Here is a 57,388-nt window from a genome sequence, read left to right as displayed (position 1 = left end):
TTTAGTCCCTAATAGTACGGGGCTAGAGCGTGCTTTAGAGGTAGATATTGATGAGGTTTGTTTGTTTCTATCAGCTAGTGAAACGCATAATAAAAATAATATAAATAAGACAATAGAAGAAACTTATCCAATTTTGGAGAACGTTTCCACAGAGTCTAAAAAAGCAAATAAAGCGATTAGAGGGTATGTTTCCACAGTTTTTGGTTGTCCATACGAAGGCGAAATTGATACAAATAAGGTTATCTCGATTTTTGATAAATTGTTTACAATGGGGGTCGATGAAATATCAATAGGTGATACAATCGGTGTGGCTGACCCCGCGCAAGTTGCTAGAGTACTAGAGCAGTTATTACGCTATTTTCCAAAAGAAAAATTGGCCATGCACTTTCACAACACAAGAGGAACAGCTCTGGCAAATGTTCTTGTTGCAATGGATTATGGAATCACCAAATTTGATAGTGCAGTTGGCGGACTCGGTGGATGTCCATACGCTAAGGGTGCTTCAGGCAATCTAGCTACTGATGACCTATTGTATATGCTTCACCGAATGGGAATAGATACTGGAATTGACGAAAATAGCATCATAAATGCAGCATTGTATATTGAAAACTATGTTAAAAATCTATCAAGTCATCAAATGAAAATCTTAAAAAGTGAGCGCTAAGGAAGGAGAATCCATGTGTCAGAGCTTATTATTTATAAAAAAATTGATGATCATATTGCCCTCCTAACGCTAAACCGACCTGAAGCTGCAAATGCGATGTCACGAGCATTATTAGACGAATTAAACAAGTACATTGAAGAAATAGAACACGATGATTCTATACGTTGCACAATTCTGACGGCTGCTGGTGAAAAAGCATTTTGTGCCGGAGCAGACCTTAAGGAACGCAAAGGGATGACAGAGGATCAGGTGATTCAAGCAGTTCGTTATATTGGTGAAACAGTATCACATATTGCTAAAATGAAAATGCCAGTAATCGCCGCCTTGAATGGTATTGCATTCGGTGGGGGTTTAGAACTTGCTCTTGCATGCGATATGCGAATAGCAACAAATAGTACGAAAGTTGGACTAACAGAAACATCTTTAGCAATTATTCCTGGTGCAGGCGGTACACAACGTCTCACACGCCTTATTGGATTAGGGCAAACAAAGCGCCTGATCTTCACAGGAAAACCTGTTTCTACTGAAGAAGCATTAAGGATTGGTCTTATAGAACAATTGGCTGATCAAGAAAGACTGTTAATTGATGCAATTGAAACGGCTAATCAAATTACAAAAAATGGCCCAATTGCTTTAAAACAAGCAAAAACGGCAATTGATCAGGGAATACAAACCAATTTAGAATCGGGATTATCAATTGAACATTTATGCTATAAAGAAACAATTCCAACAGAAGACCGTATCGAAGGATTAAATGCATTTAAGGAAAAAAGAAAACCTATATACAAAGGTAAATAGAAAAGCGAAGGCGACTGTCCTGGGGTGACACGCATAAGCAAAGAACCGAAGAGTGCTGCTCTTTGCACTCGGGAGTGTTCCTTGCTTATGTCGCGAACCCCAAGGAGCCATAGCTAGACAAGAAAAGCGAAGGCGACTGTCCTGGGATGACACGCATAAGCAAAGAACCGCAGAGTGCTGTTTTTTGCACTCGGAGTGTTCCTTGTTTATGTCGCGAACCCCAAAGAGCCGTAGATAGACAAGAAAAGCGAAGGCGACTGCCTAGCGACATAGCTTACTATATTAGAGCAGGAGGTAACACATGTCATATGTAAAAGATTTACAAAAGAAAATGGAAAAAATAGAAAAAGGCGGTCTTGAAAAATACCACCAGAAAAATGAAGAAAAAGGCAAATTGTTTGTTCGTAAACGCCTTGAGCTTTTATTTGATGAGGATATGGATGTAGAGGATGCTTTTTTTGCTAATTGTATGGATGACTCTTTACCATCAGATGGAGTTGTAACCGGCATTGGTCGAATAAACGGACAGAAGGTATGTGTAATGGCCAACGATTCAACTGTAAAAGCAGGATCTTGGGGGAAAAGAACGGTGGAAAAGATTATCCGTATCCAAGAAACAGCTATGAAACTAGAGTTACCTATGTTTTATTTAGTTGATTCAGCTGGTGCTAGAATTACAGATCAAATCGAAATGTTCCCTGGTAGAAGAGGGGCTGGGAAAATATTCCACAATCAAATTAAACTTTCCGGGCGTGTACCACAGGTTTGTCTATTATTTGGTCCATCCGCAGCTGGAGGGGCCTACATACCAGCATTTTGCGACATCGTAGTTATGGTTGATGGAAATGCTTCTATGTATTTAGGTTCACCTCGCATGGCCGAAAAAGTAATAGGTGAAAAGGTTTCACTAGAAGAAATGGGTGGAGCTAAAATGCATACGTCTGTTTCAGGGTGTGGCGATGTTTTAGCAAAAACGGAAGAGGAAGCTATCGCGTATGGGCGTAACTATATTGGTTATTTCCCAGCTAGTTTTAGAGCCAAACCAAACGTAATGGATAAAAAAGAAGTAAAAAAGTTTGAGAAATCAATCACAGATTTGATTCCGGAAAATCAAAATGCTCCTTTTAATATGTATGATTTCATCGATCGTATAATAGATGGAGACAGCTTTTGTGAAGTGAAGAAAAAATTTGCACCTGAATTAATTACTGGACTAGCACGGATGAATGGCAAATCTGTTGGGATTATTGCTAATCAGCCTCGTATGAAGGGTGGCGTGTTATTCCCTGACTCTGCTGATAAAGCAGCAAAGTTCATTCAACTGTGTGACGCGTTTAACATTTCATTATTGTTCTTAATGGATATTCCAGGATTTATGATAGGAACAAAGGTTGAACGGGCAGGAATTATTCGTCACGGTGCCAAAATGCTTGCATCGATGAGTGAAGCAACTGTACCAAAAATATCAGTGGTAGTGAGAAAAGCTTATGGAGCCGGCCTATATGCAATGGCAGGACCTGCTTTTGATCCGGATTGCTGTCTTGCATTACCAACTGCACAAATTGCAGTGATGGGACCAGAGGCAGCTGTAAATGCCGTATACGCGAATAAGATCGCTGAATTACCAGAGGAAGATAGACCAGCATTTATTAAAGAAAAACAAGATGAATATAAAGATAATATTGATATTTATCGTTTGGCATCTGAATTAGTAGTCGATGCCGTAATCGAACCAGATAAATTAAGAGGTGAACTAGTTACACGATTCGAAATGTATGAATCAAAAAATAGTACGTTTACGGAAAGAAAACATGGAGTTTATCCATTATAATGAACAAAAAAGCCTTGATAGCATATACTGTTATCAAGGCTTTTTACACGCTACAAAATGTAGAGTTTATTATAATTTTATTATGTAAACAAGATGATTGAGACAACTTAATTTATATTTTACAGCTTTAATGATATTCTGAATAAAGTGTTAAAGAAAGGAAGTGGAAATACATAATGGATACTCGTTTATTTCGTGATACGATGGGAAAATTTGCTACAGGTATCACAATCGTAAGCACTGACTATAAAGGTGAAATGATGGGAATGACTGTTAATGCATTTATGTCCGTATCACTGAATCCTAAACTAATAGCTATTTCAATAGATGAAAATGCAAGAATGTATAATAAATTACAGGAAACAAAACAATTCGGTATAAGTATTTTACGTGAAGAACAAAAAGAATTATCTATGATTTTTGCAAGACAAATGGAAAAGAATAGAGATATTCCATTTATCATCCAAGATGGAGTGCCAGTAATTGATGGATCAATAGCAACTTTATCCTGTCAAGTAATGGATACCGCCAAAGCTGGAGATCATATCATTCTAATTGCAGAAGTTACCGACATTAAATCGGATGTAGGAGACCCCATTTTATATTATGGTGGTAATTACAGGACTTTAAAACCAGAATAAAGTTAGGAATCTTATTATTTCTTATTAAATTATTATGTAGAGCCCGTATTGTAAAAGGATGTGACCTTTATGAATATCAAAGATTTTATGATAGCTGATGTAATTACTGCAACTAAAAGCATGTCAATTAAGGAATTATTGGAGTTACTTGTAACCAACAGAATTGGTGGAGTTCCTGTCGTTGATAAAGAAAGGAACCTTCTTGGTATGATTAGTGATGGTGATGTTATTCGGTATCTTCAACCAAAAGGAAGAACCGTTTATGACATGTATGCATTAGTGCTGGTTAGTGAACAGGAAGATTTAATTCACAAGCTTGATTATGCTATTGATCATAAAGTTGAAAAGGTAATGTCAAATAAGGATATTTTTACCGTACATCCTGAAGATAAGATTGAAAATGCATTAGCAATCTTTTCTAAACATCGTTTTAAAAAGATACCTGTCGTAAATGACGATTCTAAAGTAATTGGGGTTGTAAGCAGAGGAGATGTAATACGTTATATTTCCACAACCTTAATTTCAAAAACAAAAGATAAATAAGTCTGAAAAACTATTTGCATTGCAGTAGCAAATAGTTTTTTTGCTGTTTCCTAGAAAAAGCAGCATAAAATCCGTATAATGATAGTATAAGTGCGTGTTCAAAAAGGTGCTAAATTAAAAACAAGAAGTTCAAGGCGGTGAAGTCTTGAGGATCGGACTTGAACACGATGTGCTGACTCCTACGTTGCCCACAAGACGTGGACGGTTTTAGTAGAAGTTCCTCTATGCTTTTAATACATGAGACCGGAAAGGAAAGGCAAGCCAACAAAGAAATTCGTAGTTTATCATTTGGCACCTTTTTGAACATCCTCAATAAGAACTGTTTGTCTAGAAGGGAATTGTACGACATTGCCATTATTAAAAGATCAACATCAACCTATTACAAAGCATCATCTTGCCTCACTTTATACATTGTTACGTAATGACGGTGATAAAGATCAAGCTCAAAATTCGCTTGATCTTTATGAGAAATTAGAAAAACAGGAATTAGTTATTAGTTTTGCTGGTCATTTTTCTGCTGGAAAATCATCCATTATTAATGAATTGTTAGAAAAATCACTGTTACCGCACAGCCCAATACCTACAAGTGCTAATTTAGTTAAAATTTATTCAGGTAAAGGATTTGCGAGAGTGCATTTTCACCACGAAAAAACTGTTGAATATAGTGAACCTTACGATATCGATATAATCAAAGCGTACTGTCAGGATAAAGATTCGATTAAAAAAATTGAAATAAGTTCATCTGAAGCTATATTACCAGCTAGTACTGCGTTACTAGACACACCGGGTATTGATGCAGCTGACGATGCCGATCGGTTAATTACAGAAGGATCGTTGCATCTTGTAGATGCGTTATTCTACGTCATGGATTATAACCATGTACAATCCGAGGTAAATTTACAATTTTTACAATCCATACAAGAAAAAAATATACCTTTTTTCCTGATTATCAATCAGATTGATAAGCACAATGCTGATGAACTAGCGTTTTCGACATATCAAGACAAAATCAAACAAACGTTTAATCAATGGGAAATTTATCCAGAGAAAATTTTTTATACATCTTTGATAGAACAGTCAATCTCACACAATCAACTAAGTTTGTTAAAAGAATTTCTCTCTACATTACTGCTAACAAAAAAAGACAAATATTATTCCGTTGTACGGTCTGTTACACAAATCATTGACGATCATAAGCGATATATGGAAAAGCAGTACAATGAAGAAATAGAGATGATTAGAGCCGAATCGAATAATTACGAAACAAATTCAGAGCGGATAGAAGAGCTAAGAAAGCAGTTAGATTATCTAAAGAATCGGTCGGATCAGTTTGATAAGGAGTTCAATCAAACAATCAATACTACTTTGGAAAATGCATATATTATGCCAGCTACATTACGTGATCAGGCATTAGGTTATTTGGAATCGCAACAACCTGATTTTAAAGTAGGGCTGATTGGTTCTAAGAAAAAAACAGAAGAGGAAAAGTCGATTCGCCTTTGTAATTTTCTAAGACCCTTACAGGAAAATATAGAAAAATCAATTCAGTGGAAGCTGCGAGATAAGATTATTCAGCAAATGAGGAGCTTTGACATTACCAATCCAAGCTTAATCCAGAAAGTTCAGGATCTTTCCATCAGCTATACGGGCAATGATCTTGATACTTTAATTAAACGTGGCGCAAAGGTAAATGGAGACTCTGTTTTAAATTATACGAAAGACATAAGTAACGATATTAAAAAGAAATATAAAAGAGAAACTGTAGACATAAAAGATACAATTTTATCCTATTTAAATGGTCAAAGTTCAAAACAAATAAATTCCTACCAAAAGGAATTGGCTGATTTAGAAAAAGTGGAAAGTGCTACTAATCAAATTGCTAACTTAGTAGATGAACGTGACGCAAAAATAAATAGATCACATGAGGTTTTGCTGAATTCCCAACTCTCTGATGCTGAATGGAATACAATTAACCAAAGCCTTAAAGAGCGAAACGATGTAAATAAACAAGATGCACCACAAGTAATGAGAAACAAAAGTGACCACGTAGAATTTATACAACGTGATAAGCAGGTTACGGCAGAAACGTCTTATACTGTTGACGATGTAGTAGAAGGAATTAATCAAACTATAGATGTAATAGAGTGTTCTCCAGGGTTCGATCAACTCATAACGGATTTAAAAACCAAGCGGAAAAAGTTAACTGAACGCTCATTTACCATTACGCTTTTTGGAGCATTTAGTGCCGGGAAATCCTCATTTGCTAATGCATTAATTGGGGAATCCATTTTACCGGTTTCACCAAATCCAACAACCGCAGCAATTAACCGAATTGTTCCAGTAACTGATAAATATAGGCATGGTTCTGTTGTTGTTACAATGAAAGATGAGAAAACCATCATTCAGGATAGTTTGGCATTATTAAAAGGCTTTTCACCTAATAGTGATAGTATGGATAGCTTGCATAAATGGCTAATGAAAACAAATATTCGTTCGTTACCTAAAACACAGCAACATTATTTACAGGCAATTATTGATGGTTTCGGAACAATGAAGAATTATATCGGTGGCCATATTCAAACAACTATCGATGAATTTTCCGTTTATGTTACGGACGAAACGAAAGCTTGTTTTGTCGAATCAATTGATTTGTACTATGATTGTTCGTTGACTAAACAAGGGATCACTCTAGTGGATACACCTGGTGCGGATTCGGTTAATGCTAGACATACAAGTGTGGCATTTGATTATATAAAATACGCAGATGCTATTCTTTACGTAACCTATTATAACCACGCATTATCTCGTGCAGATAAAGACTTTCTCATGCAATTAGGACGTGTGAAAGAATCGTTCGAGTTAGATAAGATGTTTTTTATTATCAATGCAGCCGATCTGGCAAAAAATGAAAATGAACTTTTGCTGGTAGAGAACTACGTGAACGAACAATTGGTACAATTAGGAATACGGTTTCCTAAATTGTTTCCAATTTCGAGTCGTACTACACTTGCAAATAAACAAGCAAAAGAACCGTTGAACGACTATATGTATCATTTTGAGGAGCAATTTTACCAGTTTATCCATCATGATTTAACAAAGCTTACCGTTGATTCAGCAATATGGGATATGAAACGGGCTTATCATGCTATTTCAAGTTACTTAGCATCTGTTAAAATGTCCGAACAAGAGAAAATGCAACAAATAGATAGCTTACGAATCAAAAAAGAAGAAGCTTTTCAGGTAATTAATGAGTTAGATAAGGATTCGTATACGAAAGCAATTATACAAAAGATTGATAAACAACTGTACTATGTATTGGATCGACTATCTATTCGTTTTCATGACATGTTTAAAGAAATGTTTAATCCAACAACGATACAAGACTCCGGTAAAGCTGGTAAGATTCAAATTGATAACAGTATGCAGGAATTACTAGACTATGTTGGTTATGAACTACTTCAGGAGCTGCGAGCAGTCTCATTACGAATTGAAGCACAAATAAGGGAATTAGTAGATGAAATAGGTGTTATGGTAAGTGAACAGATAACCAGAATCGATGAACGCTTTGTGTTACCGAGCGATAAAAAAGTAGATCTCTCAACTCCAGATTTCACGCAAGCATTTAACGAATTAAACGTTTCAGCTTTTTCTAAGGCATTATCAAGCTATAGAGGCCCAAAATCATTCTTTGAGAAAAATGAAAAAGAACAAATAAAGGAAGCTATATTTTCGGCTCTCAAACCTTATGCAAAGGAATATCTCGATTCAAGTAAACAGGTATTGGAAGGTGCGTATGATGAGCAATGGATCCAAACAATGGAACAATTAAAAGGTGCATATATGCGAAGTATTAATTCGTATACCGATGGATTACTTCGTATATTATCAGATAAGGACAATGAAATTGAGTTGACGAATAAAGAAAGTAGTCTTGCATCTATTATGAAAAATTATGATAATGTCTAAAAAAGGGAGGAATACGATGTCTAAACCAACCATCTTACTTGTAGACGGCATGGCTTTGTTGTTCAGGGGATTTTTCGCAACATCTTTCCGGGGCAATTTTATGCGAAATAGCGAGGGTATACCCACAAACGGAATGTATCAATATTTGAAGTATATGCTAAACGCTATTGAAACGTTTAATCCAACTCACGTGGTATGCTGCTGGGACATGGGCAGTAAAACATTCCGGACTGACATGCTACCTGCTTATAAAGCAAATCGTTCGGAGCCACCAGAAGAATTGGTGCCGCAGTTTGATCGAATCAAAGAAATCATGGATATCTTCACTATTCCAAACGTCGGCCTCGTTAATTATGAAGCTGATGATTGTATTGGTACTCTAGCAAGAGAATATGCCAAAGATAATGAAGTCATGATTCTAACTGGGGATCACGATATGCTTCAGTTAGTAGACCCAGGCATTCAAGTGGCAATCATGAAAAAGGGACAAGGTAATTATGATGTATTTACACACGAAAATTTCCGTGAGAAAAAAGGTATCGTACCCAAGCAAGTAATTGATATGAAAGCATTAATGGGAGATTCTGCAGATAATTATCCGGGCGTAAAGGGGATTGGCGAAAAAACAGCATTAAAACTTGTTCAGGAATATGAAACCATTGACAATCTACTGGAAAATATAGATCAGCTGCCAAAAGGTGTACAAACCAAAATTAAAGCAGATATGGACATGTTACATTTATCAAGGGAACTTGCAGAAATTAAGTGCGATGTACCTATTAGTTGTGCATTGGATAAAGCTTTATGGGACTGTAATAACGTTCAAATAGGAGATAGACTACGGGAATTAAACTTTAATAACTTAGCTAAATTAATATAACAATCAATGTAAAAAGGATGAGGTCAACCCCTCATCCTTTTCTTGTGTCTAGCTTCAGCTCTATCCAGCAATTAGACGTTTGCACTTTTTTTATGGCTTTAATATGACTTTTATACAATTGTCTTCTCGTTTATTGAAAATATCATAGCCGTGTTCGGCTTCATCTAAAGATAGTTTATGCGTAATGATTGAGGTTGGATCAATTTCATTATTAACAACCATATCATATAACTTTGGCATATATCCACGTGCAGGTGCTTGTCCCATCCTGAGTGTGACATTTCTTGAAAAGAACGGTCCTAGTGGGAACATATTATATAAGCCGCCATAAATACCAGTTAATTGTACAGTTCCACATTTTTTGACAGCTTTCGTTGCAATTTGTATCGGCCCAAGTGTTCCGCCTTGCAACTTCAATTTTTGTTCTACAAATTCTAATGGTGATAACTTTCCGTCCATACCAACACAGTCAATAACAACATCAGCACCACCTTTGGTAAGCTCCTTTAACGTTTCTCCCATATCTTCGTCTTTTGTGAAATCAAATATTTCTGTTCGATTTATTTTTTTTGATTGCTGCAAGCGATAGTCATAATAATCAACTGCAATTACTCTTTTTGCTCCCTTTTTCCATGCGAATTGCTGTGTCAGTAAGCCAACAGGTCCACTACCTAGAACAATTACCGTGTCCCCTTCTTTAACGCCAGCATGTTCGACACTCCAGTAAGCGGTGGGCAGCACATCCGACAAGAAAAGTAGCTTTTCATCTTCTAGTTCACAGTTCTCAGGAATAAGAAAAGGTGTGTAATTCCCAAAAGGAACACGAAGGTATTCGGCCTGCCCTCCAGGATAGTTACCGTACTTCTCAGAGTAACCTAATAATCCACCTGAATCATAATGAGGATTGGAGTTATCACATTGGCTTTCTTGATGTTGAGAGCAATACGGACAGGTACCACAGGCAACCGTAAATGGAATAACTACCCGATCACCTTTTTTCACTTTAGTTACATCAGGTCCGACCTCTTCAACTATTCCCATCGGTTCATGCCCAATAACGTAACCAATTGGAAGAGGAAAGTTCCCTTTATAGAGATGTAAATCTGAACCACATATTGCTGTAGACGTTATTTTTACAATGACATCTTCACGATCTTGAATAGTAGGGTCATCTACTTGTTTTACACTAATAGAATTTTTCCCTTGATATGTTACTGCTTTCATAAGCATCTAGCCTCCGAATTGAGTTAAATTCTTTGCATCATTATAATCTGTAAAAAACCAGTAATTATGCGTAAACATCTGGAGTATAAGGCATAAAGTTACGGATGGATCACGAATGAATTTACCCATACGGGGTATACCATTATACCCCCTGTAATTTCACAAAGTGTCATTTAGAGCTGGATTGAGGTTAGGTTATAGTAGCAAATTATTTTTGTTTACAACCACTTTTCACTATAATAAAAGATAGAAAAATAATTACTAATTGCGGGGTGTTAGATGCCGAAATTATTTGTTTACGGTACGTTACGAAAAGGTGGCCATAATCATTTGTATTTATCAAATGCGACTTCCATCTATCTACAAAGCTGGATTGAAGGTTCGTTATATGATACAGGTAATGGGTATCCTGTATTACTAGGGGATGAACGTGCTGAAGATTGTGTATGGCGAACTTTATGATGTTACGACAGAACAACTGAAGAACATTGATCAATTAGAACAATATGTTGAAAACGCTCCAAGTAATTTATAGGACCGAGAGTGTGTCACTGTTACCAATGATGAGGGTGATGAGGTAGAAGCCTTAACGTATGTTGGAGGAAAACATTTAATTGATTCAGACGATTGGATAGAAACTGGGGATTGGAATGTACATACATACCTGAAACAGTGTTGACCATCATTTTAAAAATGTGGTGGGGAGCGCCTTACTAAATGGTTTTGAGTTTAGTTCTCTAGAAGTTCAACCAATGGCGGAAAAGCAGATATTGTAGAAAATAATAATAAAAAAGTGGAGGGAAAGGTTTATCAAGTACCGTTAGAAGCTGTATCTTATTTATATAAACGTGAAGGAGTTTACGTTAATGCATACCGCCCTATCATCATAGACATTTTATTAAAAGGTGAAAATAAACGCGCTATCACTTTCACAGGTACTCAGAAAGAAGTTGAAACTGCTCCAACGGTTAACTACGCTTCAGAAATCAATATGCGGCAGTAGCGGATTTTTAAGCGGTCCCTACGTAGAGAAGCTTCAGAATAAAATAAATATGCTATTTAAGCACTAGGAGAATTCAAATGGCCTTTTCACTAAAAAATGTAAAGGTAAGTGGCATTATTACGATAAATGAGCTTACTGTTCCGTCTCAAAAGGTTACATGTGTTGTTGGGCAAAGTGGAAGTGGGAAATCAACATTTCTGCGCCTATTAAATAATTTAGATAATCCTGACTCAGGTAAAATCTATTATCGGGACCATGACATTCAAACTTTGGATCCAATTCAATTAAGACGAAAGATTACGATGGTTCCGCAGTCACCTGTAATTTACGAAGGCACAATTCGAGATAATTTATTAGTCGGTCTAAAGTTTGCTGAGATGGAATCAGTCTCTGATCAGTATATGAATGATAGTTTACACCGAATGAAATTAAATAAGGATCTAGATACAATCGCAGATGAGTTATCTGGAGGGGAGAAACAACGTCTAGTCCTAGCGCGTGGTTTATTATTAGATGCAGAAGTATTTTTACTTGATGAGCCTTCCTCTTCATTGGATGATAAAACAGCACTAGATGTCATGCAGGCTTTCATGAAGCATATGAAAGAACAACAAAAAACCGTTGTGATGGTAACACATGATACAGAGTTAGCAGAAGAAATCAGTGATAATATGATCTACATGGATGCATACAGTAAGCAACTTGAAAATGGTGGTGAGTAATCATGGATGGGAGTGGTGCTATTAATTTAACCATTTGGCAGCTACTTACGGCATATATATTTGTTATTCTCTTAATTGTCATCGTTAAAATTAAAAAAATACCCCGTGAAAAACTAATTGTTATTTCTACCATTCGAATGACACTTCAACTCATTTTGGTTGGTTATGTACTTATTTTTATTTTTGAGCATCCACATCCTTTACTTACTATAGGGATTATTATCTTTATGTTAGGATTCGCAGTTTTTAATGTATATCAACGCACAAAAGAATCAATTGATTTGTCCATCAAAAAAATGATTGCACTAGCGATGATGATTGGTGTCAGTGTTAGTTTAATTTTCTTCATGTTAGTTGTACTACAGCTGGATCCTTGGTATGATCCATTATACTTCATTCCAATTGGTGGGATGATAATTGGGAAGACGATGACCGGAATCTCACTTGGAGTCAATAACCTTTTGATAGGTATGAGGGAACAAAAGGAAAAGGTAGAAGGTGCCTTGATGCTAGGCGCAACACCTAAAGAAGCATCAAAAGAAATCATCAACCAAGCATTTGACTCTGCGATGTTACCCACTATCAATGCAATGGTTGGAATGGGGATTGTATTTTTACCGGGCATGATGACTGGTCAAATTATATCTGGTACTTCACCGTTAGTTGCAGTTGAATATCAACTAGCAATCATGCTTGGAATTGCTGGTACCGTATCCTTAACAGTTGTTATCTTTTTACACCTTGCATATAAAACCTTTTTTAATGAACGGCAACAGCTTACCGTGAAGAAAAAATAAAAATGCTCAGGTTTACTAGGACCTGAGCATTAAATATATTACACTTGCGTTGGTTGTTGTACTGGTTGATAAATGGAACTGATCGTTTGAATAGCATTCTGTGGTGCAGCCATAAGAGGATAATATCCCTTTTGGGTCATATATTGCCACATTTCATATGCATGGCGACTACTGTTTAAAAAGGCATTTTCTAAAAATGTGCGTAAATCAGGATTCGCACACTCAACAACAGCAGCTGCGTAATTTTTGGCTGAACCTTTCTGATTAAGTAGATAAGCTGTCGCGATTTCACGATCACTCTTTTGTCCTGCTTGTGTTCTTGGCATGGTGGATGGAAATTCACTAACAGGCGCCTGGGTAAAGGAATTCAAGACTGGCTTTAATTCAGCCGGTTTAAATTTCGTAATGTCTGGCGTCGCGTTGCTTTGTACAAATTCAACCTTTAAATTGTAATCTTGCACATGAAGTGGAAAATGATTTTGTAGCAAATTCTTCAATTCTGGATCTTGTGCTTGGTTAATGGAATCCGTCATACATGTAACCGTATTATAACAACCTGCAATAAGTTCACTCAATTCATTTAATTCATGCGATGCTAATGGCATGGACGCTTCCTCCTTTATAAAAAATTATTTACGATTGTATTTATTGGAATTATTTTTCTGTTCATTTTTATCCTCCAAGTTTATTTCATCAATAAACTCGTTTTCGTTTGCAAATTCAACATTGTCTATTTCCTGATTTTGATTATCTTGTTTTATATTTTTGTTTTGCTCACGTTTTCGTTCTAATCTTTGTTTGCCCATAAATAGCACACCCCTTCGTATTAGCAGTCATTGTTGTCTTCACAATTATTTTGTCCATTTAAACTAAAACAACTCCATTATTTTTTAATGAAATAATAGAAAATTGAAACATTAATTCATTTAAAACGTATGTAATAAATAAGAAGAAAAAATGGAGGTGGTTATAGTGACTATCCTTGGTTGGATTATTTGGGGGATAATTGCGTTTATTATTGTCTTAGCATTTGTTCTCAGGCGATTTGTAGGTGGTCCAGGTGAAAAAAGTGAAACACAATTGAGAGCAGAGGAACAGGCGAGAAACATATCAAATTCGAATCATTTTAACGGGGGACTATAAACTTAATGTGACTTTTTTCATTATTATTTTTAATGAAAAGGTCACATTTTTTATAGTACTACTTTAATTCCTAACTATTCACCTTATCGATTGGGTAGTCTTGTTGTTATATTAATACTTGTAACTGCCTAGAGTCTACATGCTAGTATGACTATGATATGGTTGTATCAGGGTTAAAAATCACATTAAGGAGTATTATAATAGCATTAGCATGTGGGGAAAGGTGTGTAATAAACATGGTATTTTCAATAAAACATCTAAATCAATGGAAACAAAAGAACCCTTTATTAAAAAAAATTATGAACTTAGAAACAGTACTGTGGATAAACCCAAATAGGAAACAAATGAAGGATTCACCTAACTTTCCTTTAAACAAATCTGATATGAATGAAGCGGAACAACTTTGGCAACGGTTTGCACCATACTTAGCCAAAGAATTTCCTGAAACAAACGAAACAAACGGTATAATTGAAGCTCCTCTGAGAAAAATAACGAAAATGCAAGAGGAAATAAGACGAGTATATTCTGCTATTCCGGGTGATCTGTATCTGAAATGTGATAATGAACTACCGATTGCTGGATCAATTAAAGCTCGAGGTGGTATCTATGAAGTGCTTCATCATGCAGAAAGCCTGGCAATGGAAGCAGGTTTGATTGAGAAAAATACCAACTATGAGGTATTTTCAAGTGATAAGTTTAAAGCATTCTTTAACCAATTTAATATCGGAGTCGGCTCGACAGGAAACCTGGGATTAAGTATAGGTATTATAGGTGCTAAGCTAGGCTTCCATGTATCCGTTTATATGTCAGCCGATGCTAAACAATGGAAAAAGGATCTCCTTCGTTCAAAAGGGGCAACAGTGTTGGAATTTGCTGGTGATTTTAGTGAGGCAATAACAACTGGTAGGGAGAAAACTATTGCGGATCCTAAAGGATATTTTGTTGATGATGAAGATTCCAAACACTTGTATTTGGGCTATAGTGTGGCAGCACTTCGGTTACAAAAGCAGCTAGATGAGCAAAATATCCGTGTAGACGCTGATCATCCATTGTTTGTTTATTTGCCTTGTGGAGTAGGTGGGTCTCCAGGTGGTGTTGCATTCGGGTTGAAACAATTATTTGGAGACCATGTGCATTGCTTTTTTGTTGAACCAACTCATTCACCCTCGGTATTAATCGGTTTGTTGACAGGTGAAATGGAAAAAGTGAGTGTCCAAGACTTTGGATTAGATAATCGCACAGAAGCGGATGGCTTAGCCGTTGGACGACCATCAAAGTTTGCCACTCCAATAAGTGATCATTTGATTAGCGGGATATACACGATTGAGGATGATGAATTATATAAGTTATTGGTTATGCTTGTAGACGTGGAAGACATTTATCTTGAACCATCCGCAACAGCGGGGTTGCTAGGGCCAAATGAAGTAATTCAATCCAACTACATGGAAAACAATGATTTAGATGATGAAAATGCTACACATATTGCATGGGCAACAGGCGGGGCACTTGTACCAGAAGTGGATATGAAGCGGTTTTATGGAAAAGGCAAAAAGTTAATGAAATAATGTAGTAGCTAAATGACCTCAAGGGGCATTTAGCTTTATTTTTTTTAAAAAATAATGTGCAGAAATTTTGTAAAATGATACGATGAGGTAATTAAAAGGTCCACATTTGTAGATGCGAAAGGAGCAGAAAATGAATCATTTAGATCTATTATTTCCATTATTTGAAGCAGAGCGTAATGAAGAAATAGCTATTCCTATGAACAAGTATATGAAGGAACACTTTCCTTTTCTCGGAATAAAAACCCCTGCTAGAACTCAGTTAATGAAACAGTTTTACAAAGAAAGTTCAATTTTAAAAGAATCTTTCCACCACGACTTTATCATAGCTCTATGGGAAAAAGATGAGCGCGAGTATCAATATGCCGCTCTTGACTATATAGGAAGATCAATGAAAAAGTTAGAGAAAGATGATCTTCTCTTGATGGAAAAACTAATAATAACCAAATCATGGTGGGATACCATTGATGGCCTTGCACCAAATCCCGTAGTTAGGATTGCAACAGAATTTCCAGAAGTAACTACTGAAACAATAGATGAATGGGCGTTTGGAGAAAAGATGTGGCTGCAAAGATCGGCAATTCTTTTTCAATTAAAATTCAAGGAAAAAACAGATGAACAATTACTTTATAAGTACATAAAACAAAATGCAGATAGCATGGAGTTCTTTATCCAAAAAGCAATTGGTTGGGCTTTGAGGGAATATTCTAAAACCAATCCATTGTCGGTTAAACGGTTTATTCAGGAAAACGAACTTGCTAAGTTAAGTGTTCGAGAAGGAAGTAAATATTTAGTTAGATAAGCCAACTACAATAAGTACTACCCGTTCTTCTTGTAAGAGGAGCGGGTAGTGTTAAGCTAACTTAGGTGATTGAGTTACTAGTTAAGTGGCAATGATAATAGCAAACGTTGAATGATTGGAGCATGGAGTTATAATGAATATTGCATTTTTAGCATTGGAATTAATTGCAGGGTTTTTTCTGCTATTTATACTTGTAAAGATACTCGGTAAGAAACTAATAAACCAGATTACGCCTTTTACATTTATAGCTGCTATTGTATTAGGAGAACTGTTAGGAAATGCATTATACGATGAAAAAATAGGTGTAAGATATATCGTTTTTTCCATGACTCTGTGGGCACTATTATTATTTTCAGTCGAGATTCTGGGACAAAAGTTTTTAAAGTTACGTAAAGCTTTTGAAGGGAAGCCATCCGTATTAATACAAAACGGGATAGTGAGTAGAAACCAATTAAAAAAAAATCGAATGAACATTAACCAACTACAAAGTCTACTGCGCCAGTCAGAAACTTTTTCCATACGCGAGGTGGCTTATTGTTATCTAGAGGCGAATGGTGCTATTAGTATTTTGAAAAAGTCTACAAAACAGAAATTACAACAAGAGGACATGAATCTTCCAGCACAACCTGTATATGTGCCAGTCACCCTCGTAAGAGATGGAGAATTACTGCAAGATGAATTAGTTGATATTGACCAAAATGAAGAATGGTTAATAAACCAACTACGCGTACAAGAAATAGATGACTACCGAGATGTCTTTATTGCAGAATGGTTGGAGGGAGAAGGACTTTTAGTTCAAACCTTTGAACAAACTTCGCGTTGATCGTTTATGCTATTTTTTTTCCTTTCCCCTTATCATCGTTTAGTACCTTTACATTTTCACCTTTAACATACCAGTAATGTACGCGAGGAAGCCCCCAATATATCCAATAATCGTGTACTAGTGAAGATCCCACGAACAAAATCATTTGCCAGTCTAAATTTCTCATGACAAAACCTCCAGTCGTTATTCTTAGTTATATTTATACGGAAACTTGTCTAAGAACATACTTTCTACGAAGGAAAGTCACATTCTGAAGAAATATTTGGGGAATAATAAGGTATAAGCTTTTAAATGGAGGTTTAAAAATGCCAGAACTACCAGAAATGGAGACTTACAAAACACTACTTAATCAAAAGATCGGCGGAAAGACAATTATCGATGTATGCATTAATCGTGAAAAATCGATTAACGTGAGTCCAGCCAATTTTGTAAAAATAATACAAAATCAGAAAATAGAAACTATTGAACGACAAGCAAAACATCTACTCTTCCACCTTGAAAATGGTCATGTTTTACTATTACACCTCATGCTAGGCGGCTGGATGTTTTATGGAACAGAAATTGAAAAGCCAGATCGAACCATACAAGTACAGTTATCTTTTGGCAATCAACACCTCTATTTTATCGGTCTAAGATTAGGGTACCTTCACCTTTTTTCACAGCCAGAGGTGGAGCAAGAATTAAGGGACTTAGGTCCAGAGCCACTTGATGTAAATTTTACGCTCGATTCATTTTTGGTTCTTATTAAAAATAGAAGAGGTAGGATTAAAACAACCCTTGTTAACCAGGATTTTCTATCAGGGATTGGTAATTGCTATTCGGATGAAATCGCCTGGCATGCTCAACTTTTACCAGAGCGAAAAATGAACGAACTTAACGACAACGAAAAAGTTCGGTTATATCAATCCATACGATTTGTACTTCAGCAAGCGATTCAATATGGGGGCTATATGGCTCAATCTTTCTTTAAAGGAGATACCAAAACAGGTAGCTATGCCAACAAGACGTATGTGTATGACCGCGCAGGAAAATCATGTACACGATGTGGTGCTTCAATTATTAAAACGGAAGTTTCATCTCGAAAGACGTTCTATTGTAAACAATGTCAGAATTAGAGTGGTTTTTAACGGATGGAAAGGGGATTTTTATGAAATTTGGTAGTCATGTTTCTATAAGGGATGGTTATTTAGGTGCTGCGAAACTAGCAGCATCTATGAATGCTTCTGCCTTTCAATACTTTCCAAAGAACCCTAGAAGTTTATCTATAAAGGAATATAGTAAAGAAGATGCGCAATTATGTAAGGAATTTTGTGAAGAAAATGCCCTTGAATCGGTAAGTCATACTCCTTATCCCACAAGATTGACTACTACAGATAATCATAAAAAGAATCAGGTCATTCTATCGTTGTTAAATGATTTAGAGATTACCGATGCATGCGGTTCGATTGGTACCGTTGTACACTTCGGAAAATTAATCAGCCGTGAAGATCCCATTACTAGTTATCGCTTAATGATTGACGTGCTCAATGAAGTCCTCCACCAGTGGGAAGGGAAATGTAAAATACTTCTTGAAAATAATGCTGGTAAACCTGGAACCATTGGAACTACATTAGAAGAACTTGTCCAGGTCCGTAACTTAAGTGAACAACCTGAAAAAATTGGGTTCTGTCTCGACACATGCCACGCTTTTGCAAGTGGACTTTGGAATGGTGATAACTGGAAAAAAGTGTTGGAAAAAGGAATTGAGCTTAGTTACTTTGATCATTTAGAAATCATCCATTTTAATAACTCGAAGCATGATACCCGCTCTGGGAAAGACCGCCATGCAAATATATTTGACCAAGGATATATAACGGAAGGACAATTTGATCAACTAATAAAAACACCACATTTAAAGAATGTCCCTTTTATTTTAGAAACACCAAAAAAAGAGGGAATTACACACAAAGATGAGATAAAGCAACTGCAGAAAAGGTGGAAGGGGGTATAGACTTTTTCCTGATTCCAGTCACAGGTCAACCTTTTTGATTCATATGTTATCAATAGGTTTATGATTAAGTCAGGAGGAAAATTATGTATCCTAATTATTCTTATATGCAAAATGCAAATTGGTACGTAAATTATCCATGTCAAGACACACCTCATAATGATTATAGAGATTATTCAACACTACCCCATTTTATGGATCGCCAACAATCCGTTAGAGGTCAAGCTACATGGACCCATGGAGGTCAAATCACAAAATGCGGCATACCATGGTCAAAGAATCAATATATGACAGTAGCTGTCGGAGAAAACTCTCCATACCAATGTGGGCAAACAATTAAAGTAAGGAATTTATCGATACCAGCAAGAGAGATTTTGGTAATTGTGGTCGATCAGGTACGCGGATATCCAGCAAATAAAATCAACCTTCACAGGAGAGCCTTTGAAACACTTGGAGGTAACCTAAGTCAAGGGATCATAGCTGTTGAGATTATTCCCTCTCCTGAGTTAGAGCAGCAAAAATGGGGCAAATATTTACTGGAAGTTACACAAGCAGCTTATCCAGGATATAACGTGACAGAATATAGTACTATAGGAAAAAACCAAGTGTCTCCTACACAAACGAAAGAAACGTATGAATATATTTTACAATCACCACAAGAAAAAATAAAAATTCAAGGCAATGTGATTTATAATACGAACACAGATCGAATTATTTCTTTTGATATAAAGGAAGTAATGTTATAACAGGATAGACTCTTGGTCAGCTAATTTAAAACCATACCAACTAGTATGGTTTTTTAGTGTTCCTTGATTTTTATTTACGATAAGACAAAAAAAGAAGAGGGGACACGATGACAAAAGAAATAATAGAAACGGGATGGAGCTTAGACAATAATTATGCTCGTCTGTCGAAACCATTTTCCCCAAACACTGTACGCTCACCGAAGTTGACCATTTTAAATGATATGTTGGCAGCATCTCTGGGGTTGAACCTCCAGGAAATGCAAAGCGAAGATGGCGTAGCGGTTCTTGGTGGCAACCGTATTTCCGAAGGTTCCTTGCCTCTTGCTCAAGCTTATGCTGGACACCAATTCGGGCATATTACCATGTTAGGGGACGGCCGTGCTATACTGCTTGGGATCAGCATTTGGACCGATGCTCATCATCAGCGAAGCTATGCATGCACTTGGAATTCCTACCACCCGTAGTCAAGACTTTAGGAGCATTACTACAAAGACAACAAAAAAACCTCTAATTTTCATAAAAAAATGCCATATTTTTAATTTTGGGTCAGGACTTAGGATCGCTGAAATCACCGGTCTTGATTTGGACGATATCGACTGGAAAAAGAACATAGTTCAAGTTATAAGAAAAGGAAATAAAGAACATTACGTATATGTTAGTGACAAGTCAAATTTGATAGAAAAGAATATATAATTGTTCGTCAAGAAAATTACGGCGTTAATAAAAACAACAAAAGCATTTTTATTACATCAACAATGGGATCAAAAGAAACTTCCAGGAGATCCGCAGAGAATCTATCGATATACACACATTTCACAAATGACGAGATGCATAAAGCAGATAATTAATCACAAAAATCTAAATGAGGGAGATTTTACACCTACAGTTTTTTGGTTTCAGTATTATTGTATCACTCGTCACAGAAGGGTCGTTATAAAATTAACGCATTACTTTCATTTTTGGAGTTAACATAATATCTATTATGGGCACTCATTAATAATCGTGATAATCTCATCTCATAACTAAGTATACTTGGGATATTGAGATGTTTTAAAAAATCTCATGCTTTGATAAACTTAGCATGAGATTCAATTTTTTACTTACCAATATATCTCGCTGTTGGTCTGAATATTGTATTGTTGGATTCTTGTTCAATTGCATGTGCGCACCAACCAACAATTCGACTGGAACTAAAAATTGCTGTAAATAAATTTGAATCAATCTCTAGCGATTTCATTATGGCGGCTGCGTAATACTCTACATTTGTATATAATAGCTGATTTGGCTTATATTTCTTTAATATATCAATTGTTTCTATTTCTGTTTGTAACGCTAACTCAATCCATTCGGGTCTATTTTCTAATCCTAAAATAATTTGTTTTAATGCTTCAGCGCGTGGATCTAGAGTTTTATACACACGATGACCAAATCCCATAATCCTTTCTTTATTTTTCAGTTTATTGCCAATCGTTTCTTGTATTTTATCTCTTGTTGCGATTTCATCAAGTAAAGCTATAACTCCGAACGGCGCACCGCCATGCAATGGCCCTTTCATTGTACCAATCGCACTCGTAACAGCTGAAATCATATCACTCTGTGTTGATTTTGTTACTCTAGCTGCAAATGTGGATGCATTTAAACCATGTTCCATCGTCATAATCAAATAAGCTTCAAACATTTTAACATGTGTCGGATTTACATTCTCTGTAAGCATATACAGGAAATTTTCTACATGCTGTAAGTCATCATCAGGAACAATAAAATCTCTATTTAGTGATTTTCTAAAACGATATGCAATAACCGTTGGCATAATAGCAATCAATTGAATAGCATTGTCATGTGGATCATCTTGATAAAATGTTACTGCAGATATTACTGTTCGTAAAACATCCATCATTTCTTGATCAACTGGCAATTGATCAATTATTTTTTGAAGATAGGTTGGTATATAACGATATTGTTGTAAATGTGTTTGAAATTCCTGCAATTCTTTATCTAAGGGAAACGTACCATGTAATAAATAGAATGCAACTTCTTCAAAAGAATAAATTTGTACGATCTCATGAATGGCCATCCCGCGATAAGTCAAAATCCCATTGTATCCATCAATATTACTTAATTTCGTTTCGACAGCAACTACCCCTTTTAAACCTGGTTGATACATTACTATCTCCCCTTCCTTGTTCATGGTTCCATTATATATGAGTGAAATAATTATTAAAATTTAGTAATTTTTAGTATAATGATAAATAAAACTTATTGATCGAGGTGAAAGATGGATATTCGTACATTACAAACGTTTATTTTAGCAGCTGAATGTGAAAATTTTAGGATGGTTGCAGAAAGGATGTATATCACACAGCCAGCTGTCACCTTTCAGATTAGACAATTAGAGAAAGATGTAGGGAGCAAATTATTTATTAAAAATGGAAGGAATATAGCTTTAACTGAACTCGGTAGATTGTTTTATATAGAAGCAAATGAAATAGTATTACACTATAAAAGCAGTATGGAAAAAGTAAATCGTTATCAACAGGGTTACCATAAAACAATACGTGTAGCAATTTCCCCTCTGTTAGCTGATACGATTTTACCAAGTATATTACGCGAGTATACAAAAAGGTATCCAAATGTTGAGATGTCCATTAAAGTATTAGAATCAAATCAAATTTCGGCCGTAATTGAAGATGGGCAGGTTGATATAGGTCTTTCCTGTTTACCTGGAACTGGCTTAATTAAAACGACTAAATTCCATGAAGACTCTGTCAGTCTTGTTTGCAATCATGATGGATTTGACGCTGAATCAGGGCCAATTATCGATGCACAGGAGCTATTAGAGAAAACAATAATTTTCACGGATAACCACCCAGCATATTGGAATCAAATTAAAGAACAACTTAAAACCAAGTTAACATCTTATAAGTTCATGAAAGTAAATCAATCCCACATCACCAAACGATTTGTGTTAGAAGGTATTGGAGTAAGCTTTTTACCAAAATCGATCATTAATCCCGAAGTTATTGAAGGTCGATTATTAGAAGTTCCTGTTAATTTCATGAAAATACCGACCGCAAGTATGTTTATACTACATAAATATGAACATCAAATAGAAAGTGACTTTGTTAATTTTGTATCGAATTATTATTTTGGTTAAAGAAAAAAGCAGCCATAATTGGCTGCTTAATCATTTTTGACTTTATTTAACGGTCTTTCAGCTGGACCCTCCACAACATGGCCAGTGTAGGAAAATCTTGATCCGTGACAAGGGCAATCCCATGTTCTGTCTCCGGAATTCCATTCAACCTCACACCCTAAATGAGTGCATGTTGTATCAACCATATGAAGCTTATCGTCCTGATCTTTGTACACACCAGTACGTTTTCCTTTTATTCTCGTAACGGTGGCTTCATCTTGTGAAAGTTCACTTACCAAGTCACTGGTATATTCTAATTTCCCTTTGATTAAATGTTTTGCTACATCAGCGTTTATGCTGGTAAACTCTCTGACTGCTGGATCAGCTTGAAACCTTGACGGGGAGTATAAATCCTGATAATTACTTTCACCAGTTAAAATAAGCTCACTGATCATTTTCGCTGCGAACGTTCCGTTTGTCATTCCCCATTTACGAAAACCTGTTGCAACAAAAACAGATTGTTGTTCTTTTGTGATTGGGCCAATATATGGTACTTTATCTAATGTTATGAGATCCTGTGCTGACCATCGGTAGATGTACTCAGATATCCCAAACTCTTTGTCTGCAAATTGTTCCAAGGCTTTATAATGGTTTATTGTTGATTTGCTCTGTCCGGTTTTATGGTTTTCGCCACCTACAAGCCATAAGTCTTTTCCATCCATTGTTGTTGATCGAATTGATCTTGTTGGGGATTCAGCATTGATATACATCCCTCCTGGGTACTTTTTACCTGATTTAATAGCAACTACATAGGATCGATCCGCATACATTCGTGTTGGATAAAAGCCTTGACCATCATAAAAAGGATAATGTGACGCCTGAATGACATATCGACACGAAACACGGTGACCATCTCGAGTAATGATAGATGGATGCTTATTATATTCCACATCTATAGCAGTAGTTTGTTCATATATTTGAGCACCGTTTTTAATACTATCTTCTAATAGCGTTTTTAAATATTTTAATGGATGATATTGGGCTTGATTCTTCATGATTAATGCCGACTTCATGGGAACTTCTAATGGCATATTTTTCACTAATTCACTTGGAACCTTTAACCTGTCATATGCTTTTTTCTCCATTTCCAACTTAGTTAAATAGGAATCAGAATTCGTATAAAGATAAGCATCTTCTTGACTGAAATCACATGAAATATCATGTTTATCGATGGTATTTTTGATAAAATCTTTCGCTTCCGAACTTGCTTTATAATACATAGATGCTTTTTCTAGACCGAAGTGTTCAATTAGTTCATTATAAATTAGACCATGTTGAGCAGTGATCTTAGCTGTTGTATGTCCAGTTGTACCATTTAGCATCACACCCGCATCAATTAAAACGACCTTTACATTTTGCTTAGCAAGCAGATATGCGGCAGTGATACCAGTTATCCCGCCACCAACGATTCCAACATCTGCTTCAATGGATTTATCCAATTTAGGAAAGTTAGAAAAATCTACTGAATCACGCCAATATGGCTCGGGAAAGTGCGGTATTTTTGTATGTTCTGTCATTATGATTTTCTCCTTCATTCACACATTTACGTATAGGATTAGCGCAACGATCTGCTATTATTCATTTATGCGAAAAAAGGAACGGCTATTTCTTTATGTCCATATAACTTGGTATTTGAAAAGCTCCAGTAGCATTTCTTACACCATTCAATACGGCTTGTTCTACAACCTGACTTGCCAACATACTTAGCACATTCAGATCTGTCTCAACTTGATTTGTAGTCAGTGCGAAAAGCGTATCGCCATCAACTAATGTATGTGATGGCCTGATGGTTCTGGCAAAACCATCATGTGCAATTGCCGCGATTTTATTTGCTTGTGATTTTGTGAGCATAGCGTTCGTTACAATAGATCCTATTGTTGTATTACCTGAAAAACGGTTTGTTGACTTATTCTCTAATTGTGCAAGCATTTGCTCATCGCTTTTTAGAAACGTTTCATGTAAACGATCATAGGTTCCTGCCACTATCTGATTGGTTGTCGGATCAACGATATCACCAAACGCATTTACAGCAACTACAGCTCCTATCTGTAAATCGCCAATTTCTACGGCATAACTTCCAATTCCTCCGCGCATAACAAAGTCATAACCTAAACACTTCCCTATAGTAGCACCTGTCCCCGCACCAACACTTCCTTGACGAAATGTTTCGTCTGAATAGGCTTGTTTACAAGCATCATATCCCATTTTACTGTCAGGTCGCACCACGGGATTTCCTGGATATAAGTCGAATAAAATTGCTCCCGATACAATTGGAACCTTTGCCACTTGCACATCAAAGCCAACACTTTTTTCTTCTAAAAATCGCATCATACCTGAACCCACGTCAAGTCCAAATGCACTACCTCCTGATAAAAAAACGCCATGTACTTCTTCAACAAGGTTTTCAGGTTGTAATGCATCTGTTTCGCGTGTTCCCGGTGCTCCACCACGAACTTCAACACCACCAATTGCACCGTTTTCACAAATAATGACACTACAGCCAGTTAGCGCACTATCATTTTGTGCATGTCCAAATCGAAATCCTTCTAGCCTTTGTATACGTATTTCTTTCATTTTTTACACCCCTTCAATGTTTTATTAGATTAATGGCAGGTAACATAATATATACAGATATTTTAACGTGAGGAGTGTTCAAATGATTACTAGTATGACGGTTAGCGGAATTGTTCAAGGAGTAGGATTTCGCTATGCAACCAAACAAAAAGCAGATGCACTATACCTTAAAGGGTATGTAACAAATAATGCAGATGGTACAGTTCATATCCATGTTGACGGTGAAAATGAGCAAATTCAAACGTTTATTACAGAGATAAACAATAACCCTACCCGATTTGGCCGTGTTGATCATATTGATGTAACAAACAATAACACGAACACGAGTGAAATATATCAGGATTTTTCTATAAAATAGTATAAAGAAGCCGCTATTTTAAAATAGCGGCTTCTTTATTATCTATCTTCGAAAAATTTACGATTCATTTCGATGTATTCATTTTCTTGTTCTGGAGTTTCATCCTCCATGAAAATAGCCTCAACCGGGCAAACTGCTTCACATGCTCCGCAATCAATACAAATATCCGGATCAATAAAAAACATATCTTTTCCTTCTTCTATACAATCTACAGGGCAAACTTCGACACATTCACCTGATTTTTCGTCCTTACAAGGTGACGTAATTACAAAAGCCATCTATATATCCTCCTCTATGGTAATAAATTCTTTTTAATAGGAATAAACATATCAATGCAACTGGTAAAAAAGGTGCAATAGCTATGATGATTATGTATGTATGATAAAGAAGTCTTCTAAATCATATATTCATCATTTTACAGAACTACTTGCATTCTTTCAAGCTATATTCGTAATTGGGAGGAGAATATCTGATGGAAATTAAAATACGTCAAAGTGATACGCTATGGTATTATAGTCAATTATTTGATGTTCCGCTTGTTCTAATTGAGCAATCAAACTACGGCATCACACCACAAAAACTATCTATTGGAATGCAGATTCAGATCCCTGGATTTGTCTTAAATCAACACACAATAGAAGTTAATGATACTTTTTGGCAACTCTCTTCTCTTTATAATGTCCCTATGGATGCCTTATTATTGGTAAATCAAACAATTGATCCGCCAAACCTCGTTGTAGGTTCAACAATTTCTATTCCATATCGTGTGCGCGATCTAATTGTACAAGACGTGACAAACTACACCTATGAAAAAATGGTTGATGATATAGAAAGATTATCTTCCGTATATCCGTTTCTTGTTGTACAAACTATCGGAAGCTCTGTAATGGGAAAAGATTTATCAGAATTACGTATAGGAAGTGGAACAAAACGCATTCATGTAGATGGATCATGCCATGCAAATGAATGGATCACAACTCCAGTTATTATGAAATTTGTAAATGAATATCTGTTGGCATTAACAAACAGTAACACCATTCGTGGTATGAATATGTTGCCATTATTTATGGAAACATTCCTTTCAATCGTCCCTATGGTAAATCCAGATGGCGTAAACTTGGTTTTGAAAGGGGTCCCAGAGGACCCTTTTTATGCAGAGCAAGTATTAGAAATAAATAACCAGAGTCGAGACTTTTCAGGATGGAAAGCCAACATAAATGGGGTTGATTTAAATAATCAATACCCTGCATTGTGGGAGATTGAAGCGAATCGAAAGCCATCTAATCCCGCTCCTAGAGATTATCCTGGTCCATATCCATTGTCAGAGCCTGAATCCTCTGCTAAAGCTGAATTAACAAATGTACGCAATTTTGCACGGGTAAATACGTTTCATACACAAGGAGAAGTAATCTATTGGGGGTTTGAAGGATTAGAACCTTCCATTCCTGAGGTTATTGTTAATGAATATGAACGGGTAAGTGGTTATGAACCGATTCAATTTGTAGATAGTTACGCAGGTTATAAAGATTGGTTTATCCAAGAATATCAAAGGCCTGGTTTCACCATAGAACTTGGTAGTGGTACCAATCCACTACCAATCAAACAGTTTGATGAAATATATGAAGAAAGTTTGGGTATTTTTCTTGCTAATTTGTATTTATAATTAGTAAGACTTTTCCCATAAACAAGTAATAGAGTGCTTAGCTCCATCCAATTCTATAAGATATACATCAGGATTATTTAAATTTTTCCATTCATCAAATCCGATTGTTTGATCAAACCTTTTTAGCATTAATGACAGAAGGTTACCGTGACTTACAATAATAACATTATTCATGTCATTACTTTGATTTATAGAATCGAAAACAGCATTACCTCTTGCAATAGCGTCATTTGCAGATTCGCCCCCTGGTAATTTAAAATCTAATTCATTAAATGATTGTTCCAAAACTTCCATCCAGTCATCAACAGGCTCATTGCTTAATATACGTTCATGTAGACGATCATCTACTTCTATTTTTAAATTTTTTGATTCCGCAAAAGGCTTTATACTTTCAATCGCACGTAAATAAGGGCTAGAAATCACACCATCAAATACTATATTTTGCCTATCAAAAAACTGTGAAAGTAATACTGCTTGTCGCATTCCTACAGTAGTTAATGGCGAATCTTTATGTTGACCTTCTGCCAGACAATGGCGTACTAGGAAGATTTTTTTCAATACGATTCAACCCCTTATTAGAATTTTTTAAGTAGATTCATTAACACAATTTAAATTATTGAAAATAGTAAGTAAATTATATCATTAATAGATTAAATATCATATAATTTTTTAAAAATAGTTGTCGTTTACATAAAAATAACAGGGGCTATCCCCTGTTATTTTGTTTCGGAAAAATAATTTTTACGAAAGCCACCTATGCGATTGCTATTATCGATAATAAAATAAAATTCATCCGTTTCATTTTTTACATCGTATACTTTTCCGGGTGTTAACTTATTATGAACAACAAACTTTTTTGCATCTGCATGAACACATTTAATTTGTTTGACGGTATCTCGCTCTTCCCAGTTTAAATGAATCATATCGTACCTCCGAGGTTATTTCGTATACATAATAGTATTATAATCTGTTGAACAGTTTTGCTTAGTTAACTAGATGTAAGTATTTTTCGTAGCCTTCATCACTCATCTTATCTTTTGGGATAAAACGCATTGCAGCTGAATTCATGCAATACCGCAATCCACCTTTATCCTTTGGTCCATCATTAAATACATGACCTAGATGTGAATCAGACGCTTTACTTCGAACCTCCGTTCGCCTCATGCCAAGGGTCGTATCAGATTTCTCTGTAACTTGATAGTTGTCCACTGGTTTGGTAAAGCTCGGCCAACCACAACCGGCATCAAATTGTTCTTTTGATGTAAATAAAACCTCTCCAGAAATTATATCAACATATATGCCATCAGCTGTATTATCCCAATATTCATTCTGGTATGGTCTTTCTGTGCCATTCTCCTGTGTGACTTTATACTGGATGGGTGATAACTGCTCTTTTAGTTTGGCTTTATCTTTTTTTGGTTCCCAATTTTTTTTAATAAAATCAGCTCTCCCAGATCCTTTTTTGTATAATCGATAATGGAACGAATGGTTTTTATAATAATCTTGGTGATTCTCTTCTGCTCTATAGAACGTTTTTGCAGATAAAATCTTTGTTACAATTGGTTCCTGGAATCTACCACTAGCTTCTAGCTTTTGTTTAGATTCTTCTGCAATTAAACGCTGGTTTTCATTGTGATAAAAAATTGCAGTTTGGTAGGACTCCCCACGATCATTGAACTGACCACCTATATCGGTTGGATCGATTTGTTGCCAGAAGGTCTCAACAATCCGTTCATATGGCATTACTGCTGGATCGTATGCGATTTGAATTGCTTCCACATGTCCAGTAGCATTAGAACATACTTCCTCGTAGGTTGGATTTTCCGTCCTACCCCCTGTATAACCAGAAACAACTTCCTTGATACCTGGACGTTCATCATACGGTTCTACCATACACCAAAAGCATCCACCTGCAAATGTAGCTAGTTCTTTATTAGAAGTCATGACCTATTCCTCCAATCCAATTATATCTTCTCTCTATTTTTTCTTTTTTTACAAAAAAAATCAAGTGTTCAAGCTTATATAATTAAATAAACAATTTCGGTTTTGATGGCCCCGTTCTATCTTCTCTTATTGTCTCTTGAACAGGTTCATCAGATTGTGATGAATTTCTCTTCGTGCTAGTATGTGATTCAGTTTCAGATTCATCCGATTCATTTAGAGCTTTCATCATTTTTAACATCATAGGTAAATTTTTTACCATGGGGCCGTACTCCCTAATCATAGGAGCTGCTGATTCAACCATGTTCATCACCTGCTGAACATTTGAAATTGTTTTAGTTAACCCTCCTGAACTGGGATTTAAATAGGATGCTATAGTTGCAGGAATAGATGTAGGTGATTTTGGAACAGGATACCGATTAGCTCGATTCGGCCGAATGCTAAACGGATCATTAAACGGTCTCTGTGGAACCTGCGGGCGATTATTCATAGGAAACATATTGCATACCTCATTTCTATATGATCTGTCTAGATAGTTTACGTTAAACGCCTGAATTGGTGTAGGCTTTTCATATAGAACAAAGGTCTTTTCCTTATTACAATAAATATTTATTAAATTATTGAATTTTCCTATCAATATTTCCCGGGAAAGCGCAAGATACAACAGTTATTTTAATTTCGAGTGCGTTATTTGCTGAGTATTATCATATTTTCTGTTACTTTGTTGTTATTTAGCCTTGTCCGAATTGAAATCCAAATTGCGACCCGCTATGTGAGGGTGTTATTTGAAGCTTAGCATGTATTTCATTCTTTAAATGCGGTACATGTGAAATAATTCCTAACAATCGATTGCTTTGTTGTAAATCTTTTAAACAATCGATTGCTTGTTGTAAAGATTCCTCGTCCAATGTACCGAATCCTTCATCAATAAATAATGTGTCTAATTGTATACCTCCTGCATGTGTTTGTACAACGTCTGCCAATCCTAACGCTAAGCTTAGGGAGGCTTTAAACCCTTCCCCACCAGATAACGTTTTTACTGATCGTTGTTGCCCAGTGTGGTGATCTAGTACTTCTAAGTCTAACCCACTTTGTGCCCCTCTTTTTGCAACCTGCCCACTTCTAATTAATTGATAGCGATGGTCACTCATTCGGTCTAACCTTAGATTCGCTTGTAGGATTATCTCATCGAGAAATGATGCTAATACGTAACGTTCAAACGAGAGTTTTAATGCGTTATTTCCATGCGCTAAATCAGCCAAATCACCGATTGTATAAAAATCCTTTTCAAGCTGCTGTTGTTTTTCTAATTGATTGGAAACAGATTGATAGATCTTCTCATCATTTTTCACCTTGATACTTAACAATTGAAGCTGCTCATTAACTTGATCCAATTCAGATTGTTTTAGGTGTAATTCGTTTTCGAGTCTTTGAATATCGGGCCTGTCCTTTTCCTCAATATCTTGCATAAGTGTTTTTAAGGTATAGGTTAACTCCTCGAACCTTTTTTCATACGCTTGGACAGTTTTTTCTAATGTATGCTGCTCCCCTTCTGTAAGCTTAGCAAGCTGATACTGTTCAACTGAAGAAAAACCACATGACTTGATTTGTTGTTTAAATAGATTTTCCTGCCTCGTGTAATTGTCTTTAGATCTTTTGCTTGTTTTTTGTTGTTCTTCTAAAATTGTCTTTTCTTTTTGCATCGTCTCGCGTGTATTCTGATAGTCCTCTTTTAGTTTCTCCCAAGCATTTATCAACCTACTGTAGGTTTGTTCTTTTTGGGAAATTTCCATTTCAAATTTAGTAGGATCTGTTACATGGTCAGGAATATTCTTTTTTAACTCCAGCAACCTTGTTTCGTATTTTAATAGCTTTTCATGAATGTTCTGGTAGTATTTAGAAAATTGATCAAACGTTTGTTTAACTTTTTCTTTCTTTTCTTTTAATGTTGATTTATTGGTCTTTATCGCCTGGAATTCACTGATGTGCTTTAATAATGCATCTCTTTTTTCAAGGAACTTTTTATATCTTTCATTCCATTGGTTTACTGTATGTTCATTATTAATTTGTTCAAAATCCACAAGTTTTTCTTTTATTTCTTCTTGTAGTTTATCAACTAGAAGTCGTTGACTCTGACCTTCTGATTTGCTGTCTACATACGTTTTTTGGAAGTCTTCTACACTACGTTCTTGTTGATGAAGCTTTTGTTCAGTTGCTTCTATTAACGTAATATCAACTGAATGATCGAGTGTTTTAGCCTTAGATGGATGTTCAAATGATCCGCATACTGGACAAGGCTTATCATGATCCAATTGACCAGCAAGTACAATTGCATATTCTTCTTTTTGTGCTACTTCTAACTTACGGTATTCTTCTCTGAGGTTGCGCAGTTCATTTTGCTTTTGTTGAAAAGCTATTTCTATCTGTTTATAGTTTGTACGCAGCGTATTTAATTTTTTATTTTCAGCATTAAATCTAGTAAGCTGTTTAATAACGGTATTAGCATGCTCACATTTCTCTTTCACATCATAGTATTGCATGGTTGCTTCTTGTTCATTCTCTAGCATTACATCTGCTTTGTCCATCTCGCGATCAATATCCGCTATATGGTTTTGCATACTGGTTAATTGTGTATCTAATTCATTTCGCTCTTTTGATATTTCCATCGTTTCCTTGTGTAAATTCACATACAAATTAACATCTTCCAGTTGCTGCTTTTCCTTATTAATTGTTTCTTTGAGTTGATTGCGTTTGTCTTCTTGTTGGAGTTGATCGTTATACGAGGCGGAACTAACTTCATACTTACTTTGAAGCCCTGATACTAGATCCTGCTGCTTTTGTAATCCCTCTTCTTCCTCCATCCATTCTTTTTTACGGGTTTTCATTTGTTCCTCGAATGGAAAAACTTTAGAAGCACTTGTTGCTACTTTTATTCTTTCTTTTGCTTCAGTTATTGAGACTTCTTTTTCTTTTAATTCCTTTTGTTCCTTTTCTAATTTTTCTTTTTGTATATACTTTTCTTCTAACGCTTTGCCATCTTGTAATGCTTGTTGCGTTTTCTGAACTATTTGTTGTTGCTTGCTTTTTTTGATGTTTTCGTTCACGTCTAACTTTTTCGTTTCAGTGACTTCACTTGTTAACTTCTTTAAAATGATCGGAAGAGTATCTGCTTCTTCTGGAACTGTAACTGTCCAGTCAACTTTACTTAGTTCTTGCTCGATTACTTGTTCAATAAAAGCAATCTTATCCTTTAATGTCCGAGATTCTGTTTTTAACTGAACAGTCATTCGCTCATAAAAATACGTATGGAATATATTTTGCAGAACTGCTTCACGTTCTTTACTATTCTCGGATATTAGTTTACGAAATTCACCTTGAGGTATAAGAATCATTTTACGAAACTGTTCATAATCAAATCCTAATTTACTTTCTAATGTTTCGTTCACCTCTTTTATACGAGAATAAAGTAATAATTTTTCGCCATTTTTTATTTCATATAATATGGCCTTAGGCGGGTCATCTGTATATCCATCACCACGTTCTTTTTTCTTATACTGTTTTGGACTACGTGTTACAACGTATTCTTTTTGATTCAATGCAAAGTGAAATTGTACTTCCGTTTGATCATCCATCGTTGCAAAGTGGCTTCGTAATGAATCCTGATCACGATCAGATCCACTAGCACGGCCATATAATGCATAACAAATAGCATCAAAAATAGTAGTCTTACCAGCACCAGTTGGCCCTGTAATAAGAAAGATTGATTCCTCACCCAGTTCATTAAAATCTACTGTTTGCTGATCCCAATATGGACCAAACGCTTTTACACTTAATGAAATTGCCCGCATTTTATTCACCCCTTTCGTCTGTTACTAATTGTTGTACGACCTTTTCAACATGTTGCATACTTGCTTCAGGAATTTGTTCACCTTTAATTTCTTCGTAAAATTGGGCGAATAGTTCCGTATGTGATTTAGTTTGTTGTTGTCTGATTTTTTGGAGGTCATTCAAACTGTTTGATGATGTTAGAGATTTACGTTCTAGTCTTAATATATTTGGATATATTTTACGTAGCTTATTCATTGGATCAATTATTTGACCGTTATCTAATAGACTAATGTGTAAGTAATCGTCCTTATTTTCTATTGGGTTATTTACTAAGTCATCAAAATAACCTTCAACTACTTGCATATCATGTCTGGCCTTTAATGGGATATAAGAGAAGCTACTCTTCCCATCATTTTTCATGTCCACCATTGTCACAGATTTTTTATGTGTCACTTCTGAAAATGAGTATTTAAGAATAGATCCACTATACCGAACGACGTCACTTTTTATGCGTTGTGCTTGATGTAAATGACCTAAAGCCACATATGAAAATTCTTGAAATAAGCTAGCATCGACATATGGACTTCCACCAATCATAGATAATCGTTCTTCTGATTCTGATTCCATCCCACCTGCTATAAAAGCATGTCCAATGATAATATGTCGTTCCGTCATATTATTTGTTTTTTTGATTTTATTGATGATTGCTTCCATTGCGGTATGATGCGAATGAATTGAATCATCATCAAATATTGCCCGTACCTCAGCAGGCTCTAAATAGGGAATTAAATGAAAATAAACCGGTCCATGTTCATCTTCAATAACAATAGGCTCCAAATCCACATCAAGTTTTGACTTTATATAAAGCTGCTGGGAACGAAATAATTGAGTCCCGAAATCCAGACGATCTGGGCTATCATGATTACCAGAAATCGCTAAGACGGGAATTTTTAAGTCAACAATTAATGTTGTTAATACCCTATTTAATAATTCTACTGCTTCTTTAGGCGGTACAGAGCGATCATATAAATCACCAGCTATAATAATAATATCTGGTTTTTCATTTCGTATAATTGTAATTAATTCATTTAATATATAATCTTGTTCCTCGGTCATGTGTACACTATTTACAATTTTCCCCAAGTGCCAATCTGCTGTATGTAAAATTTTCATGATTATTCCCCCATTCTACTATTTTATCATGTTTTTAGTGACATTTTTATCATTCTCTTGATTAAAGAACGTTTGTTCGATTAACGCAAGCACCCTGTTATTGCCGTATAACCTGGACGGACCCGCATGAGATAAAGGAAACACGAAAAGCGTAAACGATTAAGGACGTTCAACTAATATCGAACTGTCGTAAGGAATGCGGGAAGGGCAATAGGCATTGGGCGCTGGAGCTGGACGTGTGACTGATGATGTACCTCACTTATCCACAATGTTCTAAATTTATAATTTCCTAAGCAATTAAAAAGCTCTGGTATGTGATATACCAGAGCAAGCTTACTTTTCTTTTGTCGTATATATATCCCAGAGATCATCAAATACTTGTAAAGCATTTGTAAAGGGACTGTTCCATTCTAGATAATCACTAATTTCATCATAATCAGTTGAATGTTTCGGAAAACTAAGGTCGTAAAAAACGAAATCTGCTAAACGACTTTGATCAGTTGGCTTCTTTTTCCCTCGATATGTCAAAATAAAATGATAAAAAGAACGCATCCCCATGCACCTCACTTACTCAATTGTGTCGTTGTCCATAAACTCCTGATGCTTTTTCATTTTTTTCTTGTAGACAGCTCTTGAACAATAAATACTAATCTCATACAAAATTATCAATGGTACAGCCACAACAATCTGCAGTATAAAATCCGGTGGTGTAACAATGGTCCCAATAATTACTAAAACAAGGTATGCATATTTCCGAACCTTTTTCATATAATCTGGTGTAATTACACCCAAACTAGTTAAAAACATGGCCACGATTGGAATTTCAAAAAGTACAGCAAATGGAACGGTTACATGCAGCATAAATGTGAAATATTTATCTACAGTGAAAAGTTCATTAAACATACCATCATTCAATGATAAAAGAAATGGTAAAATTAACTGGACAAAAAGAAGGTAACCAAACCCTAAACCAATCAAAAATAAAATAAAAATAGCAGGTATGTATGCTAAAGATGCTTTTTGTTCATTACGTGTTAATCCGGGTTTAATAAATAACCAAACTTGCATACATAAAATCGGAACTGTACCAACGACAGCAACAAGACCAGCCATTGAAAAATAAATCCATATGATTTCTCCTGGACTGATAACATTCAATGTAAAATCAAGATCGTTAACAAAAAAACCATAGATATCCTTTACATAAATAAATCCAACAATAAAAAACACTACAAAAAAGATAGCCGTTACAATTAATCTGTTCCTAAGTTCGGATAAATGACCTGTGAGATTCATTTCTTTATCCATCTGATTTTGTTCTTCTTCAGACATTATTTCACTCTCCTAGAGCTTAAGCACAAAAGAAGATGCAAGGCTATACCCCTACACCTTCTAACATTAGTTTTTAGTTGATGTCTTGTCGTTTTTGTCTCTACTATCAGAGTCATCACCCATAATATCCTTAGTAGCATTCTTAAATTCTTTCAATGAACTACCAAACGATTTTCCGATTTCCGGTAATTTAGATGGACCAAAAACAATTAATGCGATTACAAGGATAATAATTAATCCAGGAACTCCAATATTACTCAACATATATAATCACTCCGAAAGATATTATTTACTTTCTTTCCCTTTCACAATCGCCTTTGTCTCTTTAATTTCATCTGCAGCATCACTTGTTAAATCGCGAGCAGAGTTTTTGAATTCACGTAATGTTTGACCAACAGCTTTTCCAATTTCCGGTAACTTTTTTGGACCGAAAACAACTAAGGCTATCACAAGAATTAAAATTAATCCAGGAACTCCAATACTTGATAACATTTATAACACCTTCTTTATTAGATAGTTTCATTATACTGTTTAATACAGTTCTCATGGTATTATTTTTAAAAGATACACACTATGTTCAAAATGATAATTTCTACATTATTCGCTTACAGTTTAACATGTTTCTTAACGGGATAACAACCTATATCCGCTTGGCCTCTTCATATTGTGTTAGATTGTTCATATTAAAAAAATGTTTCTCTAAATCCTTATTGGAAAAACTTGTGAACTCGTCCACAAATTTCACTTGAATATGGTCAAATAACAATCTAACCTTACGCGTCTCTTTATTTAATTGATTTTGAAGGATAGGTAAGATGTTTTTACTGTATATTCCTGAAAGTGGATGCATTTTATCCTTATAAGCCGGGATAACCGCATCAAATCCTTCTAATTGATCTAGAAGATAAAAATAGATATGTTGATTGACAAATGGTGTATCACACGCACTAACGATAAAGGTATCAGCATCCACTTGCGATAAAGCCGCCTCCAATCCTGCAAGAGGACCATAGTCGATATATCGATCTTGGATTATTGGAAGTTCAAGAAAGGAATAAGAAGCTAAATCATTAGAATTAATGACCGTTGTATCGCTTATACTTTGCATTTCATCTACAATGTATTCAATAACTGTCTTCCCCTGTAATGGGAGAAGGGCTTTATTCGTGCCCATTCTAGTGGAGTGCCCACCGGCTAATATCACACTACACGTTCTCATTTACTTTTTCCGATCATATTGCAGGAAGAAGTAGTCATACGGATTCTTCTCATTCTTCTCCCCTTTTTCTTTACTTGTTAAATTCCAATCTTCTCCAGAAAAAGCAGGAAATTGTGTATCACCTTCAAATGATTCATCAATCCAGGTAATATACATGCGATCTGCAAATGGTAATACTTGTTCGAAGACAGTTGCCCCACCGATTACTAAAAACTCTTTATCTGGTTGTTTTTCATTCCATTCCTTAATTGTGTTAACGTCATGTATCACGTCAACTTCTTCAGGATACGATGGATTCTCGCTTGTCAAAACAACACTTTTCCGGTTTGGTAATGGCCCCCCGAGTGAATCGTATGTTTTTCGCCCCATGATCATAGTATGTCCGGTTGTTTTCTCTTTAAAAAACTTCAGATCCTTTGGCAAATACCATGGCAAATCATTATTTAAACCTATTACACGGTTACGGTCCATTGCGACAACAAAAGATAGCATAAAGAAACCCTCCTTTTGATTAAAGTATTATACAGCTATCGGAGCTTTAATACTCGGATGTGGATTATAGTTCTTTAATTCAAAATCATTGATATCAAAATCGAATATACTTGTTTTTTCATTATTTAAGATTAGTTCTGGAAATGCCTTAACATCTCTCTTAAGTTGAATTTTCACCTGGTCAATATGATTCGCATAAATATGTGTATCTCCAAAAGTATGAATAAACTCTCCAACTTCTAAATCACATTCATGTGCGATTAAATGGGTTAAAAGAGCATAGCTTGCAATATTAAACGGTACACCTAAGAAGATATCTGCACTCCTTTGGTATAGTTGACAGGATAACCTCCCATCAGCAACATAAAATTGAAACATTGTATGGCACGGCGGTAACGCCATGTTAGGAACATCCTCTGGATTCCAAGCAGAAACGATATGCCTTCTGGAATCTGGTTTATTTCGAATGGAATCAATCACTTCTTTTAACTGATCAATTGTTTCATTTTGTGATGTCTTCCAATTACGCCATTGTTTGCCATATACAGAGCCTAAATCTCCGAACTTTTCTGCAAAGGTATCATCTTGTAGAATGTTTTCTTTAAAAATTGTCATTTGTTCCTGGTACTGCTTGTTAAATGTATCGTCCGTTTGACACCGGTTTCCAAAATCCGTCATGTCTGGACCAGTATACTCTGCACTTTCCACCCAGTTTTTAAATGCCCACTCATTCCATATATTATTGTTATTTTCCAACAAATAACGAATATTTGTATCCCCTTTAATAAACCACAATAATTCACTTGCAACTAGGCGAAACGGAACCTTTTTTGTAGTCAATAGTGGAAATCCTTGGCTTAAATCAAACCGTAATTGATGGCCAAAAACAGAATAAGTACCTGTATTTGTTCGGTCTTCCTTTTTATTTCCATTATCAAGAACATGCTGGCACATATTCAAGTACGCTTGTTCACCATTTAGCATTCGCTCGCCTCCACGCTTTAATAGGATATTCATAACATTTATCTGCATTTATTGTAACATAAACGTAAACTCATAAGGTCATATCTAGAACTTTTTTGACATAAATCTGTTAGGAATAATCTTATTTAGAGAGGGGATAGTTGTGTGCCAAATGCTACTTTAGAACATGTAGTGAAACACTCGTTCCTATACAGCTATGTTTTAAGTCAGCCGTTCGCTGTTTATGTGAATTCTTATCCGATGATACAGAGTAAAATACTGCTAGAAGCTGAAGATTTGAACTACGGTGAGCACGGTGAGTCTATTCGCGTTCTACAGCAAAAGCTAAATAAGTTATCCTATTTTGATGATGAAATTGATGGAGATTACAACATATTAACAGAACATGCTTTAAAAAGGTTTCAGCGAGACCATGGTATTTTTGTCACTGGTCAAGCAGATATGCAAACCCTTCACATCATTATAAAAGCTGAACAGGAAAAATATCTTGACCAGTTAATAAACCTTTCGGATTCAATTTCACCTGGTATGAAAAGTAAAGACGTTAAAGTTGTCCAAGAAGCTCTTCACTATTTTGGTTATTACAAAGGCGAAATTGATAGCATTTATGGACCGTTAACAGCAAAGGCAATTACAATTGCTGAAAAAAAACACGATATTGATTTAACAAAAGAGATCACAGAAACACACTTACATACGCTGCATATTGCTGTTGATCAGAAACTTGAAAAAAATAAAGAAGAAAAGATAGAACAGAAAACAAAGCAGGAAATAGAATCAAAGACCAAAGTAGTTGAACAAAAAGAAGAGAAGGCAAAAAAAGTGGATGTACAAAAGTCTACAAATCAAGGAGCAGTTAGCGTTGCCCGTTCACTAATGGGCACTCCATATGTTTGGGGTGGTAATACAGTAAACGGTTTTGATTGTAGCGGATTTATACAATATGTTTTTGAAACGCAAAACATTACCGTACCAAGAACAGTTAGCGACATGTGGAATTTTGCCACACCTGTTGGAAAACCATCCGTTGGTGATTTAGTATTTTTTGAGACATATAAACCTGGCCCTTCCCATATGGGTATTTACATCGGCAATGAGAAATTCATACATGCAGGTTCAAATGGAGTAAAAGTAGCGGATATGGGCTACTCCTATTGGAAAAATAAATATCTCGGTGCAAAACGAGTTAAATAGATGATTTGTAAATCTTAACTTAAGCCCCTAGAAGCTTCTAGGGGCTCTAAAAAATGTCGATTAAGGATTAAATGCTATGCGTAGCTGTTCTGCTGCTTCTTCAAGAGCTTCATTTGCTTTGTCAACGAGTGTGTGAAAGTTGGCAAACCCATGGATCAAACCCTCATAATTCTTTGAAAAGACTGTGACACCATTATCTTGCAGCTTCTCAGCATATGCTTTTCCAACGTCACGAAGAGGATCATATTGAGCTGTCATAATCAACGCAGGCGGCAAATTCTTTAGATCTGAATATAGTACCGGGGATGCATAGGGGTGCTTCCATTCTTCTTTACCACTAAAATACTGGTCACGGAACCAATTCATTTGTTTTACTGTCAACAAATAGCCTTCCGCATTTTCACGCATTGAATCAGGTACTTCCTCGTAACCTGTCGATGGATAAAGCAACAGTTGATAAACAATTTTTGGAGACTTCTTTTCCTTTGCAATAATAGACGCTACTGCAGCTAGGTTCCCTCCCGCACTATCACCACCAACAGCAATCCTTTTTGGGTCAATATTAAATTTCTCTGCATTTGTCGCCACCCAGTGCAAGGAGTCGTAGGCATCTTCTACTGCAGCAGGAAACCTATGCTCTGGAGCCAAGCGGTAATCTACCGAAATCACAACACATCGTGCTTTGTTTGCTAGCATCCTGCAAACAGAATCATGACTATCCAAATCACCAATCACCCAACCTCCACCATGATAAAAGATTAAAGCTGGATGTGGCGCTTCTCCGTCTGGTGTATACACACGAACAGAAATATCTCTACCATCTAAAGGCAGTGTTTGATCTTCAACTTTTTTTACCTCTTCCTTTTGTACATCCATACTTATACTCTGATTTGCTACTTTTCTGTATGATTCGGCGTCTATTTGGTCCCAAGGTGGCATTTGTATTGCGTTAATTTGATCTAGGATTACTTTTACCTGTGGATCTAGTGTCATACGTTTTTCTCCTTTCGACTCCCCCTGTTATTCACTTACTCCTTTTTCCTGGTAAAGCCTAATAATTCTCCATTTACCATCTGATTCTTTCTTCCACACTTCCATGTTTAAGGCGCGTACCATTTTAGTTTCGTGTTTATGTATAACTTGATAGGAAACAACTGCTTGCTCTTCATTCTGTGGAACAATTGTAAGACCTGTTAAGTTGAATCCAATTTTTTTACCCCCAAAGTACTTTGCCGCTTCTTGATTCCCTTCCTTTATTTCATCCCCATTAAAGTACTCTAATTCGCCAAACCCAGGCATGTATATCCAACCGTTGAAATCACTAGAATAATAGTTATTCATTTCCTCGTACAAACCATTACTAAATGCTTCATGCAATTCCATTAGCCGATAAACATGTTTTGCTACCTCTGTTTGTATCCCCATGAATAAATTAACCTCCCATAGCTATTACTATTCCATAAAAAAAGTAAAATTCCTTTATTAATACGGAAGGACGGAGCGCTTTTTTAATGATTAGGTAAAGGTTATATCAGCCCTTCCACTCAAGAAAGAACTGATCTAAATAATTTTCCATAAAAACGTGACGTTCCTGTGCTATTTTTATTGCTGTTTGGGTATTTATCAGTTTTTTCAATTTCAGTAGCTTTTCATAAAAATGCTGGATAGATGTATTTTCTGGATTATTATCATGATAGATAAGCTGTTCTTTTGTTCCACCGAACGCAAAAACCCGTGCTATACCAATTGCACCCATCGCATCTAATCTATCCGCATCCTGAACGATTTTCCCTTCTAATGTATCTGGTATATTACCTTTACTGAAGGAAACATCGTCAATAGCTGCAAAGATTTGGTTGATTGTGTTCCGCTCAATTCCTATTTTTGTTAAAAAAACATCCATTTCGTTTCTGGCTAGTTCTGGATTAGCAAATAACTTCTGATCTCCAACATCATGGAGCCATCCAGCCGATTCACAAATAAATAAATCGGCTCCTTCTTTCACTGCTAAAGTTATAGCCATTTGGGCAACACGTTTCATATGATGAAAATCATGTCCAGTAGAATCATCATGAAATAGATGGTAGACATATTCTCGTATTGAGGAAATCTGATCCTTTTCACTCTCCATTAAAACAACCCTACTATTTTCCCATCTTCCATTACATCCATATTATATGCTGCTGGTTTCTGAGGTAATCCTGGCATTGTCATCATTTCCCCTGTTAACACAACAATAAATCCTGCACCTATTGATGCATGTAATTCACGAATCGATACTGTGAATCCCTCAGGTCGACCTAGTAATGTTGGATCATCACTTAAAGAATATTGAGTTTTAGCCATACAAATTGGTAGCTTACCCCAACCTTGCTTTTCATAGAACATAAGTTGTTTTTTTGCCTTTTGGGATAATTCGATATCATCTGCTCCATAAATTTTTTGTGCTATCATTCGAATTTTCGTTTCTAACGTTTCATTAACATCGTAGGTGTAGTGAAAATTACGATCATTGGAGTCTGCTTTAGCCATTACTTTTTTAGCTAGATCTATCCCACCTTCTCCACCTCTTGCCCACACATCGGTTAATGCAACTTCCGCTCCATGGGATTCACACCAATGTTGTATGAAATCAGTTTCAGCTTCACTATCCGTTGGAAACTTGTTAATTGCAATGACATATGGCAAACCGAATTGTTGAATTGTTTCCATATGCTTTTTCAAGTTGGTCATTCCGTCTTTAAGTGCCCCAACATTTTCTTCTTTCAGATTATTCTTATCAACACCACCATGCATTTTTAAGGCACGTACCGTTGCCACAATTACTACAGCGGCTGTATCAATCTCACCAGCTCTTGACTTAATATCTAGAAACTTTTCTGCGCCTAAATCTGCACCAAAACCTGCCTCTGTTACAACATAATCCCCAAGTTTTGCAGCTGTTTTGGTTGCCATGATGCTATTACATCCGTGTGCAATATTAGCAAAGGGCCCGCCATGGATAATTGCAGGAGTATTTTCGGTGGTTTGAACGAGATTTGGCTTTATAGCATCTTTTAAGAGTAATGTTAATGCTCCTTCAATTTTTAGATCTTTTACCGTAACTGGTTCTTCATCATATGTATAACCGATTACAATTCGTGATACACGTTCTTTTAAATCCTCTATTCCAATAGATAAACATAAGATAGCCATAATTTCAGATGCCACAGTAATGGTAAATCCATCCTCACGAGGAACTCCTCGAAGCGGTCCGCCAAGCCCTACAACTATTTGCCTGAGAACTCGATCATTCATATCCATGACACGTTTCCATTCCACTCTTCGCGGATCTATGTTTAATTCATTACCACGATGAATATGATTATCAATGATGGCAGACAGTGCGTTATTTGCACTAGTTATAGCATGCAAATCTCCAGTAAAATGTAAATTTATATCCTCCATCGGTAATACCTGTGAATATCCACCACCAGCAGCTCCTCCTTTCATGCCCATCACGGGACCAAGTGAAGGTTCACGCAAAGCTATAATAGCCTTTTTATTCAATTTATTTAATGCTTGTCCCAAACCAACTGTTACAGTTGATTTCCCTTCTCCAGCTTGAGTTGGATTGATGGACGTTACCAGAATAACCTTACCATTTGGTTTATCCTGCAACTTGTTTAGCAGTTTATCTGATAATTTGGCTTTTGTGTGCCCATAAGGCTCCCAGTCCTCTTCTGTTAAATGAAGGTCTTTCGCTATATCTCTTATTGGTTTTAGTTTTGCTTCTTGCGCAATTTCAATATCTGATTTCATCACTACATCCCTTTCATTTATCGATATTTCTAGTGTACCTTATATTGAAAAATAGTTATATGAAAAATTAAAAAATAACGCTTACATATAGATACTATCATTACGAAAAGTCTATTATAATATAGGTTTTTCTACTTGACTGAATAATCTAAATAAGATATATTGGACACAAGCAAAGAAGATGGAATCATTAACAAAAATGTCTATTTGTTCCTACCCTTCTAAGGGTACTTATCTGCTTTGTATTAACACGTTTGACGTGAAAGTTTTTAGGAGGATAATCACATGGAAAACGGTACAGTAAAATGGTTTAATGCAGAAAAAGGCTATGGATTTATCCAAGTTGAAAATGGAGAAGATATTTTTGTACATTATTCTGCAATTCAAGAAGAAGGCTTTAAAACATTAGAAGAAGGTCAAGAGGTTTCATTTGAAATTATTGAAGGTGAACGTGGCCCACAGGCAGCTAATGTTACAAAAAAATTATAATGTACAAATATATGGATCCGGTAATCTTAACTGATTACCGGTTTTTTTGATTTAAATGTTTTCTTGTAATCATAAATAAGAATCCGTATAATGAATTTTGTTGATTTTCCGCGGTTCGCAAACTCCCGCTTTATCAAAACTAAGGAGGAAGTTATCATGTCTAATGAACTAATCTGGATTTTGTTTGCTCTTGTAAATTTTTCTTTACTGCTTATTTTTTATCGTTTGTTTGGTAAGATGGGGCTGTTTGTTTGGATTGGAATGGCTACTGTTATAGCAAACATTCAAGTACTTAAAACAGTGGAACTATTTGGTTTAACTGCTACATTAGGAAATATTATCTATGGAACTGCATATCTAGCTACAGATATCTTAAACGAAAAATATAGTAAAAAGGATGCGAAAAAAGCAGTTTGGATGGGGTTTTCTGCCTTACTTGCGATGACAGTTATGATGCAAATTGCATTGGTATTTGAACCTGGCCAAAATGATATTGCCCAAGGTGCACTCGCTACATTGTTTGGATTAATTCCGCAAATCGCTCTTGGTAGCATGGCCGCTTATATCGTCAGTCAATATTTTGATGTTTGGATTTATGACAAGGTTAGAAAACTATTCCCATCAACAAAATTTTTATGGATTCGAAACAACGGTAGTACGATGCTTAGTCAGTTGCTTGATACCGTCGTGTTTTGCAGTATAGCTTTTTACGGTCAATTCCCGTTCGATATTTGGCTGGAAATCTTTTTTACAACTTATGTCATAAAACTTGTAGTAGCATTAATCGATACACCATTTATGTATATAGCAAAATTCATGCACAAAAAAGGGTAGTTATTTACTATTCTTATTAATAAGCACTGCATTTGTGCAGTGCTTACATTATTTTGTCAATCTTTTTATAAACCTGCAAATTTGGGTATATCAAAGTCAAAGTTCATTATCATCAACATCTTTTCCCTACTTAAAATAATTCCGTTACAGATGGAAACCCATACTTCTGACAGATATCCGTACCAGGTGGAATTATGATTGGGATTCCCTTTTTACCATAACAAGGTATCATGATCCCCTTCCTTATTGAATCTTCATTCGTTTAACCGTATTCATAGCAGGATTATTGAAATTACTGAAGCAAAAAAACACTTACCCCAGTTTCTGCATAGGGAATTGAATCATGCTTAGTTTCTTCATAGACTTCGTTACTCACTTTTTCCACATTTATCACATATTCATTCCAATTTTTTTCTTTAGTATAAGAGTATGGTTGGAAATCAGTAAAAAAATACTAACAGTGACAAAAAAAGAAAGACGGTGAAAACATTGGAATTGTTAAGTATCAACGGTTTGTGCCATATAGTTGGTGTTCCACAAAACACTGCGGCAAATTGGATCGAGGATTTTAACTTTTATATCCCGGAATCGAAGCGGAAGGATGTTACATATTATCATCCTGAAGCTATTGACGTTTTGAGATTTATCAAAGAATGTAAAAATCAAAAATATCAAAAGCCACAGATCATGAAAATGTTAGCGAATAAGAATTTTCCTACTACAGTAGAGAAAACAATAGAGGATGTACAACCGACATTAGATCAAGGAAATTACAAAGAAAATATTTTAACGGTTATGCAGACAATCGGAAAAATCGTAGCGAATGTCTCGGACCATAAAGAGTCGTTAAAAGCCTTACATGCACAGCAAAATGAACAAGACAAGCGTATAAAGTATACGGAAAAACAGAAAGAAAAAATATATGATTTAAAACTAGAGATCGAAGCATTAAAACAAGGACTTACACGTGCAAGAGAATACGAAATGAAAAAGGAATCTTTCGCGAAGCTATTTGAAAAATAAATCCTTATGCTTTTGCTGAAAAACGTTACTGTAAATAAAGGGGCAGCGTATAGTTGCGTTGCCCCAAAAGAAGCCACCTCTTCTTCCCGATGAAGCTGATTCGTATTGTTTTTTTATCACAATGCGTTATCCTTTTTTTATTGTTATTGTTTGTACATCTGCTAAGGCTTTGTCTTCGACCGGAAGTCGCCATTGTAGAAGGATGAAAATGTGTAAGAGCGGAAAAATTATTGCAGTAATCGGTGCCCCCACAAGTAGCGGAATCACAAATAATTCAATTCCTACAATTATATAATTAGGGTGTTTAATGTAGCTATACGGGCCAGTTGTTCGTAAAGTAGCACCTGGTAGGATAATTACCTTTGTATTCCAAAACTTGCCTAAGCTTACAATACACCAAACACGTGCCAGTTGAGTAAGGATAAATATGCTAAACAGATAATAATTTATCGATTCAACTGAGTTATCTCTAAGAAAACATTCCACAAAAATGCTTATAAAAAACAATACATGAACAACAATAAACCATTTATAGTGTTCGGCACCACGTTCTACCCCACCTTGACGCAGCATCCATGCTTCATTCTTTCGTGCAATAACTAACTCAATTAAACGCTGACAAACTACAACTCCAATTATAATCCATATCCATGTTGTCATTTACACCACTCCAACAATAACAATTCGGAACTAAATCCTGGCCCTAATGATGATAAAATACTTATTTCATTATCCTTAACATTTTCTTTCATCCATTCATTAAGAACAAATAGTACTGTAGCAGAGGACATATTTCCATGGTCTTTTAGTACGTGATAGGAATGAACAAGTTTCTCACCTGAAATCTGCAAGGCACTCTCCATTGCCTCTAATACCTTTTTTCCGCCAGGATGTGCAATGAATGAGTGAATGGAATCTTTAGAGATTTGATTTTCAGATAAAAAGCCGCTTACATGACTCTTCCAAAGTGAATTTACAAGGCTTGGAATACTTTTAGAAAAAACGACCCCTAAACCGTTATTTGTTACATCCCACCCCATCACTGACAATGTATCTTTTTCTGTGTGTGAGCTACTTTTTTTTATTTTAGGTATATTTTTTTTATTATAGTTTCTGTATGGTGAGTCCTCTCCAATTAGTAATGTTGCGCCTACACCGTCACCAAAAAGTGCAGTTCCGACTATATTGCTTTTGGATGAATCATCTTTTTGGAACGTCAAACTACATAATTCACAACACACTAAAAGTGCTGTTTTCTTCGGGTTAGCTGTGATCCAATCAAAGACACGGGACAGTCCAATAGCACCACCAGCGCAACCTAGTCCCCATAAAGGCATTCGGGAAACATCTGATCGGAAGGGACGTTCATTAATGAGATGTGCATCTAGGGATGGAGTAGCTATACCTGTGCTTGATACAAAAGCGATCATATCAATTGCTTCATAAGGAATGGTATTTGTTACATGATTTTCATTTCCTAAACAATGATCCATCGCCTCAAGTGAGTACTCGATAGCGAATTTTTGATATAAATCATTTCTTTCTTTAAATGTATGCTTATCTTTAAACCAATCTTTTTCAACAACAAGTTGGCGTTTATCAATCCTCGCATGATCATAAACAGGCATTAAACGTTCTAATTGTTTTTCGTTATACGGAAAAATATGTTTTACAAGCTGTTTGACATCATTTTGCAGTAATTCATACTTAGGGATACCTAGACCAACAGAACCAATATAAACCACTTCATCACCTCATTATCTTTCATTTATGATGCACGTTTATGAAAAAAATATTACCTTATGAAAAAAACAGGACTTTTAAAGGGTCCTGTCTGTTAATTTTAAAGCTTATATATCTGAGTATTTTTCTGTCAAATAGTTCACTAGATATTTAGAGTTAAGATCCTCATTAGTTACGTCTTTCACAATTTCTAGTGGTTTTTTCATTTTTCCGTATTGATGAATGTTTTTTGTTAACCACTCTTTTATAGGTGTAAAATTACCCGAAGCAATCTGCTTGTCAATATCCATCTCTTTTTTTAATGTATGATTGAATTGTGCAGCATACATATAGCCTAATGCATAAGATGGGAAATAACCAAAGTCACCACCAGACCAATGGATATCTTGTAAAACACCTTCACGGTCATTCGTTGGCGTTATTCCAACGTATTCCTGCATTTTCTCATTCCACAATCCTGGTAGATCGGCGACTTTAATATCACCGTTAATCAAGGCTTTTTCAAGCTCATAACGAATCATAATGTGTAGCGGATACGTCAATTCGTCAGCTTCTATTCGGATAAATGATGGTTTAACCTCATTTACTGCACGATAGAATTTATCCAATGGAACTTCCTGAAAACTTTTTGGAGCATATGATTTAAATAAATCATAATGGGAATTCCAGAATGATTCCGTCCGACCAACAAAATTTTCCCAGAATAATGATTGAGACTCATGTATTCCCATTGATGTACCATCAGAAAGTGGTGTACCTGCCAAGTATTTACTGATATTTTGTTCATATAAAGCATGTCCGCCTTCATGTATCGTGCCAAAAACTGCTGTGCGGAAATCTGCTTCATCATAACGTGTTGTAACACGTACATCATTTTGATTTAATGCAATCGCAAACGGGTGGATAGTTTCATCTAGACGCCCAGAAGAAAAGTCATACCCCATTTTCTCTAAAACAGCCAGACTAAAAGCTTCTTGGTCACTTTTTGGAAAATGTCCTTCTAATATAGAAGGGTCAGGTGTAACCGAACTTGCTGAGATTTTATTTAGTAAGTCAGTCAAAGACTTTCTAAGGTCTGGAAAAACCTGATCTAATGTTTTCACAGTGACACCAGGTTCGTAGTTATCAAGTAATGCATCATAAATATGGTCTTCATAACCCCAATAATTGGCAAACTTCTTATTATAATCCACGAGTTTTTCTAAATATGGTTGAAACAATGAGAAGTCTGCTTTTTCTCTGGCTTCTTGCCAAATTGACTCCGATTTCGATTGAAGCATAACATATTCTTTGTATTCGTCGGCTGGTATTTTACGACTACGTTCATAGTTTTCTTCACATGTGGCAACTACCTTTTGGAGTACTTTATCCTCAGAATAATCCTTTAATACATCGATAAAATATTTCATTTTCTCTGAAGTTTCTAGTTGATGCAATTTCTCCGATAAAAAACCAACTACTTCTGATCGTTGTTCCACGCTTTTTTTGGGGATTTTTGTTCTCATATCCCAATGGGTTAACATGATAGTTTCTTTATAGGCGTTTTGTTCTTTCAACAGGTCTTGAAAATCTTTTTCTGTTTGCGCTATATTATCCAAAATTATTGCCCCCGACTTTCTTTCCAAAGTATTGGTAATAATCTGTTCGGATGAAGCCATTAAATAGTTTTCTCTTTTTGGTTGCTTTTTGTCCATAATTTTTTTCAAATTCTTCATAAGCCGTAATAATATATACGCTCCAGCTTGGGTGATTCTTCATAATTGCCCCTAAATCCTTATGCATTTCAGCGATTTCTTTTCGGTCACCAATTCGTTCGCCGTAAGGAGGGTTACTAATGATGTATCCATCCTCTTTACGCAGGAACAAATCTCTGACTTGCATTTGCTTCCATGCGATTAAATCACCTAATCCTGCCTCTCGTGCATTTTCTTTAGAAATTTTTATCATATTATGGTCAATATCAGAACCAATTATCTGCAACTTTTGATCATAATTTGCTTTATCTTCAGCTTCTTCAAAAGCTTCGTCCCAATAGTTATTTTTTACAAAACCCCAATCTTGGGAGGCAAAATCTCGATTAAAACCTGGTGCAATATTTTGACCGATTAATGCAGCTTCAATTGCAATGGAACCAGATCCACAAAAAGGATCAATTAGAGGGTATTCTGGTTTCCAGTTTGTTAATTTCAGCAATGCTGCAGCCATTGTTTCTTTTAAAGGTGCATCTCCTTGCCCAATTCGATAGCCACGTTTATGTAATCCGCTTCCGGATGTATCCATGGTTAGTGACACCTTATCTTTAAGAATAGCAACTTCTACTCGATATAAAGCTCCCGTTTCAGGCATTTTAGACGCTAAACCATATTTCAATTTTAAGCGTTCTGCAATCGCTTTCTTGACAATCGCCTGACAATCCGGAACACTATACAGCTTGGATTTAACGGACTTACCTATAACTGGGAATTGCCCGTCTTCTGTAATAAAGGACTCCCACGGCAAGGCCTTAGTTCCTTCAAAAAGCGCATCAAATGATGTAGCTTCAAACTCACCCAGAAGCAATTTAATTCGATCACCGGTTCTAATCCATAAATTACATCTCGGTATAGCAGAAACTGGTGCATCAAAGATTACTTTTCCATTCTCTACGCTTACCTCATAACCAAGTTCCTTGACTTCATTTGCTACAACTGACTCTAAACCCATAGCGGCTGTTGCAATTAATGTGACATGTTGGACCATATTTTCGTTCCTTTCTGATTAAAACTAAAGGCTGTTTTCTAAAAGATTGTTGTTTTTGACACAAAAGATATAGAATGCGACGTAATGCGCTAGGTTGTTTTCCGCTACGGACCGTTTTTCCGCGGGCACGGCTTCAGCCTCCTCGAGAAACCCACTCTGCGGGGTCTTCAGACACGTGCTGTTCCCGCAGGAGTCAACGGTCCTCCGCTCAAACAACTGCCATAAATTGCTGGCTACCTGTGTGATATAAGCAATTAAATATATTGAAATTGTTAAGCTTCAACCCTAGTGAAGGAAATCCACGTAGACTCCTGCTTAGAAAGCGAAGACGTTGAGACCCCGCAGCGAGCGGTTTTTGCTCGCGAGGAGGCTCAGCGCGAGCCCTAAGGTGCGCGAAGTGGATTTCCGGAACGGTTGTCCAACCACCAAACAAGGCACTTACGTCGCAGTTTACATCAACTTCGGCGGTATGAGCAACAAACTATACGAACACAGCCAAACTAAATTATGTACAGTCTACCACATAACAGTTACTGAATTGAAATAGAAACCAGACTATTAAAGAAAAAAACCCTTTTAAAAGCTCTGGAAACTTTTAAAAGGGTTTATCTATGTAGACCATTAAATACTCGATAAGCCATGTTCTGTACCGTTGTACTCAAATGGTGGTCAGCCTTGTACATTTGGTTGTAATCATCTATCTACAAGTGATTAACTTGTCCTTTTTTCAGTTCGTTTACCTAATCAAAGATGCCCCTACCATTATTTGGGTTGCTCACTCGTGGGGTTTACCTCGTTCCACTTAAACCGTTTCCGATCTAACTTCGTCACTGTGGCACTTTCAAAGATCACATCCCATATCAATAGACTTAGGGATTTCCCTTGCCGTTAACCAATTTGGTTACCTTGACTTATGATTTCGTCAAGCACGAACGCTACAAACATCACAGTTTGTGTGAGCATGGACTTTCCTCTACATATTCAAGTGATATGCAGCGATTACATGAGTATTTAATTTATAGCCAAAATATATTATAACATAAAAAAGCATATTTAGTAATACTAGGTTTACTCCGTTTCAGCAAACTTTTTGCCAAAGACAGCTTTTTCTAAATTAGATAAGCGTTTTAATACGTCATAATTAACCTGATGGTTAGGCGTTGTGGAACGAGTTCTCGATTGATCAGATTGGGTTTTCAGTCTTTCGTTTTCTTGTTTTAAACGATCAATCTCCTGTTGGAACGTATCATAGTCCTGTATTACTGTATCTAAAAATTCGTCAACTTCTTCTTGATTATAACCACGCATTCCTGTCTTAAAGTCTTTTTCAAGTATGTCTTTTCCATTTAACTTAATGTTTTTTAAGCTCATTTTATAATCACCTCATATCTTCTACAAAGTCTTTTTCATTTTTTCAAACAATAAACAAAATGTCAATTTTAAATATATGTGTTTATTACTGAATTATGAGTTACCTAATTTAGTATAACATTATTAGAAAATCCTGGCTTATCCGTAAAAAAAGAAGCTGAAAAAATCGGCTTCTTTTAAGACTTCGGTAAGTCATGTGGTTGAAATGAAAATGGTAATAATTCATCCATTGTGACTGTTTTTAATTGATTTTGTAGATTTGTTAGGTAAACAGTTGTATCCGGTTTAAAGAATTCACTCATAACCTGTCTACATGAACCACAAGGAGGTACTGGTCGTTCGGTATCCGCAGCTACGGCCAACTCCGTAAAATCTGTCTCTCCATCTGCCACTGCTTTAAATATAGCAACGCGTTCCGCACATAAACTTACAGGGTAAGCTGCATTCTCGATGTTGCAACCTGTATATACCTTACCAGATTTCGTAAGCAAGGCAGCCCCAACTGGAAATTTAGAATACGGGACATACGCTTTATTTCTCATTTCTATTGCTTTTTCTATTAACTTTTCTTTTTTCATGCATGTTCTCCCCCTCAACAATGTGGAAAATTAGTATAAAAGATTCATCACTTATTGTAAAGAAAATTCACTTTACATTACAAATCACGTAGTAATTGATCAAAAATAAAGAGAACAGAATGATTTAGCTCCATATAACGTTTTCGTTTGGCATCGATATAAAAACTATGCATTAATAACAATTCCATATTTTCTCTGGTTGATGTGATTTGGTGAGGGTGAACATTCACTTTCCTTTGTTTAACAATTTCAAGCGCATCAGCTTCCCATGTTTCTAACATCGCATAGATAGGTTCCGTTTCGCTTTTAACATGCATGAAAAACGTCATATCTTTTTTATTTTCCGGAGGATCGTTCTCTTCATAATTGTCCCTTAACAATTGTAAATGCTTTTTTAGCTCTATCGTTTGTTCTTTTATATGCATTCTCGTAAACCGCACCTTTCTTAACATATCCCCCTTTATTTTATCATTATTTTTACAAGAATCCTATTATGAAAAAAGCTATTTGCGAGATCTAGACAGATGGGTGTGAAAAAACTTATTCATACTGTTTAGAACACATAGCAGCTTTTTCTTTCATTGTTACATTAACCTGTTGATTATGACGTTGAAAAGTTTCTAATACAGCTTGATCAACCTTGTGATCAAGTACATGGTCAATCATTTGTAACTGATCGTAAATGTGCTGAAGTGATTCAATTGTTTGCTTTTGTCCTATACCGTCGCCAACCAAATTAACATCCTTTTTAGCTATACCCATATTGATTTGCCCTCCCTCAATTTACTTTACTACGTGTTCTAAAAGTCGCCGAATTAGAAATAAGGTCGACTAAGTACGCGGGCGTCGACACTAGCACGTCCTTTGCGTCGGAGCGCGAATTTTGAGGACCAGAAAAACCGAGTAACGAAGAGATTCGCCATTTATCATTTGACGACTTTTTGCACATCCTCTATATATTACGTAGTATTCGCCATCAGTTATTTATTACCTTTACGTTCGACAAAACTAGTGTTAATCGGTATTTTAAACAAGTAATTAGACATTATTTTTTGATGACAAAAAGTCTTTCAATGCTACATAAGTGAACAGGAAAGTTCTTTTCCGATAAAATGATTTACCAATATTCGTTTTTAGACCAATTTTCGAATGATCTATCCATTTCTTTTTGATACCCCTTGATTTATACCAGTCATTTCGAATAATATCTTGGTGTGTAATAGGTGGATAAACTTTTTGTAGAACTGGACCTTTTGGAAATGGAAGCTCCAAATATTTTTCATAATCCAATCTAGACCCTGAGTGCCTCTCACTTTGTGTGAAATTCACCAAATCGGAATAATGTTCTGGTGTAAAAATCACGGAAGCTAGGTGCTTTCCTAATGCTATTCGATTGGAGACGTTTGTAAAGTTATGGACAAAAGCTCCCTCAAGCGGCAGTGTCTTAGATGGTAAGATTACTGCATTCATGTACATCATGTTTTGTAGCCGGTAAGGTAAATCTTTAAATACATGAACACTGAAAAAAGATTGTTTTAAAACTGGTTCATGAATAATATTTTGCTCGTTAATAATAAGAGCGGTCATTAACCTTTCAAGATCACGGTATTTCCAAAAATAGGACCACTCCTGTTGCATATAGATAGACACATGAAGGTAAGTCAATAAATGAAACATAGGTTTGTTTAGTTTAGATGACAGCTTATACGTTAATAATTGAGGATACGCATCTGAAAAAATTAACCAGTTTGCACGCTCGTATGTCATAAATAAACGACTACGTTCTTTTTTTCCCAATAGTTTTTTAAATGGTAATAATTTAAGGTCCGTCATATTCCAACCTGCATTTCGTGAAACGATACTAGCAACGAATGCCCATTTTATCTCTGGAAAATGATAGTAAAAGTTTTGATAGGCATGTGTACGGGTAATATTATTGACATTGTGTGTTTTTGTTTGGTTTATAATATAATTAAGATAATCTTGGTTCTGAAATGTTACGTACATACGTGTACCTACTCTCATAATCATTTTTCTGTTATGATACTTAAATATGTTAGGGGGGGAAAGTGATGAATTACCCTAATGGAAAAAAACATGAAAGTTCATGGTCCCAAGTGACTAATACAGGTAAAGCTTTTAGTAATCGGGGTATGAGTTTAGAAGAAGATATAAATATAACAAATTCTTTCTATCTAGATTCTGCTATTGCTGTTATTCATAAAAAACCGACGCCTGTTCAAATTGTAAAAGTTAATTATCCAAAACGAAGTGCAGCAGTTATCACAGAAGGGTACTTTAAACAGGCGTCCACAACTGATTACAATGGAGTTTATCGTGGAAAACACATTGACTTTGAAGCGAAAGAAACCAAAAACAAGACACGATTTCCATTGGCAAACATACATGATCACCAATTAGATCACATGCGAGCAGTGGTCAAGCATAGTGGGATTTCCTTTTTACTGATTCGTTTTGCCCAATTTGATGAAACCTACTTTTTTCCGGTGGAGAAACTTTTTCCTTATTGGGACGACAAACTAAATGGTGAAAGAAAATCTATTCCCTATCAGGTTATCAAGAATGAGGGGTATATCATTCCATTTCATTATCAAAAACGTATTGACTATTTAGCAATTATTGATAAGCTTTATTTTTAGAACGGAGGCAGATGCAGAATGGCACAAGATAGCCAATCTCGAACAGCAAGACGCAAACAAAAAAAGAGTAAAAAGAAACCAGTATGGAAACGTATAATATTAATTGCTAGCATTATAATGCTAGCAATAATCATAGGGGTTGGTGGATTATTTACCTATTATATTGCCACCGCCCCAGAAATTGATGCAGAAAAACTATCCACTCCATTCTCATCAAAAATATATGATAAAGATGGTGAATTATTTGCTGATCTTGGCTCACAGCAACGCACAAAGATTGGTTATAGCGATTTACCGCCTGTTTTAATAGACGCTGTTATTGCAACAGAAGATTCACGTTTTTTTGAACATCCAGGGATTGATATCTGGAGAATTGGTGGAGCAGTTATTGCCAATATTACCGACGGATTTGGTTCAGAGGGGGCAAGTACAATTACACAGCAAGTTGTAGAAAAAGCCTTCTTATCGCCGGATAAAAAATTAAGTCTTAAAGTTCAAGAGCAATGGTTAGCGTTAAAATTAGAACAAAAATACTCTAAAAAAGAAATATTAGAAATGTATTTAAATAGAATTTATTATGGAAATGGTGCTTATGGCGTAGCGAAAGCTGCACAGTTATACTTCGGCATTACGGATTTAAGTGAGCTTAATCTGCCGCAAGCAGCAATATTGGCTGGGTTACCACAACGGCCATCCGCGTATAATCCATTTGAAAATCCAGAATTAATGAAGGAAAGAATGACAACCGTATTAAATCTTATGGTTATGCACGGTAAAATTACTGAAAAAGAGGCAGAGGAAGCAAAACAAGTTGACATCCCTTCCCTCTTAAAGGAAACAAAACCGGATAAAACGTCATATGCTGCATTCATTCAAAAAGTTAGTTCTGAAGTAGAAGCAAAAGTAGATGGTGCTGATATTTACACAGATGGTCTTGAAATATATACAACACTTGATACAAATGCACAGGAATATGTTGAGTATTTAATGTCTGATGCCGAGGATAACCCAATCCCATTTTATGATGAAGAAATGCAAGCTGGTATGGTTGTACTTGATTCCCAAAATGGAGCTATTCGTGCAGTTGGCGGTAGTCGGAATAGTCTGGAAAATGGCGGTTTCAACTATGCACTGGACATCAACCGACAACCTGGGTCTAACATAAAACCCGTTACGGTCTACGGACCAGCGATTGAAAATCTAAAATGGTCAACCTATCATCAAATTAATGACGATAAACCATATGAAATTAAAGGATCAGAAACAGACCAAGCTGTTCGTAACTTTACACGTGAATATCAAGGCTGGGTCTCCATTCGAAAGGCGCTAGCCGAATCATTAAATGTTCCTGCATTAAAGACATTAGAAGAAGTTGGGATTGATAAGGCTCAACCATTCGCAGAAAGCTTAGGAATTGAGTTTGCTGATGACAAAATGTATATTGGTGATGCAATTGGTGGTACGGAAACTGGCACCAATCCACTTGAAATGGCTGGGGCTTACCGCGCATTTGCCAATGAAGGTATTTATAATGAACCATATGCTGTAACAAAAGTAGTATTTCCAGACGGTAAAGAAGTCGATACCAAGCCTGAACCTGAACCTGTAATGTCAGATTATACAGCATATATGGTTTCTGATATGTTAAGAACTGCAATTACAGAAGGTACAGGTGTAAATGCTAACATCCCTGGACTTCCTGTCGCAGGGAAGACTGGTACTACTAATCGAGAAGACATAGACGGAGCAAGAGACTCCTGGTTTACTGGATATACGACAAACTATACAATATCCGTTTGGACTGGTTACAATGAGGCAAAGGGAATAAAGGACACTCAGATACCTCATGCATTGTTTAAAAACACAATGATGGAGTTATCAAAAGACAAAGAGACGGCTGATTTCCAAAAGCCCGATTCAGTAGTTGAAGTTGCTGTTGAAGAAGGTTCAAGACCTGCTAAATTACCTAGTAACTATACCCCAAAATCAGAAATTGTCACGGAACTGTTTGTTAAAGGGAATACACCGAGTGAAACGTCTGAGAGATATGATGTACTTGATTCAGTT

62 protein-coding genes, 1 other RNA gene and 1 pseudogene (2 of these 64 only partly in view) are annotated in these 57,388 nt (G+C 35.9%); 29 read left to right on the top strand and 35 right to left on the bottom strand.

The features are described 5' to 3' along the window. From AC3G7N_RS06110 to AC3G7N_RS06080, 7 genes are all read left to right on the top strand, one after another. A protein-coding gene (locus AC3G7N_RS06110; protein ID WP_489421255.1) for a hydroxymethylglutaryl-CoA lyase crosses the window boundary here: on the top strand, positions 1–664 show its 3' portion. 236 nt of this gene lie to the left of the window's left edge; only the last 664 of its 900 coding nucleotides appear in the window; its start codon lies off the left edge, out of view; it ends in the stop codon at positions 662–664. Positions 665–679: 15 nt separating this feature from the next. Further along, entirely contained in the window at positions 680–1,462 is a 783-nt protein-coding gene (locus AC3G7N_RS06105) for an enoyl-CoA hydratase (RefSeq protein ID WP_489421254.1), read from the top strand. A gap of 301 nt (positions 1,463–1,763) precedes the next feature. Continuing rightward, on the top strand, positions 1,764–3,293 hold the full coding sequence (locus tag AC3G7N_RS06100; RefSeq protein WP_489421253.1) for an acyl-CoA carboxylase subunit beta: 1,530 nt from the start codon (positions 1,764–1,766) through the stop codon (positions 3,291–3,293). Positions 3,294–3,469: 176 nt separating this feature from the next. Beyond that, positions 3,470–3,934 (top strand): flavin reductase family protein, encoded by a 465-nt coding sequence (locus tag AC3G7N_RS06095; RefSeq protein WP_489421252.1) that lies wholly within the window; start codon positions 3,470–3,472, stop codon positions 3,932–3,934. 69 nt (positions 3,935–4,003) lie between these two features. Continuing rightward, entirely contained in the window at positions 4,004–4,477 is a 474-nt protein-coding gene (locus AC3G7N_RS06090) for a CBS domain-containing protein (protein ID WP_489421251.1), read from the top strand. A gap of 348 nt (positions 4,478–4,825) precedes the next feature. Next, a complete protein-coding gene (locus tag AC3G7N_RS06085; RefSeq protein ID WP_489421250.1) occupies positions 4,826–8,443 on the top strand; it encodes a dynamin family protein in 3,618 nt (1,205 codons plus the stop codon). A 16-nt stretch (positions 8,444–8,459) separates the two neighbouring features. Then, on the top strand, positions 8,460–9,323 hold the full coding sequence (locus tag AC3G7N_RS06080; RefSeq protein WP_489421249.1) for a 5'-3' exonuclease: 864 nt from the start codon (positions 8,460–8,462) through the stop codon (positions 9,321–9,323). Between the two features lie 90 nt (positions 9,324–9,413). Here AC3G7N_RS06080 and AC3G7N_RS06075 read toward each other — a convergent pair whose 3' ends face one another. Continuing rightward, positions 9,414–10,547 (bottom strand): zinc-dependent alcohol dehydrogenase, encoded by a 1,134-nt coding sequence (locus tag AC3G7N_RS06075; protein ID WP_489421248.1) that lies wholly within the window; start codon positions 10,545–10,547, stop codon positions 9,414–9,416. 279 nt (positions 10,548–10,826) lie between these two features. Between AC3G7N_RS06075 and AC3G7N_RS06070 the strand changes: the two genes are divergently transcribed. The 4 genes from AC3G7N_RS06070 to AC3G7N_RS06055 all read left to right on the top strand — a co-directional run bounded on the left by AC3G7N_RS06070 (position 10,827) and on the right by AC3G7N_RS06055 (position 13,069). Then, positions 10,827–11,009 carry a gamma-glutamylcyclotransferase gene (locus tag AC3G7N_RS06070; protein WP_489421247.1) on the top strand — a complete coding sequence of 61 codons (183 nt, stop codon included), beginning with the start codon at positions 10,827–10,829 and terminating at the stop codon, positions 11,007–11,009. Positions 11,010–11,340: 331 nt separating this feature from the next. Continuing rightward, positions 11,341–11,550, top strand: coding sequence for a hypothetical protein (locus AC3G7N_RS06065; protein ID WP_489421246.1), 210 nt, complete (start codon positions 11,341–11,343; stop codon positions 11,548–11,550). 77 nt (positions 11,551–11,627) lie between these two features. After that, positions 11,628–12,272: an ABC transporter ATP-binding protein gene (locus AC3G7N_RS06060; protein WP_489421245.1), complete on the top strand. Its 645-nt coding sequence runs from the start codon at positions 11,628–11,630 to the stop codon at positions 12,270–12,272. A gap of 2 nt (positions 12,273–12,274) precedes the next feature. Continuing rightward, complete coding sequence (locus AC3G7N_RS06055) at positions 12,275–13,069, top strand: ABC transporter permease (protein ID WP_489421244.1); 795 nt, start codon at positions 12,275–12,277, stop codon at positions 13,067–13,069. Positions 13,070–13,107: 38 nt separating this feature from the next. Here the strand turns inward: AC3G7N_RS06055 and AC3G7N_RS06050 are convergent, their stop codons facing one another. Together AC3G7N_RS06050 and AC3G7N_RS06045 are read right to left on the bottom strand one after the other, a co-directional pair. Next, positions 13,108–13,674: a spore coat protein gene (locus tag AC3G7N_RS06050; RefSeq protein ID WP_489421243.1), complete on the bottom strand. Its 567-nt coding sequence runs from the start codon at positions 13,672–13,674 to the stop codon at positions 13,108–13,110. 24 nt (positions 13,675–13,698) lie between these two features. After that, entirely contained in the window at positions 13,699–13,875 is a 177-nt protein-coding gene (locus AC3G7N_RS06045; RefSeq protein ID WP_489421242.1) for a hypothetical protein, read from the bottom strand. 166 nt (positions 13,876–14,041) lie between these two features. Here AC3G7N_RS06045 and AC3G7N_RS06040 point away from each other — a divergent pair, with 166 nt between their 5' ends. The 4 genes from AC3G7N_RS06040 to AC3G7N_RS06025 all read left to right on the top strand — a co-directional run bounded on the left by AC3G7N_RS06040 (position 14,042) and on the right by AC3G7N_RS06025 (position 17,399). After that, positions 14,042–14,212: a hypothetical protein gene (locus AC3G7N_RS06040; RefSeq protein ID WP_489421241.1), complete on the top strand. Its 171-nt coding sequence runs from the start codon at positions 14,042–14,044 to the stop codon at positions 14,210–14,212. A gap of 236 nt (positions 14,213–14,448) precedes the next feature. Further along, the gene (gene dsdA / locus AC3G7N_RS06035; RefSeq protein ID WP_489421240.1) at positions 14,449–15,777 is read left to right on the top strand and encodes a D-serine ammonia-lyase; all 1,329 of its coding nucleotides are present in this window, start codon (positions 14,449–14,451) and stop codon (positions 15,775–15,777) included. Positions 15,778–15,907: 130 nt separating this feature from the next. Further along, positions 15,908–16,576 carry a DNA alkylation repair protein gene (locus tag AC3G7N_RS06030; RefSeq protein ID WP_489421239.1) on the top strand — a complete coding sequence of 223 codons (669 nt, stop codon included), beginning with the start codon at positions 15,908–15,910 and terminating at the stop codon, positions 16,574–16,576. A gap of 133 nt (positions 16,577–16,709) precedes the next feature. Beyond that, on the top strand, positions 16,710–17,399 hold the full coding sequence (locus AC3G7N_RS06025) for a DUF421 domain-containing protein (RefSeq protein ID WP_489421238.1): 690 nt from the start codon (positions 16,710–16,712) through the stop codon (positions 17,397–17,399). A 4-nt stretch (positions 17,400–17,403) separates the two neighbouring features. On the opposite strand, the gene AC3G7N_RS06020 is transcribed toward AC3G7N_RS06025, so the two are convergent. Then, positions 17,404–17,565 (bottom strand): hypothetical protein, encoded by a 162-nt coding sequence (locus tag AC3G7N_RS06020; protein WP_489421237.1) that lies wholly within the window; start codon positions 17,563–17,565, stop codon positions 17,404–17,406. A 139-nt stretch (positions 17,566–17,704) separates the two neighbouring features. On the opposite strand from AC3G7N_RS06020, the gene mutM reads away from it, so the two are divergent. The 5 genes and pseudogenes from mutM to AC3G7N_RS05995 all read left to right on the top strand — a co-directional run bounded on the left by mutM (position 17,705) and on the right by AC3G7N_RS05995 (position 20,825). After that, entirely contained in the window at positions 17,705–18,514 is an 810-nt protein-coding gene (gene mutM, locus AC3G7N_RS06015; protein ID WP_489421236.1) for a bifunctional DNA-formamidopyrimidine glycosylase/DNA-(apurinic or apyrimidinic site) lyase, read from the top strand. A gap of 32 nt (positions 18,515–18,546) precedes the next feature. Further along, entirely contained in the window at positions 18,547–19,389 is an 843-nt protein-coding gene (locus tag AC3G7N_RS06010; RefSeq protein ID WP_489421235.1) for a deoxyribonuclease IV, read from the top strand. Positions 19,390–19,472: 83 nt separating this feature from the next. Then, the gene (locus tag AC3G7N_RS06005; protein WP_489421234.1) at positions 19,473–20,132 is read left to right on the top strand and encodes a DUF3889 domain-containing protein; all 660 of its coding nucleotides are present in this window, start codon (positions 19,473–19,475) and stop codon (positions 20,130–20,132) included. Between the two features lie 107 nt (positions 20,133–20,239). After that, positions 20,240–20,597: pseudogene (locus tag AC3G7N_RS06000) on the top strand (protein adenylyltransferase SelO family protein); the annotation flags it as partial. Beyond that, entirely contained in the window at positions 20,580–20,825 is a 246-nt protein-coding gene (locus AC3G7N_RS05995; RefSeq protein WP_489421296.1) for a tyrosine-type recombinase/integrase, read from the top strand. The pseudogene AC3G7N_RS06000 and the gene AC3G7N_RS05995, both read left to right, overlap by 18 nt. Positions 20,826–21,228: 403 nt before the next feature. On the opposite strand, the gene AC3G7N_RS05990 is transcribed toward AC3G7N_RS05995, so the two are convergent. After that, positions 21,229–22,296: a citrate/2-methylcitrate synthase gene (locus tag AC3G7N_RS05990; protein WP_489421233.1), complete on the bottom strand. Its 1,068-nt coding sequence runs from the start codon at positions 22,294–22,296 to the stop codon at positions 21,229–21,231. Positions 22,297–22,407: 111 nt separating this feature from the next. On the opposite strand from AC3G7N_RS05990, the gene AC3G7N_RS05985 reads away from it, so the two are divergent. Next, entirely contained in the window at positions 22,408–23,286 is an 879-nt protein-coding gene (locus tag AC3G7N_RS05985; RefSeq protein WP_489421232.1) for a LysR family transcriptional regulator, read from the top strand. Between the two features lie 26 nt (positions 23,287–23,312). Here the strand turns inward: AC3G7N_RS05985 and AC3G7N_RS05980 are convergent, their stop codons facing one another. Next, positions 23,313–24,842, bottom strand: a complete 1,530-nt coding sequence (locus tag AC3G7N_RS05980) for an FAD-dependent oxidoreductase (protein WP_489421231.1) — start codon at positions 24,840–24,842, stop codon at positions 23,313–23,315. Positions 24,843–24,927: 85 nt separating this feature from the next. Next, positions 24,928–25,899 carry a P1 family peptidase gene (locus AC3G7N_RS05975; protein WP_489421230.1) on the bottom strand — a complete coding sequence of 324 codons (972 nt, stop codon included), beginning with the start codon at positions 25,897–25,899 and terminating at the stop codon, positions 24,928–24,930. 82 nt (positions 25,900–25,981) lie between these two features. Between AC3G7N_RS05975 and AC3G7N_RS05970 the strand changes: the two genes are divergently transcribed. After that, positions 25,982–26,257 carry an acylphosphatase gene (locus AC3G7N_RS05970; RefSeq protein WP_489421229.1) on the top strand — a complete coding sequence of 92 codons (276 nt, stop codon included), beginning with the start codon at positions 25,982–25,984 and terminating at the stop codon, positions 26,255–26,257. 38 nt (positions 26,258–26,295) lie between these two features. Here the strand turns inward: AC3G7N_RS05970 and AC3G7N_RS05965 are convergent, their stop codons facing one another. Next, a complete protein-coding gene (locus AC3G7N_RS05965; RefSeq protein WP_489421228.1) occupies positions 26,296–26,535 on the bottom strand; it encodes a ferredoxin family protein in 240 nt (79 codons plus the stop codon). Between the two features lie 194 nt (positions 26,536–26,729). Here AC3G7N_RS05965 and AC3G7N_RS05960 point away from each other — a divergent pair, with 194 nt between their 5' ends. After that, entirely contained in the window at positions 26,730–27,920 is a 1,191-nt protein-coding gene (locus AC3G7N_RS05960) for a M14 family metallopeptidase (RefSeq protein ID WP_489421227.1), read from the top strand. On the opposite strand, the gene AC3G7N_RS05955 is transcribed toward AC3G7N_RS05960, so the two are convergent. From AC3G7N_RS05955 to AC3G7N_RS05895, 13 genes are all read right to left on the bottom strand, one after another. Continuing rightward, on the bottom strand, positions 27,921–28,478 hold the full coding sequence (locus AC3G7N_RS05955; protein ID WP_489421226.1) for a histidine phosphatase family protein: 558 nt from the start codon (positions 28,476–28,478) through the stop codon (positions 27,921–27,923). It abuts the gene before it with no gap. A gap of 158 nt (positions 28,479–28,636) precedes the next feature. After that, positions 28,637–28,843, bottom strand: a complete 207-nt coding sequence (locus AC3G7N_RS05950; RefSeq protein ID WP_489421225.1) for a DUF6501 family protein — start codon at positions 28,841–28,843, stop codon at positions 28,637–28,639. 61 nt (positions 28,844–28,904) lie between these two features. Further along, positions 28,905–29,864: a peptide-methionine (R)-S-oxide reductase MsrB gene (gene msrB / locus AC3G7N_RS05945; RefSeq protein ID WP_489421224.1), complete on the bottom strand. Its 960-nt coding sequence runs from the start codon at positions 29,862–29,864 to the stop codon at positions 28,905–28,907. An 82-nt stretch (positions 29,865–29,946) separates the two neighbouring features. Beyond that, on the bottom strand, positions 29,947–30,360 hold the full coding sequence (gene vrrA / locus AC3G7N_RS05940) for a VrrA/YqfQ family protein (protein ID WP_489421223.1): 414 nt from the start codon (positions 30,358–30,360) through the stop codon (positions 29,947–29,949). Between the two features lie 232 nt (positions 30,361–30,592). Next, the gene (locus AC3G7N_RS05935; protein ID WP_489421222.1) at positions 30,593–33,709 is read right to left on the bottom strand and encodes an SbcC/MukB-like Walker B domain-containing protein; all 3,117 of its coding nucleotides are present in this window, start codon (positions 33,707–33,709) and stop codon (positions 30,593–30,595) included. A 1-nt stretch (position 33,710) separates the two neighbouring features. Beyond that, positions 33,711–34,862, bottom strand: coding sequence for an exonuclease SbcCD subunit D (locus tag AC3G7N_RS05930; protein ID WP_489421221.1), 1,152 nt, complete (start codon positions 34,860–34,862; stop codon positions 33,711–33,713). A gap of 333 nt (positions 34,863–35,195) precedes the next feature. After that, positions 35,196–35,414 (bottom strand): YozE family protein, encoded by a 219-nt coding sequence (locus AC3G7N_RS05925; RefSeq protein ID WP_489421220.1) that lies wholly within the window; start codon positions 35,412–35,414, stop codon positions 35,196–35,198. A 15-nt stretch (positions 35,415–35,429) separates the two neighbouring features. Next, positions 35,430–36,194 carry a twin-arginine translocase subunit TatC gene (tatC, locus tag AC3G7N_RS05920; protein ID WP_489421219.1) on the bottom strand — a complete coding sequence of 255 codons (765 nt, stop codon included), beginning with the start codon at positions 36,192–36,194 and terminating at the stop codon, positions 35,430–35,432. A 66-nt stretch (positions 36,195–36,260) separates the two neighbouring features. Further along, positions 36,261–36,458, bottom strand: coding sequence for a twin-arginine translocase TatA/TatE family subunit (locus AC3G7N_RS05915; RefSeq protein WP_489421218.1), 198 nt, complete (start codon positions 36,456–36,458; stop codon positions 36,261–36,263). A 21-nt stretch (positions 36,459–36,479) separates the two neighbouring features. Continuing rightward, positions 36,480–36,686, bottom strand: a complete 207-nt coding sequence (locus AC3G7N_RS05910; protein ID WP_489421217.1) for a twin-arginine translocase TatA/TatE family subunit — start codon at positions 36,684–36,686, stop codon at positions 36,480–36,482. A 148-nt stretch (positions 36,687–36,834) separates the two neighbouring features. Beyond that, the gene (gene mobA, locus AC3G7N_RS05905) at positions 36,835–37,413 is read right to left on the bottom strand and encodes a molybdenum cofactor guanylyltransferase (protein ID WP_489421216.1); all 579 of its coding nucleotides are present in this window, start codon (positions 37,411–37,413) and stop codon (positions 36,835–36,837) included. After that, the gene (locus AC3G7N_RS05900) at positions 37,414–37,905 is read right to left on the bottom strand and encodes a dihydrofolate reductase (RefSeq protein WP_489421215.1); all 492 of its coding nucleotides are present in this window, start codon (positions 37,903–37,905) and stop codon (positions 37,414–37,416) included. 27 nt (positions 37,906–37,932) lie between these two features. After that, positions 37,933–38,889: a thymidylate synthase gene (locus tag AC3G7N_RS05895; protein WP_489421214.1), complete on the bottom strand. Its 957-nt coding sequence runs from the start codon at positions 38,887–38,889 to the stop codon at positions 37,933–37,935. Between the two features lie 144 nt (positions 38,890–39,033). Between AC3G7N_RS05895 and AC3G7N_RS05890 the strand changes: the two genes are divergently transcribed. Then, positions 39,034–40,083, top strand: a complete 1,050-nt coding sequence (locus tag AC3G7N_RS05890; protein ID WP_489421213.1) for a C40 family peptidase — start codon at positions 39,034–39,036, stop codon at positions 40,081–40,083. A 60-nt stretch (positions 40,084–40,143) separates the two neighbouring features. Here the strand turns inward: AC3G7N_RS05890 and lipP1 are convergent, their stop codons facing one another. From lipP1 to AC3G7N_RS05870, 4 genes are all read right to left on the bottom strand, one after another. Further along, positions 40,144–41,076, bottom strand: coding sequence for a LipP1 family hormone-sensitive lipase (gene lipP1 / locus AC3G7N_RS05885; RefSeq protein WP_489421212.1), 933 nt, complete (start codon positions 41,074–41,076; stop codon positions 40,144–40,146). Positions 41,077–41,103: 27 nt separating this feature from the next. After that, entirely contained in the window at positions 41,104–41,508 is a 405-nt protein-coding gene (locus AC3G7N_RS05880; protein ID WP_489421211.1) for a Cif family virulence factor, read from the bottom strand. 106 nt (positions 41,509–41,614) lie between these two features. After that, positions 41,615–42,214 carry an HD domain-containing protein gene (locus AC3G7N_RS05875; RefSeq protein WP_489421210.1) on the bottom strand — a complete coding sequence of 200 codons (600 nt, stop codon included), beginning with the start codon at positions 42,212–42,214 and terminating at the stop codon, positions 41,615–41,617. After that, positions 42,214–43,884: a formate--tetrahydrofolate ligase gene (locus AC3G7N_RS05870; protein WP_489421209.1), complete on the bottom strand. Its 1,671-nt coding sequence runs from the start codon at positions 43,882–43,884 to the stop codon at positions 42,214–42,216. The genes AC3G7N_RS05875 and AC3G7N_RS05870 overlap by 1 nt, the downstream gene beginning before the upstream one ends. 285 nt (positions 43,885–44,169) lie before the next feature. Here AC3G7N_RS05870 and AC3G7N_RS05865 point away from each other — a divergent pair, with 285 nt between their 5' ends. The 3 genes from AC3G7N_RS05865 (at position 44,170) to AC3G7N_RS05855 (ending at position 46,230) form a co-directional block, all read left to right on the top strand. Next, positions 44,170–44,373 (top strand): cold-shock protein, encoded by a 204-nt coding sequence (locus AC3G7N_RS05865; RefSeq protein WP_489421208.1) that lies wholly within the window; start codon positions 44,170–44,172, stop codon positions 44,371–44,373. Between the two features lie 156 nt (positions 44,374–44,529). Next, positions 44,530–45,207, top strand: a complete 678-nt coding sequence (locus tag AC3G7N_RS05860; RefSeq protein WP_489421207.1) for a queuosine precursor transporter — start codon at positions 44,530–44,532, stop codon at positions 45,205–45,207. A gap of 480 nt (positions 45,208–45,687) precedes the next feature. Beyond that, complete coding sequence (locus AC3G7N_RS05855; protein ID WP_489421206.1) at positions 45,688–46,230, top strand: MerR family transcriptional regulator; 543 nt, start codon at positions 45,688–45,690, stop codon at positions 46,228–46,230. Positions 46,231–46,356: 126 nt separating this feature from the next. Here the strand turns inward: AC3G7N_RS05855 and AC3G7N_RS05850 are convergent, their stop codons facing one another. The 10 genes from AC3G7N_RS05850 to AC3G7N_RS05805 all read right to left on the bottom strand — a co-directional run bounded on the left by AC3G7N_RS05850 (position 46,357) and on the right by AC3G7N_RS05805 (position 54,668). Continuing rightward, a complete protein-coding gene (locus AC3G7N_RS05850; protein WP_489421205.1) occupies positions 46,357–46,890 on the bottom strand; it encodes an isoprenylcysteine carboxyl methyltransferase family protein in 534 nt (177 codons plus the stop codon). Continuing rightward, positions 46,887–47,975 carry a type III polyketide synthase gene (locus AC3G7N_RS05845; protein ID WP_489421204.1) on the bottom strand — a complete coding sequence of 363 codons (1,089 nt, stop codon included), beginning with the start codon at positions 47,973–47,975 and terminating at the stop codon, positions 46,887–46,889. The genes AC3G7N_RS05850 and AC3G7N_RS05845 overlap by 4 nt, the downstream gene beginning before the upstream one ends. A gap of 105 nt (positions 47,976–48,080) precedes the next feature. Beyond that, the gene (locus AC3G7N_RS05840; RefSeq protein ID WP_489421295.1) at positions 48,081–49,562 is read right to left on the bottom strand and encodes a carboxypeptidase M32; all 1,482 of its coding nucleotides are present in this window, start codon (positions 49,560–49,562) and stop codon (positions 48,081–48,083) included. Position 49,563: 1 nt separating this feature from the next. Continuing rightward, positions 49,564–50,712 carry a THUMP domain-containing class I SAM-dependent RNA methyltransferase gene (locus tag AC3G7N_RS05835; protein WP_489421203.1) on the bottom strand — a complete coding sequence of 383 codons (1,149 nt, stop codon included), beginning with the start codon at positions 50,710–50,712 and terminating at the stop codon, positions 49,564–49,566. 628 nt (positions 50,713–51,340) lie between these two features. Beyond that, positions 51,341–51,723: RNase P RNA component class B (gene rnpB, locus AC3G7N_RS05830), an RNA gene on the bottom strand. A 57-nt stretch (positions 51,724–51,780) separates the two neighbouring features. Beyond that, positions 51,781–52,083, bottom strand: a complete 303-nt coding sequence (gpsB, locus tag AC3G7N_RS05825) for a cell division regulator GpsB (protein ID WP_089532392.1) — start codon at positions 52,081–52,083, stop codon at positions 51,781–51,783. A 176-nt stretch (positions 52,084–52,259) separates the two neighbouring features. Then, on the bottom strand, positions 52,260–52,661 hold the full coding sequence (locus AC3G7N_RS05820) for a cytidine deaminase (RefSeq protein WP_489421202.1): 402 nt from the start codon (positions 52,659–52,661) through the stop codon (positions 52,260–52,262). 77 nt (positions 52,662–52,738) lie between these two features. Next, on the bottom strand, positions 52,739–53,113 hold the full coding sequence (locus AC3G7N_RS05815; RefSeq protein WP_489421201.1) for a DUF1798 family protein: 375 nt from the start codon (positions 53,111–53,113) through the stop codon (positions 52,739–52,741). Positions 53,114–53,201: 88 nt separating this feature from the next. Then, a complete protein-coding gene (locus AC3G7N_RS05810) occupies positions 53,202–53,423 on the bottom strand; it encodes a hypothetical protein (RefSeq protein ID WP_489421200.1) in 222 nt (73 codons plus the stop codon). 276 nt (positions 53,424–53,699) lie between these two features. Continuing rightward, positions 53,700–54,668, bottom strand: a complete 969-nt coding sequence (locus AC3G7N_RS05805; RefSeq protein ID WP_489421199.1) for a DUF2515 family protein — start codon at positions 54,666–54,668, stop codon at positions 53,700–53,702. A 65-nt stretch (positions 54,669–54,733) separates the two neighbouring features. On the opposite strand from AC3G7N_RS05805, the gene recU reads away from it, so the two are divergent. Then, positions 54,734–55,321 carry a Holliday junction resolvase RecU gene (gene recU, locus AC3G7N_RS05800; protein ID WP_489421198.1) on the top strand — a complete coding sequence of 196 codons (588 nt, stop codon included), beginning with the start codon at positions 54,734–54,736 and terminating at the stop codon, positions 55,319–55,321. Between the two features lie 18 nt (positions 55,322–55,339). After that, positions 55,340–57,388: the 5' portion of a PBP1A family penicillin-binding protein gene (locus tag AC3G7N_RS05795; protein WP_489421197.1), read on the top strand. 708 nt of this gene lie beyond the right edge of the window; only the first 2,049 of its 2,757 coding nucleotides appear in the window; it begins with the start codon at positions 55,340–55,342; its stop codon lies off the right edge, out of view.

The sequence above is a fragment of the Virgibacillus carmonensis genome, assembly GCF_057836705.1.
This window is presented reverse-complemented; position numbering and strand designations above follow the sequence as displayed.

What these genes read in the sequence shown, in the direction of transcription:
- AC3G7N_RS06100 (WP_489421253.1), top strand. Translation starts at nt 1,764, where the DNA reads ATGTCATATGTAAAAGATTTACAAAAGAAAATGGAAAAAATAGAAAAA.
- AC3G7N_RS06095 (WP_489421252.1), top strand. Translation starts at nt 3,470, where the DNA reads ATGGATACTCGTTTATTTCGTGATACGATGGGAAAATTTGCTACAGGT.
- AC3G7N_RS06090 (WP_489421251.1), top strand. Translation starts at nt 4,004, where the DNA reads ATGAATATCAAAGATTTTATGATAGCTGATGTAATTACTGCAACTAAA.
- AC3G7N_RS06080 (WP_489421249.1), top strand. Translation starts at nt 8,460, where the DNA reads ATGTCTAAACCAACCATCTTACTTGTAGACGGCATGGCTTTGTTGTTC.
- AC3G7N_RS06075 (WP_489421248.1), bottom strand. Translation starts at nt 10,547, where the DNA reads ATGAAAGCAGTAACATATCAAGGGAAAAATTCTATTAGTGTAAAACAA.
- AC3G7N_RS06070 (WP_489421247.1), top strand. Translation starts at nt 10,827, where the DNA reads ATGCCGAAATTATTTGTTTACGGTACGTTACGAAAAGGTGGCCATAAT.
- AC3G7N_RS06060 (WP_489421245.1), top strand. Translation starts at nt 11,628, where the DNA reads ATGGCCTTTTCACTAAAAAATGTAAAGGTAAGTGGCATTATTACGATA.
- AC3G7N_RS06055 (WP_489421244.1), top strand. Translation starts at nt 12,275, where the DNA reads ATGGATGGGAGTGGTGCTATTAATTTAACCATTTGGCAGCTACTTACG.
- AC3G7N_RS06050 (WP_489421243.1), bottom strand. Translation starts at nt 13,674, where the DNA reads ATGCCATTAGCATCGCATGAATTAAATGAATTGAGTGAACTTATTGCA.
- AC3G7N_RS06045 (WP_489421242.1), bottom strand. Translation starts at nt 13,875, where the DNA reads ATGGGCAAACAAAGATTAGAACGAAAACGTGAGCAAAACAAAAATATA.
- dsdA (WP_489421240.1), top strand. Translation starts at nt 14,449, where the DNA reads ATGGTATTTTCAATAAAACATCTAAATCAATGGAAACAAAAGAACCCT.
- AC3G7N_RS06030 (WP_489421239.1), top strand. Translation starts at nt 15,908, where the DNA reads ATGAATCATTTAGATCTATTATTTCCATTATTTGAAGCAGAGCGTAAT.
- AC3G7N_RS06025 (WP_489421238.1), top strand. Translation starts at nt 16,710, where the DNA reads ATGAATATTGCATTTTTAGCATTGGAATTAATTGCAGGGTTTTTTCTG.
- AC3G7N_RS06020 (WP_489421237.1), bottom strand. Translation starts at nt 17,565, where the DNA reads ATGAGAAATTTAGACTGGCAAATGATTTTGTTCGTGGGATCTTCACTA.
- mutM (WP_489421236.1), top strand. Translation starts at nt 17,705, where the DNA reads ATGCCAGAACTACCAGAAATGGAGACTTACAAAACACTACTTAATCAA.
- AC3G7N_RS06010 (WP_489421235.1), top strand. Translation starts at nt 18,547, where the DNA reads ATGAAATTTGGTAGTCATGTTTCTATAAGGGATGGTTATTTAGGTGCT.
- AC3G7N_RS06005 (WP_489421234.1), top strand. Translation starts at nt 19,473, where the DNA reads ATGTATCCTAATTATTCTTATATGCAAAATGCAAATTGGTACGTAAAT.
- AC3G7N_RS05990 (WP_489421233.1), bottom strand. Translation starts at nt 22,296, where the DNA reads ATGTATCAACCAGGTTTAAAAGGGGTAGTTGCTGTCGAAACGAAATTA.
- AC3G7N_RS05985 (WP_489421232.1), top strand. Translation starts at nt 22,408, where the DNA reads ATGGATATTCGTACATTACAAACGTTTATTTTAGCAGCTGAATGTGAA.
- AC3G7N_RS05980 (WP_489421231.1), bottom strand. Translation starts at nt 24,842, where the DNA reads ATGACAGAACATACAAAAATACCGCACTTTCCCGAGCCATATTGGCGT.
- AC3G7N_RS05975 (WP_489421230.1), bottom strand. Translation starts at nt 25,899, where the DNA reads ATGAAAGAAATACGTATACAAAGGCTAGAAGGATTTCGATTTGGACAT.
- AC3G7N_RS05970 (WP_489421229.1), top strand. Translation starts at nt 25,982, where the DNA reads ATGATTACTAGTATGACGGTTAGCGGAATTGTTCAAGGAGTAGGATTT.
- AC3G7N_RS05965 (WP_489421228.1), bottom strand. Translation starts at nt 26,535, where the DNA reads ATGGCTTTTGTAATTACGTCACCTTGTAAGGACGAAAAATCAGGTGAA.
- AC3G7N_RS05960 (WP_489421227.1), top strand. Translation starts at nt 26,730, where the DNA reads ATGGAAATTAAAATACGTCAAAGTGATACGCTATGGTATTATAGTCAA.
- AC3G7N_RS05950 (WP_489421225.1), bottom strand. Translation starts at nt 28,843, where the DNA reads ATGATTCATTTAAACTGGGAAGAGCGAGATACCGTCAAACAAATTAAA.
- msrB (WP_489421224.1), bottom strand. Translation starts at nt 29,864, where the DNA reads ATGACTTCTAATAAAGAACTAGCTACATTTGCAGGTGGATGCTTTTGG.
- vrrA (WP_489421223.1), bottom strand. Translation starts at nt 30,360, where the DNA reads ATGTTTCCTATGAATAATCGCCCGCAGGTTCCACAGAGACCGTTTAAT.
- AC3G7N_RS05935 (WP_489421222.1), bottom strand. Translation starts at nt 33,709, where the DNA reads ATGCGGGCAATTTCATTAAGTGTAAAAGCGTTTGGTCCATATTGGGAT.
- AC3G7N_RS05930 (WP_489421221.1), bottom strand. Translation starts at nt 34,862, where the DNA reads ATGAAAATTTTACATACAGCAGATTGGCACTTGGGGAAAATTGTAAAT.
- AC3G7N_RS05925 (WP_489421220.1), bottom strand. Translation starts at nt 35,414, where the DNA reads ATGCGTTCTTTTTATCATTTTATTTTGACATATCGAGGGAAAAAGAAG.
- tatC (WP_489421219.1), bottom strand. Translation starts at nt 36,194, where the DNA reads ATGTCTGAAGAAGAACAAAATCAGATGGATAAAGAAATGAATCTCACA.
- AC3G7N_RS05915 (WP_489421218.1), bottom strand. Translation starts at nt 36,458, where the DNA reads ATGTTGAGTAATATTGGAGTTCCTGGATTAATTATTATCCTTGTAATC.
- AC3G7N_RS05910 (WP_489421217.1), bottom strand. Translation starts at nt 36,686, where the DNA reads ATGTTATCAAGTATTGGAGTTCCTGGATTAATTTTAATTCTTGTGATA.
- mobA (WP_489421216.1), bottom strand. Translation starts at nt 37,413, where the DNA reads ATGAGAACGTGTAGTGTGATATTAGCCGGTGGGCACTCCACTAGAATG.
- AC3G7N_RS05900 (WP_489421215.1), bottom strand. Translation starts at nt 37,905, where the DNA reads ATGCTATCTTTTGTTGTCGCAATGGACCGTAACCGTGTAATAGGTTTA.
- AC3G7N_RS05895 (WP_489421214.1), bottom strand. Translation starts at nt 38,889, where the DNA reads ATGCTAAATGGTGAACAAGCGTACTTGAATATGTGCCAGCATGTTCTT.
- lipP1 (WP_489421212.1), bottom strand. Translation starts at nt 41,076, where the DNA reads ATGACACTAGATCCACAGGTAAAAGTAATCCTAGATCAAATTAACGCA.
- AC3G7N_RS05880 (WP_489421211.1), bottom strand. Translation starts at nt 41,508, where the DNA reads ATGGGGATACAAACAGAGGTAGCAAAACATGTTTATCGGCTAATGGAA.
- AC3G7N_RS05875 (WP_489421210.1), bottom strand. Translation starts at nt 42,214, where the DNA reads ATGGAGAGTGAAAAGGATCAGATTTCCTCAATACGAGAATATGTCTAC.
- AC3G7N_RS05870 (WP_489421209.1), bottom strand. Translation starts at nt 43,884, where the DNA reads ATGAAATCAGATATTGAAATTGCGCAAGAAGCAAAACTAAAACCAATA.
- AC3G7N_RS05865 (WP_489421208.1), top strand. Translation starts at nt 44,170, where the DNA reads ATGGAAAACGGTACAGTAAAATGGTTTAATGCAGAAAAAGGCTATGGA.
- AC3G7N_RS05860 (WP_489421207.1), top strand. Translation starts at nt 44,530, where the DNA reads ATGTCTAATGAACTAATCTGGATTTTGTTTGCTCTTGTAAATTTTTCT.
- AC3G7N_RS05850 (WP_489421205.1), bottom strand. Translation starts at nt 46,890, where the DNA reads ATGACAACATGGATATGGATTATAATTGGAGTTGTAGTTTGTCAGCGT.
- AC3G7N_RS05835 (WP_489421203.1), bottom strand. Translation starts at nt 50,712, where the DNA reads ATGGTCCAACATGTCACATTAATTGCAACAGCCGCTATGGGTTTAGAG.
- gpsB (WP_089532392.1), bottom strand. Translation starts at nt 52,083, where the DNA reads ATGAGCTTAAAAAACATTAAGTTAAATGGAAAAGACATACTTGAAAAA.
- AC3G7N_RS05820 (WP_489421202.1), bottom strand. Translation starts at nt 52,661, where the DNA reads ATGAAAAAAGAAAAGTTAATAGAAAAAGCAATAGAAATGAGAAATAAA.
- AC3G7N_RS05815 (WP_489421201.1), bottom strand. Translation starts at nt 53,113, where the DNA reads ATGTTAAGAAAGGTGCGGTTTACGAGAATGCATATAAAAGAACAAACG.
- AC3G7N_RS05810 (WP_489421200.1), bottom strand. Translation starts at nt 53,423, where the DNA reads ATGGGTATAGCTAAAAAGGATGTTAATTTGGTTGGCGACGGTATAGGA.
- AC3G7N_RS05805 (WP_489421199.1), bottom strand. Translation starts at nt 54,668, where the DNA reads ATGTACGTAACATTTCAGAACCAAGATTATCTTAATTATATTATAAAC.
- recU (WP_489421198.1), top strand. Translation starts at nt 54,734, where the DNA reads ATGAATTACCCTAATGGAAAAAAACATGAAAGTTCATGGTCCCAAGTG.